This is a genomic window from Mycolicibacterium septicum DSM 44393 (assembly GCF_000455325.1).
Classification (GTDB): Bacteria; Actinomycetota; Actinomycetes; order Mycobacteriales; family Mycobacteriaceae; genus Mycobacterium; species Mycobacterium septicum.
The window spans coordinates 3,115,183-3,161,733 of the sequence record NZ_HG322951.1 but is presented as its reverse complement, the minus strand read 5'-3'; the positions used below and the strand labels follow the sequence as shown (position 1 = coordinate 3,161,733).

Genomic DNA, 46,551 nt, shown 5'->3' with positions numbered 1-46,551 from the left:
GGTGCGGCGGCGCCGAACTGGGCGCGGGCGCGCGGCGGCTGCGCCTTCTGCGTGGCCCGAACAGCGCTGGAACGGCTATCGGCGGGGATATCGATGATCGCCATCTGACTGCCTTTCGGTGGGTCTTATTCGCTCTTGTGTTCGAACATAGTCGCTCAAGTGTTCGATGGATAGAACATGTGATCGAACTGTTGCCAAACGATAGAACGGACCACCGACAAGTTCGGGCCGCGAAGTCGCACGACACCAGCGCCAGGCTCCTCATGAGCCCCTCGCGCACCCCACCAGCGGACACGCGCGCAACACGCGTCGAACACATGTTTGATTAATGTTCGACCAGCGACTACATTCGGCCCCATGAGCGACGACCGCAGCAGGGACGGCAGCATCGACAGCCCGGCCGGATCGGACAACGCGGGCCCACGCCGGGCCGAGGGCGGCCTCACCGACCGGCAACGGACCATCCTCGACGTGATCCGCGCGTCGGTGACCAGTCGCGGCTACCCGCCCAGCATCCGCGAGATCGGCGATGCGGTCGGCTTGACCTCGACCTCATCGGTCGCCCACCAGTTGCGCACCCTCGAACGCAAGGGCTACTTGCGGCGCGACCCCAACCGGCCGCGCGCCGTCGACGTGCGTGGCGCCGACGATCCGGCGGCCGCAGTGGTGTCCACCGATGTGGCCGGCTCCGACGCGCTACCCGAACCGACCTTCGTGCCGGTGCTCGGGCGTATCGCCGCGGGCGGCCCCATCCTGGCCGAGCAGGCCGTCGAGGACGTCTTCCCGCTGCCCCGCGAACTGGTCGGCGAGGGCTCGCTGTTCCTGCTCAAGGTCGTCGGAGACTCGATGGTCGACGCCGCGATCTGCGACGGCGACTGGGTGGTGGTGCGCCAGCAGAGCGTGGCCGACAACGGCGACATCGTGGCGGCCATGATCGACGGCGAAGCCACCGTCAAGACGTTCAAGCGGACGCGCGGTCAGGTCTGGCTCATGCCGCACAACCCGGCGTACGACCCGATCCCGGGTAACGACGCCGCGGTGCTCGGCAAGGTCGTCACCGTGATCCGCAAGATCTGACCGACCGAGATCGGGCCCGGCCGCACCTCGATGTGGCCGGGCCTTTCGATTCAGTCTGCTCGCACAAATCCGTTCGTGCGAGCGAATTCCTCACTGGCGAACCAGATCTCGGCCGTCGCGTCGTCGTACTCACTGCTGTCCGGTGCCCAGTAGCGGCCGGACTTCGTGTCGGCCTTGATCGGGTAACCCTCCGGTGCGCGGTTCGGGTCGTCCAGCGGTAGGTGAATGGCCGTGGCGCTGGGGATCTCATCGAGTTCGATGGCCGCATGGCGCCCACTGTGGGCCTCACTGCTGTAGGCCTCGCTGCTGCTGTAGGCCTCACTGCTGTAGGCCTCGGCCTCGGTGATGACCCGCGTCGGAGCGGTGTCGACGTTGTCCTGATCGCTCGGCACGGCCAAGCCCGCCGCCGCCGCGAAGCCTGCCGCCTCGCGCACTCCGCCGGCCGGGCTTGCGAGCGCCCGGGTATCCGTCAGGTCCTCGTCCGCGAGTTCCGCTTCGATCTCGCCTTCGGCGTCGTCGCCTTCGGCGACTTCCTCGAAGTCGGCATCTATCGGCGCGTCGAGATCCTCGTCCTCGTCGAAATCGTCGTCCTCGAAGTCATCTTCTTCGAAGTCGTCGTCATCGTCGAAGTCGTCGTCGTCCTGGTAGCCGCCGTCTTCGTAGCGGTCGTAGCGCTGTTGGGACTCCGGGCCGGCCAGCTGCGAGGAATCCTCGGGTGGCTCGTCCTCCTCGCCCGGCGCTCCGTAGCCGCCGGGCGATCCGTGCGGAGCGGCCCACTGACTGACCGGCATCGCGATGTCGGTGGGACCGTCGTACGGGGACGCCGCCGCGCCGCCCGCCGATTCCTCGCCCGGTCCGGCGAATCGCGCCGTCGTGGCCTCACCGGCACCGAAGGCGGAACTCGGCGCGTAACCCGCCTCCCGTGCCCCGCGCTCGTCGCCCAACTCGTCGTCGTACCCACGCGATTCGTAGCGCGTGTCGTCGTACCCGCCCTCGTCATAGTGCGGTTCACCGTGGCCGCCGTCGTAGTCGTCATCGAACGGATCGTGGTCGAAGTCGTCCTCGTCACCGGCCCGGCGGCGGTGCCAGAGCGCCGCCCCCACGATCAGGCCTGCGAGCAGCAGAACCGGGACCACCGCGATCAGCCACCACCAGCTCCAATGCCAGGAGAACGGCTTCTTGGTGTCCGGGCCGGAAGGCTGCGGACCGGTGGCGTGCGGCTGTCCCACACCCGGAACCTCCAGCCCGCTCAGCTCGGAGGCGAGTTTCGAGGGCTCGGTGGTGAACTTGTTGGCGTCGCGGTCCCAGGAGATCGCTCCCCCGCTGAACCGCTGACTGATGACGGTGCCGTCTTCGGTCTGGTCGGCCATCGGGGCGCCCAGTGCGCCCTTCGCCCCGCCGAGCTTGTCCCATGCCGCCTTCATCGCGCCGCGGACGATCACCGCGCCGTAATCGGGAGTCCAGAAGATGACGGGATTGTCGGCCGCGGCGAAGGTGCTGATCCGGCTGTTCGGGCCCAGCCCGCCCTCGGACTCGCTGGCGGTCGGGAAGCCCAGATCGCCCTCGGGACCGCCGACGCTCTCGTACTTCTCCAGCAGCTGGCCGGTGATGGCGTTGGCCCCGGTGGCCGGGGTGTAGAAGATCTTGCCGCCGGCGTAGTTCTGGCCGAACCCACCGTCGCCGATCGGGTACTGATCGCCGTCCTTGGCTCCCAGCGGGCCCATCGCCCCGCCTGCCGCGCGCCGCGCCGCTGCGATCGCCGCGGCGGGATCCGACGGGATGTCCAGGTCGGCGAGCTGATCGGCCAGCTCCGGCGGCTCGGTCGTGAACGCCTTGGTCTTGCGGTTCCAGGAGATCTCGCCGCCGGTGAACTTCTGAGAGCTCACGTCGCCGTCGAACGACTCATCTTCGGCCGGGACGCCCAGTACACCGGCGGAACCGCCGAGCTTGTCCCATGCGGCGTTGATGGCGCCCCGGACCACCCGGGCACCGGTCGCCGGGGTCCAGAAGATGACGGGATTGTCAGGCGCGCTCAACGTCGAGTTGCGGCTGTCGGGAGCACGCCCGGCGCCTTCGTCGATCGTGGGGAATCCCAGGTCGCCCTCGGCCGGGCCACCCAACGACTCGTACTTCTCCAGAATTGCGCCCTGCATGAAATGAGCGCCGGTCGCCGGGGTGAAGAACATCTTGCCCCCGGCGAAGTTCTGCGCGAAGCCCGAACCCGCTGCGTATACGCCGCCCTGACGCGGTCCCAGTGGACCACCGTCGCCGCCGCTGGCGTCCCAGGCGGCGGTGACCGCGGCGTCGGCGTCCGACTCCGGGGTGGCCGAAGCCACCGCGGGCACCATCAAACCAGCGACCACGAGTGCGAGCATGCCGACCGCCAACCGCCACACGGCCGCGCTCAGCCTCGCTCCAGGCCTAGTCATGCGCTCTCCCCGCTCGTTCGGCAAAGTTTTCTCAGAAATGTCCCGCCCCGACAACTTTGCTTCAGCAGGTGACGATAACCAACTAACGCGGCCGATCATGACCAAAAAAGCCCCAATATCTGGGTCTGGCGCCCCAGATTTGGGCTTTTCGGGGCGTCACGCTGGGTGATTCCGGTACGTCAGACACCCAGACTGCGTCCGATGATCTCCTTCATGATCTCGGTGGTGCCGCCGTAAATGGTCTGCACCCGGGCATCCAGGTAGGCCCGCGCGACCGGGTACTCCCGCATGTAGCCGTAGCCGCCGTGCATCTGCAGGCAGCGGTCGATGAGCTCGACCTGCTTCTCGGTGGAGTACCACTTGGCCATCGCGGCCTGCTCCACGGTCAGCTTCTCGTCGAGGTGCAGCCGGATGAACTCGTCGACCATCATCCGCACCACAGTGGCCTCGGTCGCCAGTTCGGCCAACAGGAATCGGCTGTTCTGGAAACTGCCGATGGGCTTGCCGAATGCCTTGCGCTCCTTGGTGTACTGCACCGTCTGCTCCAGCACCGCCTCCATCGCCGCGGCCGCCATGATGGCGATCGAGATGCGTTCCTGCGGCAGGTTCTGCATCAGGTAGACGAAGCCCTGGCCTTCCTCGCCGAGCAGGTTCTCGACAGGCACCTTGACATCGGTGAACGACAGTTCGGCGGTGTCCTGGGCGTCCAGGCCGATCTTGTCCAGGTGCCGGCCCCGCTCGAAGCCCTCCATGCCGCGTTCCACCACGACCAGGGAGAAGCCCAAGGCCCCCTTCTCGGGGTCGGTCTGAGCGACGACGATCACCAGATCGGCGTTGATGCCGTTGGTGATGAAGGTCTTCGACCCGTTGAGGACGTAGTGGTCGCCGTCGCGGACCGCCCGGGTCTTGATGCCCTGCAGGTCGCTGCCGGTACCGGGTTCGGTCATTGCGATCGCCGTGATCAATTCACCCGTGCAGAACTTGGGCAGCCAGCGCTGCTTCTGCTCCTCGGTGGCCAGCCGCAACAGGTAGGGCGCGACGACGTCGTTGTGCAGGCTGAAGCCGATGCCGCTGTAGCGGCCGGCGACGGTCTCCTCACAGACGATCGTGTTGTACCGGAAATCGTCGTTGCCGCCGCCGCCGTACTCCTCGGGCACCGCCATCCCGAGAAAGCCCTGCTTCCCCGCCTCGAGCCAGACGCCGCGGTCGACGATCTTGTCTTTTTTCCCACTGGTCGTGGAACGGCGCGACGTGCTTGTCCAGAAACGCCCGGTACGACTCGCGGAACAAGTCGTGCTCGGGCTCGAACAACGTGCGGTCGTACTTCACAACACTGCTCATGGTGTGACCTCCGGTACTGGTTACGGATTTGGGGCCAACCTATACCAACCGGGTGGTTGGTCAGCCCGGGTGGGTGCCTACCGCCCGTAAACTCGGGACATGCCCCAGTCCCCCGCGAGCCTCGCGCACTGGGGTGCCTTCACCGCCGACCTCGCCGGTGGCGACATCAGCGCCGTCACCCCGCTGGCCGGTGACGCCGACCCCTCGCCCTTGCTGGGCAACCTGGCCGGCTCGATCCGGCACCGCTCCCGGGTCGCCGGACCCGCGGTGCGCCGAGGCTGGCTGCGCGACGGCCCCGGCCCCAGCACGGAGCGGGGCGCCGACGAGTACGTCGCGGTGTCCTGGGACGAGCTCACCGAATTGCTGGCCGGCGAGCTGCGCCGGGTCGTCGACACCTACGGCAACGAGGCGATCTACGGCGGCTCCTACGGCTGGGCCAGCGCCGGACGCTTCCACCACGCCCAGAGCCAGGTGCACCGCTTTCTGAAAATGCTTGGCGGCTATACGTTTTCCCGCCATTCCTACAGCCTGGGCGCGACCGGGGTGATCATGCCGCGGGTGGTCGGGACCCACGACGACCTGTTCAAACGCTCCACCGACTGGGACGTCATCGCCGAGAACACCGACCTGCTGGTGTGCTTCGGCGGTGTCGCGCTGAAGAACACCGGCATCAATCACGGTGGCACCACGGCACATCCGGCCCGCGACGCGCTGCGCCGGTTGCGTGACCGCGGCGGGCAGATCGTGTCGTTGAGCCCGTTGCGCGACGACGTGGACGGAGACTGCCACTGGCTGGCCCCGGTCCCCGGCACCGACGTGGCGGTGATGCTCGCGCTGGCCCACGTTCTGGCCACCGAAGGCCTGGCCGATCTCGATTTCCTCGACACGCACTGCACCGGGTATCAGCGGTTCGAGCGGTACCTGCTGGGCCGCGACGACGGCGTCGCCAAGAGCCCGCAGTGGGCGTCGGCGATCAGCGGGCTGCCCGCCGAGGAACTGACCGCACTGGCCCGGCGGATGGCCGCCTCGCGCACCCTGGTCACCGTCAGCTGGTCGCTGCAGCGGGTCCGGCACGGCGAACAGGCTCCGTGGATGGGACTGACCCTGGCGGCGATGCTCGGCCAGATCGGGCTTCCCGGAGGAGGTTTCGGGCACGGCTACGGCTCGATGAACGAGCCGGGGCTGCCGCCGTTGCGCTGCGGCCTGCCCGCCCTGCCGCAGGGGCCCAACCCGGTGCAGACGTTCATCCCGGTCGCGGCGGTCACCGACATGCTGCTGCACCCAGGCCGGCCGTTCGACTACAACGGCCTGCAGCTGACCTACCCCGACATCAAGTGCGTGTACTGGGCCGGCGGAAATCCGTTCCACCATCACCAGAACATCCCGAGATTGCGCCGCGGCCTGTCCCGCGTCGACACCATCGTGGTGCACGACCCGTACTGGACCGCGATGGCCAAGCACGCCGACATCGTGGTGCCCTCGACCACCGCCTACGAGCGGGAGGACTACTCGGGTTCGCGTAACGACCCGCTGCTCGTGGCCATGCCCGCGCTGGCGCAACCGTATGCCGACTCCCGCGACGACTACACCACGTTCTCCGCCCTGGCCGAGCGGCTCGGCTTCGGCCCCCGGTTCACCGAGGGCCGCACAGCGCGCGAGTGGCTGGTCCACATGTATGAAAAGTGGTCTGCCGGGCTGGATTTCGAGGTGCCCGGATTCGACGAGTTCTGGGCCGCCGGACACGTGCGGCTTCCCACCGAACCGGGGCTGACGCTGCTCGCCGATTTCCGCTCCGACCCGGTCGGGCGCCGGCTGGCCACACCCAGCGGCCGCATCGAGATCTTCTCCGCCGAGATCGACGGGTTCGGCTACCACGACTGCACGGGCCACCCCCGCTGGTACGAGCCGACGGAGTGGCTCGGCGGGCGGCGCGCCCAGGCATATCCGTTGCACCTGCTGGCCAATCAGCCCGCCACCCGTCTGCACAGCCAACTCGACGGCGGCGCCACCAGTCAGTCGTCGAAAGTCCAAGGGCGCGAACCGATCCGGATCCACCCCGATGACGCGGCGGACCGCGGGCTCGCCGATGGCGACGTGGTGCGGGTATTCAACGACCGCGGGGCGTGCCTGGCCGGGGTGGTGATCGACGACCGGCTGCGCCCAGCCGTCGTGCAACTGTCGACCGGGGCCTGGTTCGACCCGGCGGATCCGGCCGACCCCGATTCGATGTGCGTCCACGGCAACCCCAACGTGCTCACCGAGGACGTCGGGACCTCTTCTCTGGCCCGTGGCTGCACCGGCGCGCACGTCCTGGTGCAGGTCGAGAAGTTCACCCGGGCGCTCCCCCCGGTGCGGGCACACGAGCCACCGCTGATCCGGACACGCTGAAACCGTTGGGCGGCCGCCACTTCGGCCGTTTGTGCGGTAGCGGTTGTGTGCCGGTGCAAAGATCCCCTTCAGCGCTGACCGCGGCGTCAGCAGAAGGAGATCCTGGCCGATGCGATTCTCACCCCGTTCTGCTGCCAGGTCGCTGCTGGTCGGCGCCGTGGCCCTGTCCGGTTCCGCCGCGATAGCGGTCACCACGACCTTCACCGCCGACGTCGTGCTCAGCGCCACGGTCCTGGTGGTTCCAGGTACCGGCACACCGAACCCGGCGTTGTCGCAGAACTACGAGGATCACGCGGTCCAGTACTACGTGGCACCGGGCAGCACCTGCACCGACGTGACGTGTGTCGGTGTTCCCTACATCGCCCAGTTCTGGCCGTTCCCGTTCGCGGGGTGGGGCGGGCTGGAGGGCGCCAAGTGGAACGTCTCGGTGCAGAGCGGCGTCTCGAGTCTGGCCACCGCCTACGGTGCGCAGCTGGCCCCGCCGGCTCCCGGCCAAGAGCAGAATTACAACCCGGACCACGAGGTCGTGATCTTCGGCTATTCGCAGGGCGCCACCGTCGCAGGCATCTACAAGCGCGACCTCGCATATCTCAACAACCCAGGCGACCCGACGTTGCCCACCAACGTCTCGTTCGTCCTGATCGGCAACCCGAACCGGCCCAACGGCGGCTTGTTCGAGCGTCTCGCAGCGCTGGGCACCGTGCCCGTCCTGGATGCGACGTTCGGCAATCCGACGCCTACCGACACCGCGCCCGACGGAGTGATCAACACCGATGACATCGCACTGCAGTACGACGGCGTCGCCGACGCACCGTCCTGGGTGCTGAACCCGTTGTCCCTGGTCAATGCGCTCGCCGGGTTCGAATACGTACACGGCACCTACCTGGCCCCGAAAGGCGGTGACGAGGCCGGCGCGACGCCTTACGGCTACACACCCGAGCAGGTGCAGGCCGCGGTCGCGAATGCCCAGGCCAACTGCTCGGAGGCCACTCACTGCCAGGTGCACGGCGACACCCGCTACATCACGCTGCCGGCGAAGTATCTGCCGATCATGCAGCCGCTGATCGACCTCGGCGCGGCGACCGGAACGTCCGCCGTGGTGATCCCGCTCGTCGATCTGGTCTCACCGGCGATGCAGACATTGATCGAAACCGGCTACGACCGTGGCGATTACGGTAGCCCGACGCCGTTCCAGCTGGTGCCGAGGGTCAACCCGGTGAAGCTCGTCACCGACCTCATCAACGACATCCCCGAGGGAATCCGGGCAGCACAAAACCCTGGCCTCGACCCATTGCCGGGCTGGTCTGACCCCACCGAACCCGCCACCACCGCCAACGTGCAAGACGCCGTGAAGGTTTCGAGTACGGCGGCCGGCACACCCGGGTCGCCCAAGCTTCCCGAACTGCCCAAACTCAATGTGCTCAAGGTGAACCCGCTGGCCGAGACGACCACCGACGGCGAGGACACGCCGGCCACCGAGATCAAGCGACCCAAGCTGCGGGCCGGCGACATCCACCCGGCGCGGGACCTGGCGAAGTCGATCCGCAGCACCGTGCGCAAGGCACTGGGTGGCCAGAACACCTCAGAGGGCGCCAAGGGCAAGGCGAAGGTCAAGGCGGCCAACACCACCGAGAAGAAGCCCGCGGCCTGAGACCCGCGGCACGGCCGACGAGCCGGATCAGAAGGTGGCGAACTCGCTCAGGCTCGCCGCGAGCGCCATGGGTACACGCGCCTTGATCCGGGTGCCCTCGGTGGTGTGCTCGGTGGCGTCCACCCGGCCCTCGGCGTGCACCCGCGCAACCAGGTCCCCGCGGTCGTAGGGAATCGTCACGTCCACCGTGGCATCGGTGGGCGGGATCATCTCCGCCATCCGGGCCCGCAGCCGGTCCAGCCCGTCACCGGTGTGCGCCGAGACGAACACCGCGTCGGGCAGGGCGCGCCGCAGCGCGGCCAGCCCCAGACCGGTGGCAGCGTCGATCTTGTTGACCACCAACAGCTCCGGCGGTGGGGCGATGTCGTACTCGGCGACCACATCGTTGATCACCTGACGGACCGCGTTGATCTGTGCCAGCGGATGCTCGTCGGAGCCGTCCACCACGTGCACCAGCAGGTCCGCGTCCACCACCTCTTCGAGGGTGGACCGGAACGCCTCGACCAGCTGGGTGGGCAGATGCCGGACGAAGCCGACGGTATCGGTCAGCACGAATGGCCGCCCGTCGTCGAATTCTCCACGCCGCGTGGTGGGTTCGAGCGTTGCGAACAGGGCGTTCTCCACCAGCACACCGGCCCCGGTCAGCGCGTTGAGCAGGCTGGACTTGCCGGCGTTGGTGTAGCCGACGATGGCCACCGAGGCGGAATCCGAGGACAGCCGCCGGCTGCGCTGGGTGTCGCGGATCTTCTTCATGTCGCGAATCTCGCGGCGCAGCTTGGCCATCCGCTCACGGATGCGGCGGCGGTCGGTTTCGATCTTGGTCTCACCGGGACCACGGGTTCCCACGCCGCCACCGGCCCCGCCGGCGCGACCGCCGGCCTGGCGCGACATCGATTCACCCCAGCCGCGCAGCCGGGGCAGCATGTACTCCATCTGGGCCAGCGACACCTGCGCCTTGCCCTCCCGGCTCGTGGCGTGCTGGGCGAAGATGTCCAGGATCAGCGCGGTGCGGTCGATGACCTTGACCTTGACCACCTTCTCCAGCGAGTTGAGCTGCGCGGGTGACAGCTCGCCGTCGCAGATGACGGTGTCGGCCCCGGTCGCGAGCACCACCTCGCGCAGTTCGACGGCCTTGCCCGAGCCGATGTACGTGGACGGATCGGGCTTGTCGCGGCGCTGGATGAGCCCCTCGAGCACTTCCGAACCCGCGGTCTCGGCCAGCGCCGCCAACTCGGCCAGGCTGGCATCGGCATCGGCCGCGCTGCCCTCGGTCCACACGCCGACCAGGACCACGCGCTCCAGCCTCAGCTGGCGGTATTCGACCTCGGTGACGTCGGTGAGTTCGGTGGACAGCCCGGCGACGCGGCGCAGTGAGGCGCGGTCTTCGAGGGCCAGCTCACCGGTGCTGGGAGTGACGGGATGTTCTGGATGAGTCATATGTACTTACAGGTTGTCACGTGGATCGGGCCGCGCGCACCCCAATTAGGCGTGCGCAGCGTTCCACCACTCGTCGCTCAGCTCGCCACGGGCCACCAGTACCGAGGGGCCACGCAGGTAGCTCGTGGACTCGGTGATGGTCACGGTGACCTCACCGCCGGGGATCCGCACCCGCAACGTCCCGGTGTCCGCGCCCTCATGTGCCAGGGCCGCGAGCGTGGCGGCGACGGTGCCGGTGCCACAGGAGCGGGTCTCGCCGACGCCGCGCTCGTGCACGCGCATCGACACCGCGCCGTCGACCGGAACGGTGAGGACCTCGACGTTGACGCCCTCGGGGAACAGCTGCTCGTCGAAGGACACCGGCGCACCCACATCGAGGGCCGCCAACTCGCCCTCGGTCAGCCCGACACAGGCCAGATGCGGATTGCCCACGTCGACGGCCACCCCGCTGACGCTGCGGCCACCGACCACCGCGGTTCCCGAGCCGAACCGGTTGGCCTTGCCCATCTCGACGGTGACGTCCGCGGTGGTGTCGTCGACGTCGTGCAGCACCACCGGACGTGGCCCGGCCAGCGAGCCGACCACGAACTCGTCGGCGGATTCCAGCCCGGAGGCACGCAGGTAGTGCGCGAAAACCCGCACCCCGTTGCCGCACATCTGGGCGATCGAGCCGTCGGCGTTGCGGTAGTCCATGTACCAGTCGGAGGCCGCGACCCCGTCGGGAAGTCGCTCGAAAAACGCCGGCGGCCTGCGCCGCGCCTGCGGTCGTCACCCGGAGCACGCCGTCGGCACCCAGGCCGCGGCGGCGGTCGCACAGCGCGGCCACGGCGGCCGGCGTCAGCGACAGCGCGGCGTCGAGGTCGGGCAGCACCACGAAATCGTTCTGCGTGCCGTGCCCTTTAGCGAAGATCACCTGTTCAGGATACGTGCCGCCACACCCGCAACGCGTCGTGCACCAGCCCGTCGGCCGCCCCGTCCAGCCACACCACCCGATGATCGCGCCGGAACCAGGAGCGCTGGCGGCGTACATAGCGGCGGGTGCCGATGAACGTCGGTTCCCGTGCCGCGGCGCCGTCTCCCCCGCCGTCGAGGTCGGCCAGCACCTGCGCGTAACCGAGGGCACGTGCGGCGGTGACCCCGTCACGCAGCCCGCGGCCGATCAGTGCCCGCACCTCGTCCACCAGGCCCCCGGTGAACATCAGGTCGGTGCGCCGCTCCAGACGCTCATCGAGAATGGTTGTCTCCCAATCCAATCCGATGATCGCCGTATCCCAGCGGGGAGTACCGATACTCGGCGCCGAGGCGGCGAACGGCCGGCCGGTGAGTTCGACGACCTCCAGGGCCCGCACGATCCGCCGACCGTCGGTGGGCAGGATCGATGACCCCGCGGCGGGGTCCACCCGGGTCAGCTCGACATGCAGGGCGGCCACCCCGACCTCGGCCAGGCGGGCCTCCCACCGGGCCCGCACCTGTGGATCGGTCGCCGGAAATGTCCATTCGTCGAGCAGCGATTGGATGTAGAGCATCGAGCCGCCGACGATCACCGGGACAGCGCCGCGGGCCGCGATCGCCTCGACGTCGGCGGAGGCGTCCTGCTGGTACCGGGCCACCGTGGCGGTCTCGGTGACCTCCAGGACATCGAGCTGGTGGTGCGGGATGCCGCGCCGCTCGGCGACGGGCAGCTTGGCCGTGCCGATGTCCATGCCGCGGTAGAACTGCATCGCGTCGGCGTTCACGATTTCGCCGCCCAGTTGCTCGGCAACCGCCAATGCCAGGTCCGATTTCCCGGTGCCGGTGGGCCCGATGATCGCGATCGGCCGCGTCATGGCAGCCATTCGCCGACGAAGTAGCCGACCCCGTAGGGCGCACCGCGGTACATCTCACGCGCCGAGCCGGGAGCGGATCCGGTCAGGCCCGCCAGCACCTGGAAGGCCACCCTGCCGAGTACCGGCTCGGGCAACTCGACCAGCGCGGCGAGGTCACCGGTGGCCAGCGCGTCATCGAGATCCTGCTGCGTGGCAGGAGAATCAGGCAGGTAACCGCCAGGGGCCGAGGGCGTGAGGGTGTGCAACCCGTCGGCCACGATCAGGACGCCGACCTGCTCCGGGGACTCGTCGATCCGGGCCCGCAGCGCGCGGCCCCGGGCCAGCGCCTCACCTACCGGGTGCGACGCGGCGTAGGCGTGCACCTCGATCCCGGCATCGGGGGTGGCCTGGCCGCGGATCCACCCGGCCACCAGCACACACAACGGCAGTTCGGCCGGCTCGCCCACCAGGTCGGGCCCGAGCGCCACCGGGACGTCGACGCCGTAGCCGGCGAAGGTCCCGGCACAGTCGGGCCCGTACACCTCGTCGCGGGGGCCGACGCCGACAGCCAGCCAGCGCGCGGGCAGCGAACCCGCTGCGGCGATCACCGCGTCGCGCAACCCGGCCACCTCGGCCGCGGCCGAACCCACGAGTTCGGGCACGAGAACCGGCGTGGCGGGGACGATCGCGATGGCGCTCAGCACGTCACCAAACTAATGCGCGGCCCCCGCTGTGCTGCGAGGAGTGCTGGTGAATGGCACCGGCGACACCGCCGGATCCGGTCGATCCGTCGCCGCCGGGCGGAGTTTGTCAGGGCATTGAGCCGAAAGCCATGGGCATGGCCCAGCACGACCTGCTTGAATAACGGACAAGCGACAGCATCAGGCGCCGCGTCGCGCGGCAGATGCGCGGGCAACCGCGCGGAGTACGAGGAGCGGATATGACAACCAGTGAGCCAGGCGGAACCACCCCCCCGACCACCTCCGGGCCCACGCCGAAGCCCACGCCCTCGCCTATCCCAAGGCCCGGCCCACCCCGCCCCGTTCCGCGCCCCAGCCGGGTTGCCCCGGTGGTCGCGGTGGCGCCGACCGGCGATCCACACCGGTTCGGACGGGTGGACGACGACGGCACGGTGTGGTTGATCAGCGGATCCGGTGAGCGCGTCATCGGCTCATGGCAGGCCGGCGACACCGAATCGGCATTCGCCCACTTCGGCAGGCGCTTCGATGATCTGCACACCGAGGTGGCCCTACTGGAACGCCGGCTCACCTCCGGCACCGGCGATGCCCGCAAGATCAAGTCGGCGGCGGCCGCACTGGCCGAAAGTCTGCCCACCGCAGCGGTTCTCGGCGACGTCGATTCCCTGAGCACGCGACTGACGGCGATCCTGGAACACGCCGACGCCGCCGCCGCGACCGAGCGGGCCCAGCGTGACGAGCACCGCGCCGCGCAGACCTCACGCAAGGAGGCCCTGGCCGCCGAGGCCGAGGATCTGGCCGCGAACTCCACCCAGTGGAAGTCCGCCGGTGACCGCCTGCGCGAGATCCTCGACGAGTGGCGCACCATCACCGGGCTGGACCGCAAGCTCGACGACGCCCTGTGGAAGCGCTACTCGAGCGCGCGGGAGACGTTCAACCGCCGCCGGGGCTCGCACTTCGCCGAGCTCGACCGCGGCCGGGTCGGCGCCCGCCAGGTCAAGGAAGGGCTGTGCGAACAGGCCGAGCAGCTGTCCTCCTCGACCGACTGGGGCGGCACCGCCGCGGCCTTCCGCGACCTGCTGTCCCAGTGGAAGACCGCAGGACGCGCCGCCAAGGACGTCGACGACGCACTGTGGCACCGGTTCAAGGCCGCCCAGGACACGTTCTTCGGGGCCCGCAACGCCGCAAACGCCGAACGCGACGCCGAGTTCAAGGCCAATGCCACCGCCAAGGAGGCGCTGCTGGCCGAGGCCGAGAAGATCGACACGACCGATCTGGATGCGGCCCGTGCGGCATTGCGGACCATCGGCGACAAGTGGGACGCGATCGGCAAGGTTCCGCGCGAACGCTCCGCTGACCTGGAACGACGACTGCGCGCCGTGGAGAAGAAGGTCCGCGACGCTCCGGCCGGTGGCGTCGATCCCGAGGCCCAGGCTCGCGCCGACCAGTTCCGCTCACGTGCCGAGCAGTTCGAGAAGCAGGCCGAGAAGGCGGAGGCCGCCGGGCGGGCCAAGGACGCGGCCGAGGCCAGGGCGAGCGCCGAACAGTGGCGTCAGTGGGCCGACGCGGCAGCGGAGGCGCTGGGCAAGCGCAGTTAGGCCTGGTCCGGCCGGTCCGGCTTCTTGCCGGACGGGTCGGACTTGGTGACGTCGGACTTGGTGACGTCGGGCTTGGTGACGTCGGGCTTGGGCGTGCCGGCACCGGGGATGCCCAGCACGCCGTGCTGCTGTTGCTCCGCGGCCTGGCGGCGACGATCCTCCTCGGCCGCCAACTGCAGTGCGGTGCGCGACCACACCACCCGCGCCCAATGGAAGGTCAGCAGGATCACCGCCAGCCAGCCGAGGATCAGCCCGATCCCGGGGCCGGGATGGCCGGCAGCGGTCTGACGCGACCACACTGCGAGCATCCCGAGCGCGCTGGCGACCGCCGAACCGGCCAGGGCTACCCAGGCCAGCGCCCAGCGGCGGGTGATCAGCGCCAAGGTCGAGAACCCGACCGAGAACACCAGCGCCAGCCAGGTGAACACCCGCGAAGGCAGTGAGATGCCGTCGGCGACGGCCGTGGCGTCACCGACCAGAACGTCGAAGCCCTTGCTGGAGCCGGTGTGCGGCAGCACGAACGACAGCAGCACCACGAACACCAGGATCGCCACCACCATCGCGCGCGGACCCGAGTCGAACTCCCGGGTGACCTTGCGTTCGACGGCGGCGAGGTCGTCCTCGAACCGCTCGAAGTCGCCTTCGTTACTCAACAGCCACATCCTCCTGATGACGGCGGGGTCTCCGGCGCACCGATCCGCGGCAGCCCCAGTCCGACGCCGGTACGGGGGCGCTGCCCGGCCGCGTGGGCGTCGCCGGCGCGGGTGCGCCGATGGCTCGCCAGCGGGGCGTCGGCGATCAGATGGTGCGGCGCGGCGCCGGTCACGGTCGTCGTCACGATGTCGCCGGGCCGAATGTCGTTGTCGCTGGGGGCGAAATGCACCAGGCGCCCGTCGCGCGCCCGGCCCGACATGCGAGCGGTGGCGGCGTCCTTGCGTCCCTCGCCCGTCGCGACCAACAGCTCGACCGCCCGGCCGATCTGAGCCTGGTTCTCCTCCAGGGAGATTCGCTCCTGCAGGTCGATCAGGCGCTGATAGCGTTCGGTGACTACAGCTTTCGGCAGCTGGTCAGGCATCTCGGCGGCCGGGGTGCCGGGCCGGATGGAGTACTGGAAGGTGAAGGCCGCGGCGAACCGGGACCGCTCGACGACGTCGAGGGTGGCCTGGAAATCCTCCTCGGTCTCACCGGGGAAACCGACGATGAGGTCGGTGGTGATCGCAGCGTCCGGGATCGCAGCCCGGACCTTGTCGATGATGCCCAGGTAGCGGTCGGCCCGGTACGAACGGCGCATCGCCTTCAGGATGCGGTCCGAACCGGACTGCAGCGGCATGTGCAGCGTGGGGCAGACGTTGGGGGTCTGCGCCATCGCCTCGATCACGTCGTCGGTGAACTCGGCCGGGTGCGGTGAGGTGAACCGGACCCGTTCCAGCCCCTCCACGTCGCCGCAGGCGCGCAGCAGCTTGGCGAACGCGCTGCGGTCCCGCGGTACGTCAGGGTCGGCGAACGACACGCCGTAGGCATTGACGTTCTGCCCCAACAGGGTGACCTCGAGCACGCCCTGGTCGGCCAGGGTCTGCACCTCTGCCAGGATGTCGCCGGGCCGACGGTCCACCTCTTTACCGCGCAACGACGGCACGATGCAGAACGTGCAGGTGTTGTTGCAGCCCACCGAGATCGACACCCACGCCGCGTACGCGGACTCGCGCGTCGCGGGCAGGGTCGACGGAAACTCCTGCAACGCCTCGACGATCTCGACCTGGGCGGCGCGGTTGTGGCGGGCCCGCTCCAGCAGCGTGGGCAGCGACCCGATGTTGTGGGTGCCGAAGACCACGTCGACCCAAGGGGCCTTCTTCAGAACGGCGTCGCGGTCCTTCTGGGCCAGGCAACCGCCGACGGCGATCTGCATGTTCGGGTCGGAGTTCTTACGCGGGGCCAGGTGGCTGAGGTTGCCGTAGAGCTTGTTGTCGGCGTTCTCCCGAACCGCACAGGTGTTGAACACCACGATGTCGGCGTCGGAACCGTCCTCGGCCCGCCGGTATCCGGCGTCCTCCAGCAGGCCCGACAGCCGCTCGGAGTCATGCACGTTCATCTGGCAGCCGTAGGTACGGACCTGATAGGTGCGCACGGCACGCAGTTCGGCCGGGTCGGCCGTCGCGTCCCGGTTCACCATCGTCGTCACGGCCTCAATGGTACGGAGGCGCCCAAAACGTTAACGCGGCGGATTCACGAGATCCGGGCAGGCTGGACGTTCCCTGGGTAAGGTCACCTGCCATGGGAAGCCCCGGCGAGCAGCCGCAGGTCGACAATGCAGCACTTCTAGATGTGCCGATGATCTCGCTGTCGGGAGTCAACAAACACTTCGGACCGCTGCACGTACTGAACGACATCAACCTCGAAGTGGGCCGTGGCCAGGTCGTCGTGGTGCTCGGCCCGTCAGGTTCGGGCAAGTCCACGTTGTGCCGCACGATCAACCGGCTGGAGACCATCGACTCCGGCAGCATCGCGATCGACGGCCAGGCACTGCCGGCCGAGGGCCGCAAACTGGCCCAGCTGCGCTCCGATGTCGGCATGGTGTTCCAGTCCTTCAACCTGTTCGCGCACAAGACGATCCTGGAGAATGTCACGCTGGCGCCGGTGAAGGTGCGCCGGAAGTCCAAGGCCGAGGCACGCGAGAAGGCGATGGCCCTGCTGGATCGCGTCGGGGTGGCCAATCAGGCCGACAAGTACCCGGCCCAGCTGTCGGGTGGTCAGCAGCAACGCGTCGCCATCGCACGCTCGCTGGCCATGAACCCGAAGGTCATGCTGTTCGACGAGCCCACCAGCGCCCTGGACCCCGAGATGATCAACGAGGTTCTGGCCGTGATGACCTCGCTGGCCGGCGAGGGCATGACGATGGTGGTGATCACCCACGAGATGGGCTTCGCCCGCCGGGCATCCGACCGGGTGGTGTTCATGGCGGACGGCGCGATCGTCGAGGACGCACCCCCGGCCGAGTTCTTCGACAATCCGAAATCCGATCGCGCCAAAGATTTTCTCGGCAAGATCCTCCATCACTGACGCTCCGCACTGACGCTGCACCCGAAAGGAACCCGAACATGCCATTCGTGCCGTTCAAGTTGGTCGGTACCCTCGCGCTCGCGATCGCGCTCCCCTTCGCCGCGACGGCCTGTGGCGGCGGCGGTGACTCGAGCAAGATTGTCATCGGCACCAAGTACGACCAGCCCGGGCTCGGCCTGAAGAAACCCGACGGCACCATGTCCGGCTTCGACGTCGACGTGGCCAAGTACGTGGCCAACGAACTCGGCTACCCCGAGGACAAGATCGAATGGAAAGAAGCCCCCTCGCCGCAGCGCGAGACGCTGATCCAGAACGGTCAGGTCGAGTACATCGTGGGCACCTACTCGATCACGGATGCACGCAAGGAGAAGGTCGACTTCGCCGGCCCGTACCTGCTGACCGGGCAGAGCCTGCTGGTCCGTGCGGACAACACCGACATCACCGGGGCGGCTTCGCTGGAGAACAACAAGAAGCTGTGCTCGGTGTCGGGTTCGACCCCGGCCCAGCGGATCAAGGACGAGTACCCGAAGGTGCAGTTGCAGCAGTACGACACGTACACGCTGTGCCTGGATGCGCTCAAGAGCGGTGCCGTGGACGCGTTGACCACCGATGAGGTGATCCTGGCCGGGTACGCCGCGCAGAGCCCGGGCACCTTCAAGATCGCCGGTGACACCTTCTCCGAGGAGCGCTATGGCATCGGCCTGAAGAAGGGCGACACCGAGTTGCGCAACAAGATCAATACCGCGCTCGAGAAGATGGAGTCCAGCGGCGCCTGGAAGGAAGCGTTCGAGCGCAACCTCGGCCCCGCCGGTATCCCCACCCCGGCACCGCCCGCCGTCGACCGCAGCTGATCCGGAGACAGCGCACCGACTGTGGAGATATTCGATGCATACCGCGATCAGATATTCGCGGCGTTCTGGACCACCATCCAGCTCACGGTGTACTCCGCGATCGGTGCGCTGATCCTGGGCACGGTGCTGGCCGCCATGCGCCTGGCGCCGGTGCCGGTGCTCAATTGGCTCGGCGCCGCGTACGTGAACGTCATCCGCAACACTCCCCTGACCCTGATCATCGTGTTCTGTGCGCTCGGGGTCGGGCAGACCCTGCGGATCACCCTGGTCGACCCGCATTCACCGACATCGATCGCCGACAGCAACTTTCGCCTGGCCGTACTCGGATTGACGGTCTATACCGCGTCTTTCGTTTGCGAGACGGTGCGCTCCGGGGTCAACACGGTGCCGATGGGTCAGGCCGAGGCCGCCCGGTCACTGGGTTTGTCCTTCGGGCAGAACCTGCGATTGATCCTGCTGCCGCAGGCATTTCGCGCGGTGATCATCCCGCTCGGATCGGTATTGATCGCATTGACGAAGAACACCACGATCGCGTCGGCGATCGGCGTGGCGGAAGCCGCATTGTTGATGAAGGAGATGATCGAGTCGACCGCCGCCGTGCTCACCGTCGGTGCCATCATGGCCGCCGGTTTCATCCTGCTGACGTTGCCCCTGGGGCTGCTTTTCGGGTGGTTGGGTAAGCGGCTGGCGGTGGCTCGGTGATGAGCGCTTGCGCGAAGAACGGACAGGCACGATGAGCGCATCAGTCCTGTTCGACGCCCCGGGGCCGCGGGCGCGGGCACGCAACTTCGTCCTGGCGGTGCTGGCCGCGTTCGGCGCAATCGCGCTGATCGTGTTCGTGCTCTACCGACTCTGGGAAAGAGATCAACTCCAGCCCGAGAAGTGGAAACCGTTCCTCACCTCGGATCTGTGGGTCACCTACGTGCTGCCCGGGGTGCAGGGAACGCTGACCGCGGCGGCGGTGTCGATCGTTTTCGCCCTGATTCTGGGCATGGTGCTCGGTGTCGGTCGACTGTCACCGATTGCTCCGATCCGATGGATCTGCTCGGTCATCGTGGAGTTCTTCCGCGCGGTGCCGGTGCTGATCATGATGCTGTTCGCGTTTTTCCTCTTCGGCATGTACGACGTGTTCCCGTCCAAGTACATCGCGCTGGCCGGAGTGGTGACGGGGCTGACGCTCTACAACGGGGCGGTGATCGCCGAAATCGTTCGAGCCGGCGTCCATTCCCTTCCCCGTGGGCAGCAGGAGGCCGCGTGGTCGCTGGGAATGACGTGGACGCAGACCATGCGGCTGATCCTGTTGCCGCAGGCGATCACGGCGATGCTGCCGGTACTGGTTTCGCAACTGGTCGTGGTGCTCAAGGACACCGCCATCGGTTACCAGATCACGTTCGTGGAGATGGTGCGTCAGGGTACGAACATCGGATCGGCCTACGGCAACATCCTGCCCGCCCTGATCGTCATCGCGATCTTGATGATCAGCGTCAACATGGCATTGTCGTCGCTGGCCACCAGGATCGAGCAGCGCTTGCGTCGTTCCAGCCGAGGACCCGCGCCGCTGGAGGCCGAGGCCGTCGAGCAGGAAGGCGCACCGGGCGCGCAGGTATTGCACGCCCAACGCGACTGATCACACCCGGCGGCGCTCGCGTTCGCCGGCCAGCTCGACGCTGACGACGTCGAAGGCCATCGACTGGTTGTAGCCGCGGCGAGCCAGCATGCCGACCAGCCTGCGGGTCACCTTCACGTCGCCGTCTTCGTCGTCGAGCCGTTCGCGGCGTAGTTTGTCACGGACCAACTGCTCGGCCCGTTGCCGTTCGGCAGCCGGATCCAGGTCGGCCAGCGCCGCGTCGATGACGTCGTTGTCCACGCCCTTCTTGCGAAGCTCGACGGCCAAGGCGCGCTTACCTTTTCCCGCGTTGGCGTGCCGGGACCGCACCCACTGCTCGGCGAAGTCCTCGTCATCGATCAGGCCGACCTGGGTGAGCCGGTCGAGCACCTTGGCACTGAGGTCCTCTTCGTAACCCCGTTTGGTGAGCTGTTCGGTCAACTCAGCGCGGGTGCGGGCCCGTACGGTGAGCAGGCGCAGGCAGACATTCTTGGCCTGCTCCTCACGTTTGCGAGGATCTTGCGCCTGCTCCCCCTCGGGCGTACCCGACGGCTCAGAAATCAACCGGGGCGGGAAGGACTTCATCAGCCTTCGCCTCGGCCGTCACGACAGCACCGATGCCGAGCTTTTCCTTGATCTTCTTCTCGATCTCGTTGGCGACATCGATGTTCTCCAGCAGGAACTTGCGGGCGTTCTCCTTGCCCTGGCCCAGCTGCTCACCCTCATAGGTGAACCAGGACCCGGACTTGCGGATGAAGCCGTGCTCGACGCCCATGTCGATGAGCGAGCCTTCGCGGCTGATGCCGTGGCCGTACAGGATGTCGAACTCGGCCTGCTTGAACGGCGGCGAGACCTTGTTCTTGACGACCTTGACGCGGGTCCGGTTACCGACCGCGTCGGTGCCGTCCTTGAGCGTCTCGATGCGCCGGACGTCCAGACGGACCGAGGCGTAGAACTTCAAAGCCTTACCACCCGTGGTGGTTTCGGGCGAGCCGAACATCACGCCGATCTTCTCGCGGAGCTGGTTGATGAAGATCGCGGTGGTGCCCGAGTTGTTCAGCGCACCGGTCATCTTGCGCAGCGCCTGGCTCATCAGGCGGGCCTGCAGACCCACGTGGCTGTCACCCATCTCACCCTCGATCTCGGCGCGGGGCACCAGGGCTGCCACCGAGTCGATCACCAGGATGTCCAGCGCGCCCGAGCGCACCAGCATGTCGGCGATCTCCAGCGCCTGCTCGCCGGTGTCGGGCTGGCTCACCAGCAGTGAATCGGTGTCCACCCCGAGCTTCTTGGCGTACTCGGGATCCAGGGCATGCTCGGCGTCGATGAACGCCGCGATGCCGCCGGCGGCCTGGGCGTTGGCCACCGCGTGCAGTGCCACAGTGGTCTTACCCGAGGATTCCGGGCCGTAGATCTCGACTACGCGGCCGCGCGGCAGGCCACCGATGCCGAGTGCCACATCCAGAGAAATCGAACCGGTGGGGATCACCGAGATCGGCTGGCGCACCTCCTCGCCGAGGCGCATCACCGAGCCTTTACCGAAGTTCTTGTCGATCTGGGCCATCGCCAGTTCGAGCGCTTTTTCGCGATCCGGGGCCTGGGGCGCCATGGGAGTCTCCGTCCTAGTGATGTTCGGTGATCGGTTTCGATCAGTTGGCCGTGACGCTAGAGGCAGCCACCGACAAGTCGGCTTGACCAGCATCTCGCCATCGCATGTCGACCACAGTAGACGAACACGTGTTCGATTCAAGTAGACACGCCGTACGTGCACTCAAACCGGCCTATCGTGGGAGCATCCGGCCCGGAGACGGGGCAGCGATGCACGAGATGGCGATCACCCAGAGTGTTGTCGACGCGGTGTGTGAGCACGCCGCAGGCCGCCGTGTGCACAGCGTGAAGCTCGAGGTGGGCGCGTTGTGCGCGGTCGTCCCGGACTCCATGCTCTTCTGCTTCGACCTGGTCACCCAGGGCACGGTGGCCGACGGCGCCCGCCTCGACCTCGACATCCACCCGGGAGCGGCACACTGCCGCAGCTGCGGAGCGCAGTTCGACCTGCCCGATCTGATCCTGTTGTGCCCGTGCGGAAGCGCCGACGTCGAGGTGACCGACGGCCGGGAACTGCGGATTCTCTCGATGGAAGTGAGCTGACATGTGCGCAACCTGCGGCTGCGGTCAGGACGGAGCCGTCATCACCCTGGCCGGCCATGACCATCCCCACGATCACGACCATCCCCACGACCACCACCACGACCATTCCCACGGCGACCACGAGCACACCGAGACCGTCTCGCTGGAACAGAAGGTGCTGGCCAAGAACGACCTCATCGCCGAGCAGAACCGGCAGTGGCTGGCCGAACGCGGCATCCTGGCGCTCAACGTCACCAGCTCACCGGGAGCGGGCAAGACGACGCTGCTCGAACGGACCATTCGTGAGCTCGGCGCGACCCGCACGGTGACGGTGATCGAAGGAGACCAGGAGACGCTGCTCGATGCCGACCGGATCCGGGCCGCGGGGGCACGCGCGGTTCAGGTCAACACCGGCGCCGGATGCCACCTGGATGCGGCCATGGTCGGGCGCGCCCTGGAGACCCTCGATCCCGAGCCCGGGACTCTGCTGTTCATCGAGAACGTCGGCAACCTGGTCTGCCCGGCATTGTTCGATCTCGGCGAACACAGCAAGGTCGTAGTCGTATCGGTCACCGAAGGCACCGACAAACCATTGAAGTATCCGCACATGTTCGCCGCGGCAGGCCTGGTGATCCTCAACAAGATCGACCTGCTCCCCTACGTCGACTTCGACGTCGAAACCTGTTGCCGCCATGCACGATCCGTCAATCCCGACGTCACGATCCTGCCGACGTCGGCTACCCGCGGCGATGGGCTCGACGCTTGGTACGCCTGGGTTGACGCACACGTAAACACCACGCCGGCGCACTAGCCTGTTGACAAGACAACCACCCAGGAAACTATCCCGGAGTTTGAGGTCTCAAGCAGGCTGCGCGCGGCTAAGCTCGAGCCATTGGGGCCGTCAGCCCTGGCCCCGGAAAGCTGTGACCTATGCCAACCGAGGCAGCAGTCAAAGCAGAAGAGGCACTGATCCACGTGCTGTGGATCAACGCCGGTCTGAGTTGTGATGGCGATTCGGTGGCGTTGACTGCCGCCACCCAGCCGAGCATCGAGGAGATCGCCCTCGGGGCGCTTCCCGGTCTTCCCAAGATCGCCGTCCATTGGCCCCTGATCGACTTCGAGTGCGGACCGAGCGGGGGCGCCGACGATTTCCTGTCGTGGTTCTTCAAGGCCGAACGAGGCGAACTGGAGCCCTTCGTCCTGGTCGTCGAGGGATCGATCCCCAACGAGCAGGTCAAGGAAGAGGGTTATTGGTGCGGTTTCGGCAACAATCCCGCGACCAACCAGCCGATGACCACCAGCGAATGGCTGGACCGACTCACGCCCAAGGCCACCGCCGTTGTCGCCGTCGGCACCTGCGCCACCTACGGCGGCATCCACGCGATGGCCGGTAACCCAACCGGCGCGATGGGTGTGCCCGACTATCTCGGCTGGGACTGGAAGAGCAAGGCCGGCATTCCGATCGTCTGTGTTCCCGGTTGCCCTGCGCATCCAGACAACATGGCCGAGACCTTGACGTATCTGCTGTACATGGCCACCGACCAGGCTCCGATGATCCCGCTGGACGAGGAGTTGCGCCCCACGTGGCTGTTCGGCAAGACCGTCCACGAGGGATGCGACCGGGCGGGCTATTACGAGCAGGGCGACTTCGCGACCGAATACGGATCGCCGAAATGCATTGTGAAACTGGGCTGCTGGGGACCTGTGGTCAAGTGCAACGTCCCAAAGCGCGGCTGGATCAACGGCATCGGCGGTTGCCCGAATGTCGGCGGCATCTGCATCGGGTGCACGATGCCGGGATTCCCGGACAAGTTCATGCCGTTCATGGACGAGCCGCCGGGCGGCAAGGTGTCGACCGCGGCATCAGGCCTCTACGGCTCGGTCATCCGCAGCCTGCGGCACGTCACGGGCCACACCGTCGACAAAGAGCCCAAGTGGCGGCATCGCGGTACGAAGCTCGACACCGGAGCCACCCGCACCTGGTAGACCGGGCGGACCGCCGGTTCGTCATCCCGACCGCGACGCCATCGCGTACGTCGGAGCCCGTTGTCTTACAGACGTTTACACGAAAGTGAAGTTCGATGACCGGAACAATAATTCCCGAGCCGTCCCAAGTGAAGCGCGAGCCCGGTCAACTGGTGGAGATGGCCTGGGATCCCATCACGCGCATCGTCGGCAGCCTGGGCATCTACACCAAGATCGACTTCGAGAACCGCGAGGTGGTCGAGTGCCACAGCACCTCGTCGATCTTCCGCGGTTATTCGATCTTCATGAAGGGCAAGGACCCTCGCGACGCTCACTTCATCACCAGCCGCATCTGCGGTATCTGCGGGGACAATCACGCGACCTGTTCGTGCTACTGCCAGAACATGGCCTACGGGGTCAAACCCCCGCATCTGGGCGAATGGCTGGTCAACCTCGGCGAGGCCGCGGAATACATGTTCGACCACAACATCTTCCAGGAGAACCTGGTCGGCGTGGACTACTGCGAGAAGATGGTGTCCGAGACCAACCCGAGCGTGCTGGCCAAGGCGGAGAACACCGCGGCACCACATGCCGACGCGCACGGCCACCGCACGATCGCCGACATCATGCGTGCGCTCAACCCGTTCACCGGTGAGTTCTACCGAGAGGCACTGCAGGTCAGCCGGTGGACCCGGGAGATGTTCTGCCTGATGGAAGGCCGCCACGTGCACCCGTCGACGCTGTATCCGGGCGGCATCGGGACGACCGCGACCATTCAGCTCATGACCGACTACATGACGCGGCTGATGCGCTACGTCGAGTTCATGAAGAAGGTCGTGCCGATGCACGACGATCTCTTCGACTTCTTCTACGAAGCCCTGCCCGGCTACGACAAGGTCGGCCTCCGGCGCACCCTGCTGGGATGCTGGGGATCCTTCCAGGATCCCGAGGTCTGCAACTTCGCCTACAAGGACATGGAGCGCTGGGGCGACGCCATGTTCGTCACTCCCGGCGTGGTGGTGGACGGCAAACTGCTGACGCATTCACTGGTCGACATCAACCTCGGGATACGAATTCTGTTGGGCCACAGCTACTACGACGACTGGACCGACCAGGAGATGTTCGTCAAGACCGATCCGCTCGGTAATCCGATCGACCGGCGCCACCCGTGGAACCAGCACACCAATCCCAAGCCGCAGAAGCGCGATTTCGACGAGAACTACAGCTGGGTCATGTCGCCACGGTGGTTCGACGGCAAGGACCATCTCGCCCTCGACACCGGCGGCGGCCCGCTCGCGCGGCTGTGGTCCACCGCGCTGGCCGGCATCGTCGACATCGACTACGTCAAGGCCACGGGCAGCAGTGTCCAGATCAACCTGCCCAAGACCGCGCTCAAGGGCCCCGTCGAGCTGGAGTGGAAGATCCCGGCCAAGGGCAGCAACACCATCGAACGCAATCGGGCCCGCACGTACTTCCAGGCGTATGCCGCCGCCTGCGCGCTGCACTTCTGCGAGAAGGCGCTCGTCGAGATCCGTGCCGGCCGCACCAAGACCTGGGAACCCTTCGAGGTTCCCGACGAGGCCATCGGGTGCGGCTTCACCGAAGCGGTGCGCGGGGTGCTGAGCCATCACATGGTCATCCGTGACGGCAAGATCGCCAACTACCACCCGTATCCGCCGACACCGTGGAACGCCAATCCGCGCGACAGCTACGGCACCCCCGGCCCGTACGAGGACGCGGTGCAGGGCCAGCCGATCTTCGAGGAGAACGATCGGGAGCATTTCAAGGGCATCGACGTCATGCGGACGGTGCGCAGTTTCGATCCGTGTCTGCCCTGCGGGGTGCACATGTACCTGGGCAACGGAAAGTCGTTGGAGCTGATGCACTCCCCCACTCAATCCGCTACCGGGGAATAACATATGACGCCCGCCGCCGATCCAGTCCCGGACCTCCCCGAGCAAGACGCACGATGGCGCACGGCGGGCGATCGCATCGAGAACCTGCTGCAGGCCTGTGCCGCAGGCGGTTCGGTGGCCCTGGACCGTGCCGAACAACTCGTCCGGGAGGTGACCGATCTCTACGGCGCCGCCCTGGCCCGGATGCTGCAGATCGCCGCATCCACCGATCCCGCAGTGGCGGATGCCGTCGCGACCGACGATCTGGTGGCCAGTCTGCTGCTGGTGCACGGTCTGCATCCGCATCCGGTCGAGCGGCGCATCGCCGATGCGCTCGACGGCGTACGCCCGTACCTCGGATCGCACGGGGGCGATGTCCATCTCCTCGAAGTCGCACCGCCGGTCGTCCGGCTGCGGTTCGCCGGAAGCTGTAAGAGCTGCCCGTCCTCGGCGATCACCCTCGAATTGACCATCGAGGACGCGATCATGGCGGCCGCGCCCGAGATCTCGATGATCGACGTCGTCACCGATGACCCGGCGGCGCACGTGATCCCCGCCGAGTCGCTGCTGGCCCGGCTGCACGACGACGACCGCCGGCACGCCACCTGGCAACCCGTTCCCACGCTTGCCGAGCTCGCCCCCGGGGAGGTCGGGGGTTTCTCCGTCGCCGGTGCCGCGGTGCTGGCCTGCCGGGTCGGCGACGAGATCCTCGCCTACCGGGACGGGTGCCCGGACTGCACCCGCGAGTTCGCCGGCGCCACGCTGACCGGCACCGTGTTGCATTGTCCGCATTGCGGTTCCGGCTTCGACGTGGTGCACGCGGGTATGGCGGTCGGCGACGCGGAAGGCCCTCACCTGGAACCGGTTCCCGTGCTGCTGCGTGACGGCGTGCCGGCGATGGCGGTTGCGGAGGAGGTCGCATCGTGACCGGCCCGCTGGACGTGCTGGCCCGCATCCGGGCGAACCGGGATGCGCCGCAGCAGATCGGTGAGCAGTGCGAGATGTGTTCGGAACCGATCGCCGACGAACACCAGCATGTGGTCAATGTCGAAGACCGCCACTTGCTGTGCGTGTGCCGCGGCTGTTATCTCCTGTTCACCGACACCCAGGCCGAACTGCGCTACCGCGCGGTCCCCGATCGCTACCTGAGCTTTCCCGACTTCGCCGTGGGACGGCGGGAATGGGAGTCGCTGCAGATTCCGGTCGGGCTGGCATTCTTCTTCCGGAACTCGGCACTGGGCCGCGTCGTCGCGTTCTACCCGGGGCCGGCGGGAGCCACCGAATCCGAACTCGACCTCGCCACCTGGAATTCCGTCCGCGACACCGACTCCAGGGTCGATCTGCTGGCCGAGGACACCGAGGCGTTGATGGTCCGGGTCCCGGACGACCGAAACTGGGCGCTGTCGTGTCATCTGGTGCCGGTCGACGCCTGCTACGAGTTCGTCGGCCGGCTGCGAACACTGTGGCGCGGTTTCGACGGCGGGCAGGATGTGCGCAACTATGTCGACGAGTTCTTCGGCATTCTCGACGACCGCGGCAAGCTGGTGCCACGATGACCGGGCCCGCGACGACGGCGGTGACGTTCGCCGTTCTGGACATCGCACCGGAACCGTATGCGGTGACGCCGATCTTGACCGCGAGGGTAGGCGTGGTTGCGGTGGGCGAGGATCCGGTGCACGCCATCGCGCTGCGCTGCCAGGTGCGCATCGAACCGCTGCGGCGCAGCTACACCGACGCGGAGGCGGCCGGTGTGCTGGACCTGTTCGGTCCCCGCGAACGCTGGGGCACCACGCAACGTAACTTCCTGTGGCAGCACAGCACAGCCATGATTCCCGGGTTCACCGGCAGCACCCAGGCCGAGCTGCCGCTGGAATGCACCTACGACCTGGAGGTGGTGAGCGCCAAGTACCTGCACGCACTCGATGACGGCATGGTGCCGCTGCAGTTCCTGTTCAGCGGAACCGTTTTCACCCGCGGTACGCGCGGATTCGCGGTGCAACAGGTGCCGTGGGACCGCGAAGACCATTTCGACATGCCTGTTGCGGTGTGGCAACAGCTGATGGCGCAGCATTTTCCCGACACCGGCTGGCTACGGCTTCGCCACGACACGCTCAACGAGCTGGCCAATTACAAGGCACGCTGGGGCATGTTGTCCTTCGAGGAAGCGATCGACAATCTGCTGACACGGCAGGAAATCCGATGAGCGGCCATCTGGATCAGGTGCTGTCGGTGGCCGATGCCGTGCTGTACGAGGGCTACCTGCTCTATCCGTACCGCGCCGACTCGCGTAAGAACCAGTCCCGCTGGCAGTTCGGCGTACTCGGCCCGGCCGACGCCGAACGCACCGGCATCGGAGAAGACAGCTCGCTGTCCGCCCAGCTTCTGGTGCGCGGGCACGGGCGCCCGACGGTCTCGGTCATGGTCCGGTTCCTGCAGTTGCAACGCCGAACCGCCGAACGCCTCCGTGACGACGGCAGCTTCGAGCCGGTCGGTCAACTCACCACCGCAGACCAGTCCTGGCTCAGTTGGGACGAGGCGGTGGAACACCAGATCACCTTCGGCCCCTTCGATATCGCCGATCTGGAGGCGTCGCGGACGCTTCCCATGGTGGTGCCGCCGGGTACCGATATCGAGAATGTCGACGGTGGCCGCATTGTCCGCCGCCGTCGCGAGTTGCACGGTGAGTTCGCCATCGCCGCCGAAGCCGACGCGGGCTTGGTTCGGCTCACGATGACGGTACGCAACTGTGCCGCACCGGCGCTGGACAAAGACGATGCGATCGCGGTCTCGCTGATCGGCACGCACCTGATCGCCGAGGTGACCGATGGTGACTTCGTCTCACTGCTGGAGCCCGATGAATCGGCCGTGCCCGCGGTCTCGCGATGCCGGAGGCACCGCTGCTTCCCGGTACTCGCCGGGCCGTCCGGCACGCGCGACACGATGCTGGTTTCGCCGATCATCCTTTACGACTACCCCGAGATCGCCGAACAGAGCCAGGGCGATCTCTTCGACTCGTGCGAGATCGACGAGATCCTGACGCTGAGGGTGATGACGATGACCGACGAGGAGAAAGCCGGCGCCCGAGCCACCGATCCCCGGGCGGCCGCGATCATCGACCGCTGTGACTCGATGTCCCCGGAGGCGATGCTCGACCTGCACGGTGTCCTGCGCGATCCGCACGCAGCCACCGAAGGCCTGATTCCGGAGATTCCCGACGGCATCGACTGGTGGGACCCCCTGGCCGACAACGCCGTCGATCCCACCGTGGATGCGGTCCTGATCAACGGGGTGCGCGTCTGCCGCGGCAGCCGGGTGCGGTTGCACCCGTCGCGGCGCGCCGACGCGCAGGACATCTTCTTCGCCGGCCGCATCGCACAGGTGGCCTCGGTCCACGAGGACGTCGAGGGCGAGCGGCACATCGGCGTCGTGCTCGACGACGACCCGGCCGCGGATCTGCACGCGTGGTACGGCCGCTACCTGTACTTCGCCGCCGACGAAGTAGAGCCATTGGCGCAGTGAGAAGGAGTTCGAGATGGAAGTTGTGGGTTGGATCGCTGTCATCGCCGTCGCGGCAGTCGCGTTGGCGGGCGTCGTGGTCGGGGTCCGGTCTATCCCCGATGCTCGGCGATACCTCAAGATGCGTCGCATGTAGGAGGTGGATCACGCCTTCAGTCCTGGTAGCCGGCATCGGCAATATCTTTCTCGGTGACGACGGATTCGGTCCCGAGGTGATGCGGCATCTGCCGCCGGGCCTCGCAGGTCCGGGTATTCGGCTGCGCGACTACGGGATTCGAGGCGTGCACCTGGCCTATGACCTGCTCGACGGCTGGGATGCCCTCGTGCTGGTCGACGCGTTGCCGTGCCGGGGCGTCCCCGGCACGCTGCACGTGTTCGAGGCTGATCGTGAGAGCCTCACGGGCGCTGCGGGTCTGGACGCACACGCGATGGACCCGGCGGCGGTGTTCGCCAGCATGCGGGCGCTCGGCGGGAGCCCGCCCTACACCGTGGTCATCGGTTGCGAGGTGGCCACCGTAGCCGACGGTATCGGGCTCTCGGAGCCCGTTGCGGCCGCAGTTCCCGGTGCCGTGACGGCGGTGGAGGCTGCCGTGGCACGGTTGTCGTCCCCGGTCAGGGAGGGTTGAGTCATGTGCCTCGGAATCCCCGGCCAGGTGGTCCGGATGCTCCCGGGATACGGCGACCAACTCGCTCTCGTCGACGTCGCGGGCGAGCACCGCAAGGTCAACATCGGCATGCTGCCCGACGAGACGTTCTCGCCCGGCGACTGGGTGATCATCCACATGGGTTTCGCGGTCGAGAAGACCGACCACGCCGGCGCCGAGGCAGCGATGCAGGGCCTGGAACTGCTGGGGCGCGGCCGCACCACCGAGGTGCCACCGTGACCGCGCGGCGCCGGCTGCGGATCGGCGTACACGGAGTCGTCCAGGGCGTGGGCTTCCGGCCGTTCGTCTACACCACGGCGGCCGCGCTCGGGCTGACCGGCTGCGTCCGCAACAACAGTTCCGGCGCCGTCATCGAGATCGAAGGTGCCCCCGGCGATCTCGAAGCGTTCCTGCACCGGCTGCGCACCGACCCGCCCGTCCTGGCGGTGATCGAGTCGACAGAGGTCCGGCCGATACCCGTCCGCGGCGGCACCGGATTCACGATCGCCGATACCTCCAGGACCGGCGGCGGCCGCACCCTGGCCTCTCCAGACGTGGCGATGTGCCCGGAATGCACTGCCGAGCAAAGTGATCCGTCCAACCGCCGGTACCGCCACGCCTTCATCAACTGCACCAACTGCGGGCCGCGGTTCACCATCATCGCCGCACTGCCGTATGACCGCGATGCCACCACGATGGCGCGCTTCGCCATGTGCGCCGAATGCGCCCGTGAGTATGCCGATCCGGCCGACCGCCGCTTCCACGCGCAGCCCGTGTGCTGCCCGAACTGCGGCCCGACGCTGCAGTGGGACGACGAATCCGGTGCGCTCACCGGCGCAGCCGCGCTGCGGCGGGCCAGGCGCCTGCTGAGCGACGGAGCGATCCTCGCGGTGAAGGGAATCGGCGGCTACCACCTCGCCTGCGATGCCGCGAACGCCGCCACGGTCACCGAACTTCGCCGGCGTAAACGCCGGGGCGACAAGCCGTTCGCGGTGATGGTTCCCGATCTGCCCACCGCCCGCCAGATCGCCGAGGTCGACGACACCGCGGCCCGGGTGCTGCGCGGACCGCAGCGGCCGATCGTTCTGCTGCCCCGCGCGACCGGTGCACCGGTCGCGCAATCGGTGGCACCTCGCAACCCCGACCTGGGCATCCTGCTCGCCTACACGCCACTGCACACCCTGCTGTTCGGGCTCCCCGGCGATCCGCCCGGCCCGAGGGTCCTGGTGATGACGTCGGCCAATCTCAGTGGCGAACCGATCTGCGTCTCCGATGACGACGCGCGGCGCCGGCTGTCACACATCGCCGACGGATGGCTGATGCACGACCGCGAGATCCTGGTCCCCTGCGACGATTCGGTGGTCCGGGTCGCCGACGGCGACGAGCTGGCCATCCGCAGATCCCGGGGGTACGCGCCGCTGCCGGTCGCCCTGCCGGTCGCGGTGCCGCCGACCCTGGCGGTCGGCGCCGACCTCAAGAACACCGTCGCGGTGGCCGACCACCGGTACGCCTGGCTGAGCGCCTACATCGGCGACATGGACAGCCTGGCCACGTTGTCGGCGTTCGAGCGCGCAGTCCACCACCTGGAGGCACTGACCGGCGTCGAACCCGAAACCCTGGTCTGCGACGCGCATCCGGGATACCGGTCCAGCAACTGGGCGCATCGCAACGCCGGGCCCCACCCGGTGAGGACGGTCCAGCATCACCACGCCCATATCGCCTCGGTGATGGCCGAACACGGCCTGGACGGCACGCAGCAGGTGCTCGGATTCGCCTTCGACGGAACCGGATACGGTCCCGACGGCACCGTGTGGGGTGGCGAGGTGCTGGTCGCCGACTACAAGGGCTTTCGGCGGGTTGCCCATCTCACGCAGGTCCCGATGGCCGGCGGTGACGTCAGCGTGCTGCGCCCCTACCGGATGGCGCTGTCCCATCTGTGGGCCGCCGGGCTGCCGTGGGATCCCGATCTGCCGCCGGTCCGCGCATGTCCCGACGACGAACTCCGGACCCTGACGCATCAACTGGCAACCGGTTCCGGCTGCATCGCGACGTCGAGCATGGGCCGGTTGTTCGACGCGGTGTCGGCGTTGACCGGGGTGCGACAGGCCGTTGCCTACGAGGCTCAGGCCGCCATCGAGCTGGAAGGGATCTCACGCGGCGCAGCGGAGGGCGCTCGCCGGTATGCGTTCGAGGTGGACTCCGGCGCATCACCCGTCACCATCGACCCGGCGCCCGTGCTCGCGGCGATCATCAGCGACCTGCGCGCCGGCGTGACGCCGGCAGTGATCGGTGCCCGGTTCCACCACGCCGTCGCCGGGCTCATCGTCGATCTGGCGCTCGCACTGGTGGATGCGAACGGTTGCGCGGGGCAGCCCGTGGCGTTGTCCGGCGGGGTTTTCCAGAACCTCCTGCTGCTGCGCCTGACCTTGGCCGGAATGCGTCAACAGGGCCTGGAAGTGATCACCCACCGCCGGGTGCCGCCGAACGACGGCGGTATCGCCCTGGGCCAGCTACTGGTCGGGAATGCGGGGTGACGCCATGACCGCACTGCCGACACAGCAACTGCCCGCCGGATACCGGCTGTTCGCCCGGTATGCCTTCCCGCCCAACGAACTCGGGTACTGCGGCCCCACGGGTCCGGCAGTCGAGCCCGGGGACAACACGGCCGAGTTTGCGTCACACGCAAGGGAATTCGACGGCGCATGGCCCTATCTGCACTCCATCGCCGAGGCGATCGGCGCCGATCCGCTGGACGCCGAGGTGGTTCGGGGCTATTGGGTCGGCGGACCGCTCCTGGACCGGGTGGATCCAGGCATCCTGCTGGCCCAGCTGCGCGCGGCGTTCCAGGGTCAGGTGACCGGAGGGCTCGACACCGTGTCCGCTGCCGGGACAACCGCCGGCGCGGTACTGGCCCACCACAGCTTCCACGTGTTCGTCGTATACCCGTGGATCCGGTTCCTGGACCGGGATCCGGGCACCGCCCTTCACGTTCTACAGAACTGCCGGATCCGTTGGGGCACAGTCACAGCAGTCGAGAATGAGCATGTCGTCGTCGAGTCCTGCCCACTGGTGCTGGACGACCGTCGCCTCACGATCGGTGCGCCCGTCACCGAACGGGTCCGGTGGAGCCGGGACGGAAAGTCCCTGACGAACATGCCCGCACCGGGTGACACCGTGTCCGCGCACTGGGATTGGGTGTGCGACACGCTGACGCCCGGTGAGGCCACAGCCCTGGCCGACGCCACCCGCGCCACCCTCGACCTGATCAACACAGGAGGTCGACCATGAGTACCACGACACCGGCCGTCACCACGCCGCCCGTCACCGGGCCTCCGGGTGCGCCTTTCGTGGACACGGACCTGGCCGCCGATCTGGCCGCGGCAGCACTGGATGTGGCCCGAAAGTTCCACGACGGCGCCACGCTCTGGGTCATTGCGCCCCAATGGGAACCCCACGCCCATCATGTGGCCGTCGAGTTCGTCCACCCGGTCATCGTCGGCAAGCGCGCGCTGCCCTCGGTCGCGCTGGTCGAGCCCGATCCGGTGGCCCAGGCCAGGGTCGCCAGTCAGCCCGGAGATCTGCTCCTGGCGGTGGCCTCGGCCGACCAGCCGGCGGCGGTCGATGCCATGCGGCGGGCCGCCGCATGGGGTGTCACGACAGTGTGGATCGGCTGCGGCCCACGCCCGGCCGCCGGTGCCGCCCACCACGTCCTGTGGGTCGACTCCGATGACCCGATGGTTCCCGCCACCGGCCGGTTCGTCCTGATCTACCACCTGTTGTGGGAGCTCACCCATGTGTGCTTCGAACATCCCGGCCTGTTGACGACCGCACCCGAAGACACCGGGCCGGCCTGCGTCACGTGCGGTGACGAAGGCCGGCTGGCCGAGGTCGTGATCGCCCCTACCGAAGCGGGTGGGCGGGCACTGGTCCGCAGCGCTGCCGGAGAGGAATGGGTCGACAGCGCCATGCTCGAACAGGTCGCCGTCAACGACCTGATCCTGATCCACGCGGGAACGGCGATCGCGCTGACGCCGGAAGGCAGGTGAAGTCATGACCGACACCGAGAGCACCGGCTTCCTCTACCCGTTCATCGAATCCGAAGAGACCGACGTCCGAGCGCTGCTCGACGACCTGGCGGCCTCGGCACGCGGCAAGGCCGCAGAAAGCGCACGGCTGCAACAGGAATCACTACAGGAGTACACCGAAGGCCTGAACGCGGCCGGGGCCGCCATGGCCGACCGCTTCTTGCGCGGGGGCCGCCTGTACACCCTGGGAAACGGTGGCAGCTCCACCGACGCGGCCACCCTGGCCTCCCTGTTCAGCCGGCCCGCGAGGGGAAGACCGGTGGCGGCCTGGTCACTCGCCGCCGACGAGGCGGTGGTCACCGCGCTGGGCAACGACGTGGGTTTCGACCTGATCTTCAAACGCCAGATCATCGCGCACGCCCGCGATCGCGACATCGCCATCGCCCTGTCCACGTCGGGTAACTCCGAAGACCTCATGACGGCCATCGACGAGGCCAAGTTGCGCGGCGTGCTGACCATCGGATTCTCCGGGCACGACGGCGGTCGGATGGCGATCGTGGCCGGGGAGTCCGGGGATCTCGACTTCTGTTTCACGGTGCACAGCCAGAGCATTCACCGCATCCAGGAGAGCCACGCGATGCTCGGTTACCGGCTGTGGACAGTGGTGCAGGACCAGATGGCACGGGCGTACGCATCATGAGCACCGTCGCCGCCTCGACCGCAGCCCAACGCGAGGACCGCGTGCTGGAGCGAATCGAGAAGTTCCGGCAGCGGCGCCCGCGCCTGATCGACGAGGTCGTCACCCTGGCGCACGGCGCCGGCGGGAAATCGTCGGCAGCGCTGGTCGATGCGGTCTTCGTCGAGGCGTTCCGCAACCCCGAGCTTGAACAGCTCGGGGACGCCGCACTGCTGCGGACGCCGTCCGGTGACACGCTGGCGTTCTCCACTGATTCGTATGTGGTTGCGCCCCATCGCTTCCCGGGTGGTTCGATCGGGCACGTCGCGGTGCACGGAACCATCAACGACCTGGCGGTCTCGGGCGCCCGCCCGCAATGGCTCTCGGCAGGCTTCGTCATCGAGGAGGGCTTCGCCATCGCAGAGCTGCGCGAGATCGTCGCCGACATGAGCGAGGCCGCCGCGCGGGCCGGAGTCCAGATCGTCACGGGCGATACGAAAGTCGTCGGTAAGGGCGCCGCGGACGGCATGTACATCTGCACCGCCGGGGTCGGAATCGTGCCGGCGGGCAGACGGTTGTCGCGGGATCACGTCCGCTCCGGGGACCGGGTCCTGCTCTCGGGCACGATCGGCGACCACGGAATGGCCGTCATGCTGGCCCGCGGTGACCTGGCCATCGACGCTGACATCGCCTCTGACACCGCACCTGTGCACGAACTCGTCGAGATCCTGCTGGCCGCCGCACCATCCACCCGGTGGATGCGTGACGCCACCCGCGGAGGTGTGGGCACGGTGTGCAACGAGCTGGCCAAGAACTCACCGTTCGCGGTGATCCTCGACGAGGACCGCATTCCCATCGAGCCGCAGGTCGCGGGTGCCTGTGACCTACTGGGCATCGACCCCCTCTACGTCGCGAACGAAGGAAAATTCCTCGCGATCGTCCCGGCCGACGAGGCCGACGCCGCGGTCACCGCGCTGCGCGGGCATCCACAGGGTGCCCGGGCCACGGTGGTCGGCGAGATCGTCGCCGAGCCGCCCGGGATCGTCGCGCTGCGTACCGCTTTCGGCGGCAGCCGGATCGTCGACATGCTCGTGGGCGATCCGCTCCCCCGGATCTGCTAGGTGAAAGGAGCAGTCCCATGTGTCTGGGCATTCCCGGCCAGGTCGTCGACATCGTCGACGCCGAGGCCCACCTCGCCAAGGTCGATGTCAACGGGGTACGCCGGGTCATCAGCGTGCGCCTGCTCGCCGACGACAACCTGCGGGTCGGTGACTGGGTACTGGTGCACGTCGGGTTCGCGATGGCCAAGATCGACGAGCGTGAGGCGACGCTGACGCTCGATCAGGTCCAGAAAATGGGCGCCGACTACACGACGGAGATCGACGCTTTCAATTCCTCCGAAATCGCCTGACGCAAAGAGGTGTCCGCATGAAGTTCGTCGACGAATTCCGGGACCCGGCGGCCGCCCGTGCCCTGGTGAAAGCCATCACCGAACTCGCCGCCGGCGACGAGTTCAAGTTCATGGAGGTCTGCGGCGGCCACACCCACACCATCTACCGGCACGGTATCGAGCATCTGCTCCCGGAATCGATCGAACTGGTGCACGGGCCCGGATGCCCGGTGTGCGTGATCCCCATGGGCCGGGTGGACGACGCGATGTGGCTGGCCGAACAGCCCGGCGTCATCTTCACCACGTTCGGCGACATGATGCGGGTGCCCGGATCCAACGGCAATCTCATCGAGGCCAAGGCCCGCGGGGCCGACATCCGGTTCGTCTACTCACCGCTGGACGCGCTCAAGATCGCCCGTGACAACCCCGAACGCCATGTGGTGTTCTTCGCGGTCGGGTTCGAGACGACCGCACCGTCCACCGCCGTCACGCTGGTGCGCGCCCGCGCACTCGGCGTCGACAACTTCAGCGTGTTCTGCAACCACGTCACGATCGTCCCGCCGATCAAAGCCATTCTGGAGTCACCCGACCTGCGACTTTCGGGATTCCTGGGGCCCGGTCACGTCTCGACCGTGGTGGGTCTGCGCCCCTACCGCTTCGTCCCCGCCGTCTACCACAAGCCGATCGTGGTGGCGGGCTTCGAACCGCTCGACATCCTGGCCTCGGTGCACATGCTCCTGCGCCAGATCCGCGACGGCCGCTGCGAGGTGGAAAACCAGTACACCCGTGTGGTCCGGCCGGAAGGCAACACCGCGGCACTGAAACTGATGGCCGAGACCTTCGAACTACGGCCGCACTTCGAATGGCGCGGGCTCGGGTTCATCTCGCAGAGCGCGCTCAAGATCCATCCCGACTACGCCGGCTACGACGCCGAGCTGATCTTCGAGATGCCCGGGGTGCGGGTGGCCGATCCCAAGGCCTGCCAGTGCGGTGAGGTGCTCAAAGGCGTCATCAAACCGTGGGAGTGCAAGGTGTTCGGGACGGCCTGCACACCGGAAACCCCGATCGGTACCTGCATGGTGTCCCCCGAGGGCGCCTGCGCGGCCTACTACAACTTCGGCAGATTGCATCGCGAAACCGCACAGCTGTTGCTGCGGCATTAGCGATAAGGGATCAACGACGCCAGTTCGGAAAGTTGTCGAGATCCCGCAGTGTCAACACGAACCCGAATGCGCCGACGGCGACGGCCAGGAAATACCCGAGCGCCGCCTGCCATCCGGTCAATGTCGACGCCACCAGCCAACACAGCAGCACCGCTGCGATCACCAGCAGAACGCCGTAGAGCGGCGTCCGCATCGGATGATCACCGAGACCCATAAGTCCGGTATACGCCGAAAGTACGGGCGGGAAAAGCCCCGGCCGACCGGTGAGCTCAGCGCATCGTCACCGGTGACCGTTCACCACTGGTCGCGCGGGACGTCGAAGTCCGCGCACAGCGCCCGCCACACACTGCGCGGCTCCACCCCGTCCTCGATGGCCTGTGCGGCCGTACGGCCATCGAGAGCACCGAGCACGTGGTCGACGAGCAGAGAACGGCCCCGCATCGCGCCGAACTGGCCTTCGACGAGCTCATTGAATTCGGTCAACCGCACGGGCCCAACCTACCGAGTGCCGGCGAGTGCGTCATGGCACACCCGTACCGGATCTGCCACCTCGGCGAGCGAGGCGCCGGCGCGCTGCGCGGCCGCACGGTAGGACGAAGACCCGAGCACGGTGCCGACCGCAGCGGTCAGCGCCTCTCCGGACAACGGCCGCACCAGCTCCGCACTACCTTGGCGCACAACACGATTGGCGATCTCCCACTGGTCACCGCCGCCCGGGACCACCACCATCGGCACGCCGGCCAGCAACGCCTTGGACACCAGGCCGTGTCCACCGCCGCAGATCACCAGATCGGCGTGCGACAACAGTTCGTCCTGGCGGCCGAGCCCCACGGCCGCCCACGGTGGTACCTCGACATCGGCTCCGCCCAGTCGCGATACCACCACGCGGGCGCCCTCGGGCAGCGTCTCGCCCGGGCGCAGCGACTCCAGGACCAGTTCGGCCATCCCCTGCGTCCCGGTGGTCGCGGTGGACGGCGCCACCATCACGACCGGCCCCGAACCCGGCGGCACGGTCAGCACCGCGTCGGTCGGCTCGAAATGCAGCGGACCCACCACCACCGCCTCGGCGGGCCAATCCGGGCGGGGCACCTCCAACGCCGGCAGGGTGGCGATCAACCGTCGCAACGGGCCGGGGTCCTGCGCCGGCAGGCCGATGTCCACCCGTACGGCGGCCCGTTCGGCCGTGCCGGCCCGCACCGACCTCGCGGTCAGCGCCCGCATGACGGTGTCGCGCAGCCGTCCGCGCAGGCCGACACCGGGGGCCAGCCCGCTGCCCAACGGCGGCAACCCCTTCGACGGCAGATACAGCGGATGTGGGCTGAGCTCGACCCACGGCAACCCGAGCAGCTCGGCGGCCAGGCCGCCACAGGCGGTGATCACGTCGGAGACCACGAGATCCGGCCGCAATTCACTCAGGACGGGCACGTTGAGCTGCGCCATCCGCCCGGCACGCTGGTGGATCTTGGCCCCGGCATCGGCGTCGTCGTCGACATCGGTCGGATCGAGGCCGACGAGTTCGACGGCGTCGATGCCGGCCGCCCGCGCGGTATCGAGCCACTCCACCCCGGTCAGCAGCGTCGGGACATCACCCGCGGCCAGGAACTTCAGGCACAACGCCAGGGCCGGGAAGGCATGTCCGGGATCGGGTCCGGCGACCACAGCTACGCGCACCGGCCTACCCTGCCACAGCGCTCCACCATTAGGCTTCGGGCATGGCTGACCAATCCACGACCGCTGCCGTGACCCAGACCGGCACGGTCGAGACCTTCCTCAACGCGTTGCAGGAGCAGGACTACGACACAGCCGAGAACGCGCTGGCACAGAACCTCGTCTATCAGAACGTCGGTTTCCCGACCATCTACGGGCGCAACCGTGCGATCAAGCTCTTCCGCTCGATGCCGGCCAGCATGGGCTTCGAGGTGAAGATTCACCGGATCGCCGCCGACGGCGCCTCGGTGATCACCGAGCGCACCGACGCCCTCACGTTCGGGCCACTGCGCGTGCAGTTCTGGGTGTGCGGGGTGTTCGAGGTCTATGAAGGCCGAATCACCCTGTGGCGGGACTATTTCGACTTGTTCGACTTCACCAAGGCGACGGTGCGCGGCCTGATCGGCGTGGTCGTGCCGTCGCTGCGCACGTCGCTGTAGCCGCGATTCAGGCGCGGCGCAGCTGGCCGAGTTCGTCGAACGCCTGCGCCCAGCCCACCAGGCGGTCGGTGGCACCGGTCAGCTCGCTGCGGTAACGCTGCTGGGACAACGGCGATGCCGCACCCTGGCCGCTGTTCACCGTCGATACCAGTTGTGCTGCGGCGGTGACCATCTCGTTGTACTGCCGCACGCCCTGACCGAGCTGAGCGGTGAACGCGTTGATGGTCGGCACCAGATGCTGGCGCGACTGCGGGGCGTTGCTGATCGCCCGCTCCATCGAGACCACCTCGGTGGCGGTGGCGGCCATGGTCCGCGCCGTGTGGTTGGCCACCGCGGCCAGCTCGCGCAGTTCGTCGGCCGGAAGCATCCGCCCGCGCTCCAACACACCGAGCAACGAGAACATGCCGCGCTCGGAGGCCACCAGAGCCGCCATGGGCTGGCGGGCCGCCGAACCCCAGGGCGGCAACCGGCGCCCTGAGACCGGCCGTTGCGCCGGAAGCGGTTCCGCGCGCAGCCACCGGTACCGCAGCCAGAACAACGTCGCGGGGAAAGCCGCGCCGGCTGCGATGGCTCCGCTGATGATCAGGCCCCAGACCGGTGTGCTCCACGACGCCAACAGCGCCGTGACCAAAACCCAGAACACGCTGGACAGGGTGAAGAACACCCCGAAGCGCGCCGCCCACCGCCGCTTGCGCAACAGCTTGGCGCGCGGATCGGCGGCGGCGCTGAGCTTTTCGGTCAGCGCACCGGACAGATCGGCCGCGGTGTCGACAACCCGCTGCGCCAACGATCTCCAGGCGTCCGGTCGACCGGTCTTGGTAGCCATGATCTACAACACTCGAATCACTATTGGCCGAGCGGGTTTTCGGGGGTGGCAGCGGTTTGGTTGGTCGCCGGGGAGGCCGGCGTCGCCGGAGCGGCGTCACCGCTGGGCAGGGCGTCGCCGCGCATCGAGGCGCGGATCTGCTCGAGCCGGGAGTGGCCGGCCATCTGGACGCTGGCCTGCTGCACCTCCATCATGCGGCCCTGCACAGAGTTCTGCGCGAGCTCGGCCTCGCCCATGGCGTTGGCGTAGCGGCGTTCGATCTTCTGGCGCACTTCGTCGAGACTCGGGGTGTTCCCCGGCGCGGCGACCTCGCTCATCGACCGGAGCGAGGAGCTCACCTGCTCCTGCATCTTGGCCTGCTCCAGCTGCGACAGCAGCTTGGTGCGCTCGGCGATCTTCTGCTGCAGCATCATCGCGTTCTGCTCGACGGCCTTCTTGGCCTGCCCGGCGGCCTGCAGGGCCTGGTCGTGCAGAGCCTTGAGGTCCTCGACGCTCTGCTCGGAGGTCACCAGTTGCGCCGCGAACGCCTCGGCGGCGTTGGTGTACTCCGTGGCCTTGGCCGCATCGCCTGCCGCGGTGGCCTGATCGGCCAGCGTCAGCGCCTGGCGGACGTTGACCTGCAGCTTCTCGATGTCCGCGAGCTGACGGCTCAGCCGCATCTCCAGCTGGCGCTGGTTGCCGATGACCTGGGCGGCCTGCTGCGTGAGTGCCTGGTGCTGACGCTGCGCGTCCTCGATGGCCTGCTGGATCTGCACCTTCGGATCGGCGTATTCGTCGACCTTGGAGCTGAACAGCGCCATCAGGTACTTCCACGCCTTGACGAACGGATTGGCCATGAGTTCGTTCCGCCTTATCTGTCGGGCTTGTCAGGCTCAGAGATCAAGCCAGTGCTCGGGGTCCTACTGCTTATTCAGGTTGCCGCAATTCCTCTGATGCCAACTTATCGGTTCCGGACATGCAGCCACAGCCCCGCAGGCTGTTCGTATGGGTGTTTTGCGAAAATTCGCGCCGCAGGCACGAACAGCGCAATCAGGCAGGCGTCGGAACCGTGCTCGTGTCAGGCAACGGCCATCGACACGACCTGTGGAATGACCACCTTGGTCGCCGCGTCGATGCGGGCGACATTGGCGTGCGCCGGCACCGCGGCCGCAGCGCTGGCGTGTTCACGCTCGGCCATGTTCTCCCCGGCATCGGTGAGTACCCGCGACAGCGGGACGTCCAGGGCGTCGCAGATGGCGCTGAGCAGTTCGCTGGAAGCCTCCTTGCGGCCCCGCTCCACCTCGGAGAGGTATCCGAGGCTCACCCGCGCCGCGTCGGACACTTCGCGCAACGTGCGCCCCTGCTCGGTGCGGGCGTTACGCAGCACGTCGCCGATCACCTCACGCAGCAATGTCGTCATCGCGCTCTCCTTCGCCTCGCCTGTCACAGGTTCGCTAAAAAGACCAACGCCGCGGGTGACCGCAAGGTTCCCGACGGAAACCGTCGAGCAGATTTCGGTTACTGGTTCTCGACCAGGAAGCGCAATCGGGCGATCGCCTCGTCGACGGCGGCGCGGCGGATGTCCCAGCGTGAGCCGGACAGCGACAACTCGATGACGTCGGTGTCGACCGGCCCGGCCAGACCGATGAACACGGTGCCCACCGGGTGCCCACCGTGCGGTTCCGGCCCGGCCACGCCGGTCAGGCCGACACCCCAGGTAGCTGCGCAACGCTGCCGGGCGCCGACCGCGAGCGCCCGCGCGGTGGGAGCCGCGACCGGGCCGACCGCGTCGAGCACCTGCGGAGCCACACCGGCCAGCCAGATCTTGGTGTCCTCGTTGTAGGTGACCAGGCCGCCCTGTAGGACGGCGCTGGCCCCCGACACCCCGGCCAGCGTCGCCGCGAGCAGGCCGCCGGTGAGCGACTCGGCGGTGGCCACGCTCTGTGAGCGCACCGTCAGGTCGGCGACCAGGGCCCTGGCGTCGTCAGTGAGCAGCGGATCGTCCACGCGAATCCCTGATCGCGGATATGACGTAGTCGGCACCGGTGAGCACGGTCAGGACCACGGCGGCCCACATGATCACCCAGGCGACATTGAGCCAGATGGGCGGCCACGCATGCAGCGGCAGCACGAACAGCCCGATGGCCACGGCCTGCACCAGCGTCTTGAGCTTGCCGCCGCGACTGGCCGGGATCACACCGTGGCGCAGCACCGCGAATCGCAACACCGTGATCCCGATCTCACGCACCAGCACCACCACCGTGATCCACCACGGCAGATCGCCGAGCATCGACAGACCGATCAGAGCGGCTCCGATCAGCGCCTTGTCGGCGATCGGATCGGCCAGAGTGCCGAACTCGGTGATCATCCCGTAGCTGCGGGCCAAGGCCCCGTCGAAGTGGTCGGTGATCACCGCGACCGCGAACACCGTGAAAGCGGCGATCCGCCAGCCGGTTTCATGGCCGTCGCCGGCGAACAGGAAGACAAGGAAGACCGGAACAAGCACCATCCGCACACCTGTGAGCACGTTGGCGAGGTTGGCCACGCGCGCACGCGGGACCACCGGATCGGTAGAAGGTTGGCCCGGCACCGCAACAGAATATCGGTTGCCGTAACCGATACTCTTGCGCCTGTGAACCCAGGCAGTGTCGAGTCGCGCAAACACCCTGTGGTGCGGCGCGCCCGCACGTCCGATGTCCCGGCGATCAAGAGCCTGGTCGACGTCTATGCGGGCAAGATCCTGCTGGAGAAAAACCTGGTGACGCTGTACGAGGCGGTCCAGGAATTCTGGGTGGTCGAACTCGACGGCGAACTGGTCGGTTGCGGCGCGCTCCACGTGCTGTGGGCCGATCTCGGTGAGGTGCGCACGGTGGCGGTGCATCCGAAGGTCCGCGGGACCGGCGTCGGCCATGTGTTGGTCGAGCAGTTGCTCGATGTCGCCAGGGATCTGCACCTACGGCGGATCTTCGTGCTGACCTTCGAGGTCGACTTCTTCGGCAAGCACGGTTTCGAGGAGATCGAGGGCACCCCGGTGACCGCCGAGGTCTACGAGGAGATGTGCCGCTCGTACGACACCGGTGTGGCGGAGTTCCTCGACCTGTCCTACGTCAAGCCCAACACCTTGGGCAACACCCGGATGTTGTTGACGCTCTGAGTGATTTGTGGAGCCTCACCCGTGCAGGTCGCGGGTGAGGCTCCACAAATCGCGGGCCTAGAACTCGTCGGGATCGTCGTCGGCGTCGGCGCCGTTGGCGTCGGACCCACCACGGATCAGCATCAGCGTGCCGGCCAGCTCGTCGGGCTTGACGAGCACCTCACGCGCCTTGGAGCCTTCCGACGGCCCGACGATGCCGCGGGTCTCCATGAGGTCCATGAGCCGGCCGGCCTTGGCGAAACCGACGCGCAGCTTGCGCTGCAGCATCGAGGTCGAGCCGAACTGCGAGGACACCACGAGTTCGACGGCCTGCAGAAAGACGTCCATGTCGTCGCCGATGTCGGGGTCGACGTCCTTGCGCTCACCGGCCTTGACCGCGGTGACGCCCTCGACGAATTCCGGCTCGGCCTGGGTCTTGGTGGCCTCGACGACGGCGTGGATCTCCTCGTCGGTGATGAACGCGCCCTGCATACGCAGCGGCTTGTTGGCGCCCATCGGCAGGAACAGGCCGTCGCCCATGCCGATCAGCTTCTCGGCACCGGGCTGGTCCAGGATGACGCGGCTGTCGGTGAGCGACGAGGTCGCGAAGGCGAGCCGGGACGGCACGTTGGTCTTGATCAGACCGGTGACGACGTCCACCGACGGCCGCTGCGTGGCGAGCACCAGGTGGATGCCGGCGGCACGGGCCTTCTGTGTGATGCGGACGATGGCGTCCTCCACATCCCGAGGCGCGGTCATCATCAGGTCGGCGAGCTCGTCGACGATGGCCAGGATGTAGGGGTACGGCTTGTAGACCCGCTCGCTGCCCAGCGGCGTGCTGATCTCGCCCGAACGCACCTTCTCGTTGAACACGTCGATGTGACGGACCCGGGACGCCTTCATGTCCTGGTAGCGCTGCTCCATCTCCTCGACCAACCAGGCCAGCGCGGCGGCGGCCTTCTTGGGCTCCGTGATGATCGGCGTGATGAGGTGCGGAATGCCTTCGTAGGGCGTGAGTTCCACCATCTTCGGGTCGATCAGGATCATCCTGACCTCTTCCGGGGTGGCCCGCGCGAGCAACGACACCAGCATCGAGTTGACGAAGCTGGACTTACCGGAACCGGTCGAGCCGGCCACCAGCAGGTGCGGCATCTTGGCCAGGTTGGCCGAGACGAAGTCGCCCTCGATGTCCTTGCCAAGGCCGATCACCAGCGGGTGGTGGTCGCGGCGCGTCGAGGGGGCGGTGAGCACGTCGGACAGCCGCACCATCTCACGGTCGGTGTTGGGCACCTCGATGCCGACGGCGGACTTGCCGGGGATCGGGGCGAGCATGCGGACGCTCTCGGTGGCCACCGCATAGGCGATGTTGCGGTGCAGCGCGGTGATCTTCTCGACCTTCACACCCGGGCCGAGCTCGACCTCGTAGCGGGTGACGGTCGGGCCGCGGGTGCAGCCGGTGACGGCCGCGTCGACCTTGAACTGCTCCAGCACCGAGGTGATGGCGTCGGTCATCTGGTCGTTGGCGGCGGTACGCAGCTTGGGCGGATCGCCTGCGATCAGCAGATCCAGCGGGGGCAGCGTGTAGGGGCCCTCGACCACCCGGTCCATCACCAGGGTGTCGTCGGTCTTGGGCTTGCTCTCGACCTTCTTGCGGCGAGGCTTGACCGCGGGTTCGGGGACGGTCGGTGCGTCAGCGTCGTCGGCGGACAGCGGGTAGTTGTCCATCGGCGTGCCGGTCGGCGCCTTGGGTGCCTCGATCGCGGCTGTCGGCCAGGTCTGGGCCTGCTTGTCACCGCGCGACGTGTCGTCGTCGTAGTAGCCGTCGGACAGATCGTCGTAGTCATCGTCGAGATCGGACCCGTCGTACTCGCCGTCGTAGTCGTACTCGTCGTCGTAGTCATCGTCGTGGAACGCCCGCGTGCTGAACATGTGCTGCAGCGTCGAGGGCACCTCGCGGATGGTCGTGCCGGTGACCAGCAACAGACCGAACAGCACGCCCATGAACAGCAGCGGTGCGGCGATCCACTCGGTCAGGCCGTCCGACAGGGGCCCGCCGATGGCGAAGCCGACGAATCCGGCGGCATGCTGTCGTGCGATCGGATCCTGCGGCGATCCCGACCACAGGTGCCACAGGCCGAGCATCGGCAACGCGATCATGGCCGATCCCAGGATCAGCCGGGGGCGGGCTTCCGGATCGGGTTCGGTGCGCATCAACACGACGGCGACGGCACCCAGGACGACGGGCACCAGGACGACCGGGCCTCCGATGAGGGTGCGGACCGCGGTGTCGATCCACTGCCCCACCGGGCCGGCCGCATGGAACCAGGAGCTGGCGGCCACGACGACGGCGACGCCGAGCAGCGCGAGCGCCAGACCGTCGCGGCGATGGCCGGGTTCGATGTCGCGGGCCCGGCCCACCGAGCGGGCGGTCGATCCAGCTCCCTTGGCGAGCATCAGCCAGCCGGCGCGGGCTCCCTGGCCGAGCTTCTGGCCGGCGGCAGAGACAGGCGAGGCCTGGGGCCGGCGTGCGGGCTTACGCCGCGGCGCAGCCGGGCGTCCCTTACGGGCCGGCGCCTGGCGCCGCGAACCGCCCCGCGAGCTGGCATTCGACCTGCTCGAACGCGCTCCGGATCGGCCGGCGGTCTTGTTAGCCATGCCCGCAAGCCTAGTCGCATATGCCCCATATTCACCATCTGCCACACGGGTCACAAGACGGTATCAAATGACACTTAGCCATACGAACCAAATCCACCGGCTTATCGCCTAGGGTGGACGCTCGTCCAGTTTCGGCACTCATCGAGGAGTTCTGCACCTATGCCTGTTGTCGTCGTCGCCACCATGAAGGCCAAGCCCGAATCCGTCGACGCCGTGCGCGAGGCCTGCACCAACGCGGTCGCAGCCGTCCACGAGGAGCCGGGCTGCCAGCTGTATTCGCTGCATGAGGCCGACGGCACCTTCGTCTTCGTCGAGCAGTGGGCCGACGCCGATGCGCTCAAGGCCCACAGCACCGCCCCGGCGATCGGCACCCTGTTCGGCTCGATCGGCGAACTGCTCGACGGCGCCCCCGATATCAAAATGTTGCAACCCGTCGTCGCCGGTGACCCCGCCAAGGGACAGCTGCGCTCCT

General features: G+C 67.7%; 46 protein-coding genes and 2 pseudogenes. 29 read left to right on the top strand and 19 right to left on the bottom strand.

Translation table 11 applies throughout. From position 1 onward, the window contains the following. Window positions 1-357: 357 nt before the first annotated feature. Window positions 358-1,077 (top strand): transcriptional repressor LexA, encoded by a 720-nt coding sequence (gene lexA / locus TX88_RS14960; protein ID WP_044517833.1) that lies wholly within the window; start codon window positions 358-360, stop codon window positions 1,075-1,077. 50 nt (window positions 1,078-1,127) lie between these two features. Here lexA and TX88_RS14955 read toward each other — a convergent pair whose 3' ends face one another. Together TX88_RS14955 and TX88_RS14950 are read right to left on the bottom strand one after the other, a co-directional pair. Further along, entirely contained in the window at window positions 1,128-3,506 is a 2,379-nt protein-coding gene (locus TX88_RS14955) for an LGFP repeat-containing protein (RefSeq protein WP_044517831.1), read from the bottom strand. A gap of 179 nt (window positions 3,507-3,685) precedes the next feature. Then, window positions 3,686-4,847: pseudogene (locus tag TX88_RS14950) on the bottom strand (acyl-CoA dehydrogenase family protein). A gap of 99 nt (window positions 4,848-4,946) precedes the next feature. On the opposite strand from TX88_RS14950, the gene TX88_RS14945 reads away from it, so the two are divergent. Together TX88_RS14945 and TX88_RS14940 are read left to right on the top strand one after the other, a co-directional pair. Continuing rightward, on the top strand, window positions 4,947-7,235 hold the full coding sequence (locus tag TX88_RS14945) for a molybdopterin-dependent oxidoreductase (protein WP_044517830.1): 2,289 nt from the start codon (window positions 4,947-4,949) through the stop codon (window positions 7,233-7,235). 109 nt (window positions 7,236-7,344) lie between these two features. Continuing rightward, a complete protein-coding gene (locus TX88_RS14940; protein WP_044517828.1) occupies window positions 7,345-8,886 on the top strand; it encodes a PE-PPE domain-containing protein in 1,542 nt (513 codons plus the stop codon). A 27-nt stretch (window positions 8,887-8,913) separates the two neighbouring features. Here the strand turns inward: TX88_RS14940 and hflX are convergent, their stop codons facing one another. The 4 genes and pseudogenes from hflX to TX88_RS14920 all read right to left on the bottom strand — a co-directional run bounded on the left by hflX (window position 8,914) and on the right by TX88_RS14920 (window position 12,832). Then, entirely contained in the window at window positions 8,914-10,323 is a 1,410-nt protein-coding gene (gene hflX / locus TX88_RS14935; RefSeq protein WP_044517827.1) for a GTPase HflX, read from the bottom strand. Between the two features lie 45 nt (window positions 10,324-10,368). Then, window positions 10,369-11,236: pseudogene (gene dapF, locus TX88_RS14930) on the bottom strand (diaminopimelate epimerase). 4 nt (window positions 11,237-11,240) lie between these two features. Beyond that, complete coding sequence (gene miaA, locus TX88_RS14925) at window positions 11,241-12,149, bottom strand: tRNA (adenosine(37)-N6)-dimethylallyltransferase MiaA (protein ID WP_044517825.1); 909 nt, start codon at window positions 12,147-12,149, stop codon at window positions 11,241-11,243. Next, window positions 12,146-12,832 carry a class III extradiol ring-cleavage dioxygenase family protein gene (locus tag TX88_RS14920; protein WP_044517824.1) on the bottom strand — a complete coding sequence of 229 codons (687 nt, stop codon included), beginning with the start codon at window positions 12,830-12,832 and terminating at the stop codon, window positions 12,146-12,148. The genes miaA and TX88_RS14920 overlap by 4 nt, the downstream gene beginning before the upstream one ends. A gap of 236 nt (window positions 12,833-13,068) precedes the next feature. Here TX88_RS14920 and TX88_RS14915 point away from each other — a divergent pair, with 236 nt between their 5' ends. After that, window positions 13,069-14,424, top strand: coding sequence for a DUF349 domain-containing protein (locus TX88_RS14915; RefSeq protein WP_044517822.1), 1,356 nt, complete (start codon window positions 13,069-13,071; stop codon window positions 14,422-14,424). Here the strand turns inward: TX88_RS14915 and TX88_RS14910 are convergent. Together TX88_RS14910 and miaB are read right to left on the bottom strand one after the other, a co-directional pair. Further along, window positions 14,421-15,086, bottom strand: coding sequence for an Rv2732c family membrane protein (locus TX88_RS14910; protein ID WP_044517821.1), 666 nt, complete (start codon window positions 15,084-15,086; stop codon window positions 14,421-14,423). The genes TX88_RS14915 and TX88_RS14910 overlap by 4 nt on opposite strands. Next, complete coding sequence (gene miaB, locus TX88_RS14905) at window positions 15,074-16,594, bottom strand: tRNA (N6-isopentenyl adenosine(37)-C2)-methylthiotransferase MiaB (RefSeq protein WP_044519417.1); 1,521 nt, start codon at window positions 16,592-16,594, stop codon at window positions 15,074-15,076. Before miaB ends, TX88_RS14910 begins: the two co-directional genes overlap by 13 nt. 158 nt (window positions 16,595-16,752) lie before the next feature. On the opposite strand from miaB, the gene TX88_RS14900 reads away from it, so the two are divergent. The 4 genes from TX88_RS14900 to TX88_RS14885 are packed head-to-tail and all read left to right on the top strand — an operon-like array spanning window position 16,753 to window position 19,959. Beyond that, window positions 16,753-17,481 carry an amino acid ABC transporter ATP-binding protein gene (locus tag TX88_RS14900; protein WP_044517819.1) on the top strand — a complete coding sequence of 243 codons (729 nt, stop codon included), beginning with the start codon at window positions 16,753-16,755 and terminating at the stop codon, window positions 17,479-17,481. Window positions 17,482-17,519: 38 nt separating this feature from the next. Further along, on the top strand, window positions 17,520-18,332 hold the full coding sequence (locus tag TX88_RS14895) for a glutamate ABC transporter substrate-binding protein (protein WP_044517817.1): 813 nt from the start codon (window positions 17,520-17,522) through the stop codon (window positions 18,330-18,332). 21 nt (window positions 18,333-18,353) lie between these two features. Then, window positions 18,354-19,034, top strand: coding sequence for an amino acid ABC transporter permease (locus tag TX88_RS14890; RefSeq protein ID WP_044517816.1), 681 nt, complete (start codon window positions 18,354-18,356; stop codon window positions 19,032-19,034). 31 nt (window positions 19,035-19,065) lie between these two features. Beyond that, window positions 19,066-19,959, top strand: a complete 894-nt coding sequence (locus tag TX88_RS14885; RefSeq protein WP_044517813.1) for an amino acid ABC transporter permease — start codon at window positions 19,066-19,068, stop codon at window positions 19,957-19,959. Here the strand turns inward: TX88_RS14885 and recX are convergent, their stop codons facing one another. Continuing rightward, window positions 19,960-20,523, bottom strand: a complete 564-nt coding sequence (recX, locus tag TX88_RS14880; protein ID WP_044517812.1) for a recombination regulator RecX — start codon at window positions 20,521-20,523, stop codon at window positions 19,960-19,962. It lies immediately after the preceding gene. After that, the gene (gene recA / locus TX88_RS14875) at window positions 20,492-21,547 is read right to left on the bottom strand and encodes a recombinase RecA (protein WP_044517810.1); all 1,056 of its coding nucleotides are present in this window, start codon (window positions 21,545-21,547) and stop codon (window positions 20,492-20,494) included. The genes recX and recA overlap by 32 nt, the downstream gene beginning before the upstream one ends. Window positions 21,548-21,756: 209 nt before the next feature. Here recA and TX88_RS14870 point away from each other — a divergent pair, with 209 nt between their 5' ends. The 18 genes from TX88_RS14870 to hypD all read left to right on the top strand — a co-directional run bounded on the left by TX88_RS14870 (window position 21,757) and on the right by hypD (window position 37,339). Further along, a complete protein-coding gene (locus tag TX88_RS14870) occupies window positions 21,757-22,086 on the top strand; it encodes a hydrogenase maturation nickel metallochaperone HypA/HybF (RefSeq protein WP_044517808.1) in 330 nt (109 codons plus the stop codon). A 1-nt stretch (window position 22,087) separates the two neighbouring features. After that, window positions 22,088-22,876, top strand: coding sequence for a hydrogenase nickel incorporation protein HypB (gene hypB, locus TX88_RS14865; protein ID WP_044517806.1), 789 nt, complete (start codon window positions 22,088-22,090; stop codon window positions 22,874-22,876). A 119-nt stretch (window positions 22,877-22,995) separates the two neighbouring features. Further along, a complete protein-coding gene (locus tag TX88_RS14860) occupies window positions 22,996-24,051 on the top strand; it encodes an NADH-quinone oxidoreductase subunit B family protein (RefSeq protein ID WP_044517805.1) in 1,056 nt (351 codons plus the stop codon). A 95-nt stretch (window positions 24,052-24,146) separates the two neighbouring features. Further along, window positions 24,147-25,946 (top strand): nickel-dependent hydrogenase large subunit, encoded by a 1,800-nt coding sequence (locus TX88_RS14855; protein ID WP_044517803.1) that lies wholly within the window; start codon window positions 24,147-24,149, stop codon window positions 25,944-25,946. Between the two features lie 3 nt (window positions 25,947-25,949). Next, window positions 25,950-26,852: a NifU-related iron-sulfur-binding protein gene (locus TX88_RS14850; RefSeq protein WP_044517802.1), complete on the top strand. Its 903-nt coding sequence runs from the start codon at window positions 25,950-25,952 to the stop codon at window positions 26,850-26,852. Then, a complete protein-coding gene (locus tag TX88_RS14845) occupies window positions 26,849-27,481 on the top strand; it encodes a DUF5947 family protein (protein ID WP_044517800.1) in 633 nt (210 codons plus the stop codon). Before TX88_RS14850 ends, TX88_RS14845 begins: the two co-directional genes overlap by 4 nt. Then, window positions 27,478-28,128 carry a DUF6084 family protein gene (locus tag TX88_RS14840; protein ID WP_044517799.1) on the top strand — a complete coding sequence of 217 codons (651 nt, stop codon included), beginning with the start codon at window positions 27,478-27,480 and terminating at the stop codon, window positions 28,126-28,128. Before TX88_RS14845 ends, TX88_RS14840 begins: the two co-directional genes overlap by 4 nt. Next, window positions 28,125-29,444 (top strand): hypothetical protein, encoded by a 1,320-nt coding sequence (locus TX88_RS14835; protein ID WP_044517797.1) that lies wholly within the window; start codon window positions 28,125-28,127, stop codon window positions 29,442-29,444. The genes TX88_RS14840 and TX88_RS14835 overlap by 4 nt, the downstream gene beginning before the upstream one ends. A 13-nt stretch (window positions 29,445-29,457) precedes the next feature. Further along, window positions 29,458-29,577: a DUF6893 family small protein gene (locus TX88_RS35730; protein ID WP_110917949.1), complete on the top strand. Its 120-nt coding sequence runs from the start codon at window positions 29,458-29,460 to the stop codon at window positions 29,575-29,577. After that, the gene (locus TX88_RS14830; protein ID WP_084621915.1) at window positions 29,543-30,067 is read left to right on the top strand and encodes a hydrogenase maturation protease; all 525 of its coding nucleotides are present in this window, start codon (window positions 29,543-29,545) and stop codon (window positions 30,065-30,067) included. The genes TX88_RS35730 and TX88_RS14830 overlap by 35 nt, the downstream gene beginning before the upstream one ends. Before the next feature lie 3 nt (window positions 30,068-30,070). Further along, a complete protein-coding gene (locus tag TX88_RS14825; protein WP_044517794.1) occupies window positions 30,071-30,325 on the top strand; it encodes a HypC/HybG/HupF family hydrogenase formation chaperone in 255 nt (84 codons plus the stop codon). After that, window positions 30,322-32,619, top strand: a complete 2,298-nt coding sequence (gene hypF / locus TX88_RS14820) for a carbamoyltransferase HypF (protein ID WP_044517793.1) — start codon at window positions 30,322-30,324, stop codon at window positions 32,617-32,619. The genes TX88_RS14825 and hypF overlap by 4 nt, the downstream gene beginning before the upstream one ends. 4 nt (window positions 32,620-32,623) lie before the next feature. Then, window positions 32,624-33,373, top strand: coding sequence for a DUF6390 family protein (locus TX88_RS14815; protein ID WP_044519416.1), 750 nt, complete (start codon window positions 32,624-32,626; stop codon window positions 33,371-33,373). After that, window positions 33,370-34,131, top strand: a complete 762-nt coding sequence (locus TX88_RS14810) for a phosphoheptose isomerase family protein (protein ID WP_084621914.1) — start codon at window positions 33,370-33,372, stop codon at window positions 34,129-34,131. Before TX88_RS14815 ends, TX88_RS14810 begins: the two co-directional genes overlap by 4 nt. A gap of 4 nt (window positions 34,132-34,135) precedes the next feature. After that, a complete protein-coding gene (locus TX88_RS14805) occupies window positions 34,136-34,810 on the top strand; it encodes a D-sedoheptulose-7-phosphate isomerase (RefSeq protein ID WP_044517791.1) in 675 nt (224 codons plus the stop codon). Then, window positions 34,807-35,907 carry a hydrogenase expression/formation protein HypE gene (gene hypE / locus TX88_RS14800; RefSeq protein ID WP_044517790.1) on the top strand — a complete coding sequence of 367 codons (1,101 nt, stop codon included), beginning with the start codon at window positions 34,807-34,809 and terminating at the stop codon, window positions 35,905-35,907. Before TX88_RS14805 ends, hypE begins: the two co-directional genes overlap by 4 nt. Before the next feature lie 17 nt (window positions 35,908-35,924). Next, the gene (locus TX88_RS14795; protein ID WP_044517788.1) at window positions 35,925-36,197 is read left to right on the top strand and encodes a HypC/HybG/HupF family hydrogenase formation chaperone; all 273 of its coding nucleotides are present in this window, start codon (window positions 35,925-35,927) and stop codon (window positions 36,195-36,197) included. A 17-nt stretch (window positions 36,198-36,214) separates the two neighbouring features. Next, window positions 36,215-37,339 carry a hydrogenase formation protein HypD gene (gene hypD / locus TX88_RS14790; protein WP_044517787.1) on the top strand — a complete coding sequence of 375 codons (1,125 nt, stop codon included), beginning with the start codon at window positions 36,215-36,217 and terminating at the stop codon, window positions 37,337-37,339. 10 nt (window positions 37,340-37,349) lie between these two features. Here hypD and TX88_RS14785 read toward each other — a convergent pair whose 3' ends face one another. The 3 genes from TX88_RS14785 to TX88_RS14775 all read right to left on the bottom strand — a co-directional run bounded on the left by TX88_RS14785 (window position 37,350) and on the right by TX88_RS14775 (window position 39,010). Continuing rightward, window positions 37,350-37,553 (bottom strand): hypothetical protein, encoded by a 204-nt coding sequence (locus TX88_RS14785; protein WP_044517785.1) that lies wholly within the window; start codon window positions 37,551-37,553, stop codon window positions 37,350-37,352. 80 nt (window positions 37,554-37,633) lie between these two features. Then, window positions 37,634-37,828 (bottom strand): DUF3046 domain-containing protein, encoded by a 195-nt coding sequence (locus tag TX88_RS14780; RefSeq protein WP_044517784.1) that lies wholly within the window; start codon window positions 37,826-37,828, stop codon window positions 37,634-37,636. A 9-nt stretch (window positions 37,829-37,837) separates the two neighbouring features. Next, the gene (locus TX88_RS14775; RefSeq protein ID WP_044517782.1) at window positions 37,838-39,010 is read right to left on the bottom strand and encodes a glycosyltransferase; all 1,173 of its coding nucleotides are present in this window, start codon (window positions 39,008-39,010) and stop codon (window positions 37,838-37,840) included. Window positions 39,011-39,051: 41 nt separating this feature from the next. Here TX88_RS14775 and TX88_RS14770 point away from each other — a divergent pair, with 41 nt between their 5' ends. Beyond that, window positions 39,052-39,486 carry a limonene-1,2-epoxide hydrolase family protein gene (locus TX88_RS14770; RefSeq protein WP_044517780.1) on the top strand — a complete coding sequence of 145 codons (435 nt, stop codon included), beginning with the start codon at window positions 39,052-39,054 and terminating at the stop codon, window positions 39,484-39,486. 7 nt (window positions 39,487-39,493) lie between these two features. Here the strand turns inward: TX88_RS14770 and pspM are convergent, their stop codons facing one another. The 5 genes from pspM to pgsA all read right to left on the bottom strand — a co-directional run bounded on the left by pspM (window position 39,494) and on the right by pgsA (window position 42,881). Then, a complete protein-coding gene (pspM, locus tag TX88_RS14765; protein ID WP_044517779.1) occupies window positions 39,494-40,312 on the bottom strand; it encodes a phage shock envelope stress response protein PspM in 819 nt (272 codons plus the stop codon). Window positions 40,313-40,332: 20 nt separating this feature from the next. Beyond that, complete coding sequence (gene pspA / locus TX88_RS14760; protein WP_044517777.1) at window positions 40,333-41,148, bottom strand: phage shock protein PspA; 816 nt, start codon at window positions 41,146-41,148, stop codon at window positions 40,333-40,335. Between the two features lie 221 nt (window positions 41,149-41,369). Next, window positions 41,370-41,711: a transcriptional regulator ClgR gene (clgR, locus tag TX88_RS14755; RefSeq protein ID WP_044519414.1), complete on the bottom strand. Its 342-nt coding sequence runs from the start codon at window positions 41,709-41,711 to the stop codon at window positions 41,370-41,372. A 98-nt stretch (window positions 41,712-41,809) separates the two neighbouring features. Further along, window positions 41,810-42,298, bottom strand: a complete 489-nt coding sequence (locus TX88_RS14750; protein WP_044517776.1) for a CinA family protein — start codon at window positions 42,296-42,298, stop codon at window positions 41,810-41,812. Then, window positions 42,276-42,881 (bottom strand): CDP-diacylglycerol--glycerol-3-phosphate 3-phosphatidyltransferase, encoded by a 606-nt coding sequence (pgsA, locus tag TX88_RS14745; RefSeq protein WP_110917948.1) that lies wholly within the window; start codon window positions 42,879-42,881, stop codon window positions 42,276-42,278. The genes TX88_RS14750 and pgsA overlap by 23 nt, the downstream gene beginning before the upstream one ends. A 42-nt stretch (window positions 42,882-42,923) precedes the next feature. On the opposite strand from pgsA, the gene TX88_RS14740 reads away from it, so the two are divergent. Then, on the top strand, window positions 42,924-43,445 hold the full coding sequence (locus tag TX88_RS14740; RefSeq protein ID WP_268952396.1) for an amino-acid N-acetyltransferase: 522 nt from the start codon (window positions 42,924-42,926) through the stop codon (window positions 43,443-43,445). 57 nt (window positions 43,446-43,502) lie between these two features. Here TX88_RS14740 and TX88_RS14735 read toward each other — a convergent pair whose 3' ends face one another. Further along, window positions 43,503-46,079, bottom strand: coding sequence for a DNA translocase FtsK (locus TX88_RS14735; RefSeq protein ID WP_209446984.1), 2,577 nt, complete (start codon window positions 46,077-46,079; stop codon window positions 43,503-43,505). Between the two features lie 159 nt (window positions 46,080-46,238). Between TX88_RS14735 and TX88_RS14730 the strand changes: the two genes are divergently transcribed. Further along, on the top strand, window positions 46,239-46,551 hold a 313-nt coding region (locus tag TX88_RS14730), incomplete at its 3' end, for a putative quinol monooxygenase (RefSeq protein WP_084621913.1).

Excerpts from the sequence above, each read along its gene's own strand:
- TX88_RS14915 (WP_044517822.1), top strand. The coding sequence starts at position 13,069 with ATGACAACCAGTGAGCCAGGCGGAACCACCCCCCCGACCACCTCCGGG.
- TX88_RS14900 (WP_044517819.1), top strand. The coding sequence starts at position 16,753 with ATGATCTCGCTGTCGGGAGTCAACAAACACTTCGGACCGCTGCACGTA.
- TX88_RS14885 (WP_044517813.1), top strand. The coding sequence starts at position 19,066 with ATGAGCGCATCAGTCCTGTTCGACGCCCCGGGGCCGCGGGCGCGGGCA.
- TX88_RS14850 (WP_044517802.1), top strand. The coding sequence starts at position 25,950 with ATGACGCCCGCCGCCGATCCAGTCCCGGACCTCCCCGAGCAAGACGCA.
- hypD (WP_044517787.1), top strand. The coding sequence starts at position 36,215 with ATGAAGTTCGTCGACGAATTCCGGGACCCGGCGGCCGCCCGTGCCCTG.
- TX88_RS14795 (WP_044517788.1), top strand. The coding sequence starts at position 35,925 with ATGTGTCTGGGCATTCCCGGCCAGGTCGTCGACATCGTCGACGCCGAG.
- TX88_RS35730 (WP_110917949.1), top strand. The coding sequence starts at position 29,458 with ATGGAAGTTGTGGGTTGGATCGCTGTCATCGCCGTCGCGGCAGTCGCG.
- TX88_RS14855 (WP_044517803.1), top strand. The coding sequence starts at position 24,147 with ATGACCGGAACAATAATTCCCGAGCCGTCCCAAGTGAAGCGCGAGCCC.
- TX88_RS14785 (WP_044517785.1), bottom strand. The coding sequence starts at position 37,553 with ATGGGTCTCGGTGATCATCCGATGCGGACGCCGCTCTACGGCGTTCTG.
- TX88_RS14870 (WP_044517808.1), top strand. The coding sequence starts at position 21,757 with ATGCACGAGATGGCGATCACCCAGAGTGTTGTCGACGCGGTGTGTGAG.
- recA (WP_044517810.1), bottom strand. The coding sequence starts at position 21,547 with ATGGCGCCCCAGGCCCCGGATCGCGAAAAAGCGCTCGAACTGGCGATG.
- TX88_RS14805 (WP_044517791.1), top strand. The coding sequence starts at position 34,136 with ATGACCGACACCGAGAGCACCGGCTTCCTCTACCCGTTCATCGAATCC.
- hflX (WP_044517827.1), bottom strand. The coding sequence starts at position 10,323 with ATGACTCATCCAGAACATCCCGTCACTCCCAGCACCGGTGAGCTGGCC.
- TX88_RS14895 (WP_044517817.1), top strand. The coding sequence starts at position 17,520 with ATGCCATTCGTGCCGTTCAAGTTGGTCGGTACCCTCGCGCTCGCGATC.
- TX88_RS14940 (WP_044517828.1), top strand. The coding sequence starts at position 7,345 with ATGCGATTCTCACCCCGTTCTGCTGCCAGGTCGCTGCTGGTCGGCGCC.
- TX88_RS14955 (WP_044517831.1), bottom strand. The coding sequence starts at position 3,506 with ATGACTAGGCCTGGAGCGAGGCTGAGCGCGGCCGTGTGGCGGTTGGCG.
- miaB (WP_044519417.1), bottom strand. The coding sequence starts at position 16,594 with ATGGTGAACCGGGACGCGACGGCCGACCCGGCCGAACTGCGTGCCGTG.
- TX88_RS14910 (WP_044517821.1), bottom strand. The coding sequence starts at position 15,086 with ATGTGGCTGTTGAGTAACGAAGGCGACTTCGAGCGGTTCGAGGACGAC.
- TX88_RS14860 (WP_044517805.1), top strand. The coding sequence starts at position 22,996 with ATGCCAACCGAGGCAGCAGTCAAAGCAGAAGAGGCACTGATCCACGTG.
- hypB (WP_044517806.1), top strand. The coding sequence starts at position 22,088 with ATGTGCGCAACCTGCGGCTGCGGTCAGGACGGAGCCGTCATCACCCTG.
- lexA (WP_044517833.1), top strand. The coding sequence starts at position 358 with ATGAGCGACGACCGCAGCAGGGACGGCAGCATCGACAGCCCGGCCGGA.
- miaA (WP_044517825.1), bottom strand. The coding sequence starts at position 12,149 with ATGACGCGGCCGATCGCGATCATCGGGCCCACCGGCACCGGGAAATCG.
- hypE (WP_044517790.1), top strand. The coding sequence starts at position 34,807 with ATGAGCACCGTCGCCGCCTCGACCGCAGCCCAACGCGAGGACCGCGTG.
- TX88_RS14945 (WP_044517830.1), top strand. The coding sequence starts at position 4,947 with ATGCCCCAGTCCCCCGCGAGCCTCGCGCACTGGGGTGCCTTCACCGCC.
- TX88_RS14735 (WP_209446984.1), bottom strand. The coding sequence starts at position 46,079 with ATGGCTAACAAGACCGCCGGCCGATCCGGAGCGCGTTCGAGCAGGTCG.
- TX88_RS14815 (WP_044519416.1), top strand. The coding sequence starts at position 32,624 with ATGACCGCACTGCCGACACAGCAACTGCCCGCCGGATACCGGCTGTTC.
- TX88_RS14840 (WP_044517799.1), top strand. The coding sequence starts at position 27,478 with ATGACCGGGCCCGCGACGACGGCGGTGACGTTCGCCGTTCTGGACATC.
- pspA (WP_044517777.1), bottom strand. The coding sequence starts at position 41,148 with ATGGCCAATCCGTTCGTCAAGGCGTGGAAGTACCTGATGGCGCTGTTC.
- recX (WP_044517812.1), bottom strand. The coding sequence starts at position 20,523 with ATGAAGTCCTTCCCGCCCCGGTTGATTTCTGAGCCGTCGGGTACGCCC.
- TX88_RS14835 (WP_044517797.1), top strand. The coding sequence starts at position 28,125 with ATGAGCGGCCATCTGGATCAGGTGCTGTCGGTGGCCGATGCCGTGCTG.
- TX88_RS14830 (WP_084621915.1), top strand. The coding sequence starts at position 29,543 with ATGCTCGGCGATACCTCAAGATGCGTCGCATGTAGGAGGTGGATCACG.
- TX88_RS14770 (WP_044517780.1), top strand. The coding sequence starts at position 39,052 with ATGGCTGACCAATCCACGACCGCTGCCGTGACCCAGACCGGCACGGTC.
- TX88_RS14825 (WP_044517794.1), top strand. The coding sequence starts at position 30,071 with ATGTGCCTCGGAATCCCCGGCCAGGTGGTCCGGATGCTCCCGGGATAC.
- pspM (WP_044517779.1), bottom strand. The coding sequence starts at position 40,312 with ATGGCTACCAAGACCGGTCGACCGGACGCCTGGAGATCGTTGGCGCAG.
- TX88_RS14810 (WP_084621914.1), top strand. The coding sequence starts at position 33,370 with ATGAGTACCACGACACCGGCCGTCACCACGCCGCCCGTCACCGGGCCT.
- clgR (WP_044519414.1), bottom strand. The coding sequence starts at position 41,711 with ATGACGACATTGCTGCGTGAGGTGATCGGCGACGTGCTGCGTAACGCC.